Source organism: Streptomyces sp. NPDC019224, from assembly GCF_040632605.1.
In the GTDB taxonomy this organism is placed as follows: Bacteria; Actinomycetota; Actinomycetes; order Streptomycetales; family Streptomycetaceae; genus Streptomyces.
The window spans coordinates 1-53938 of record NZ_JBEYCF010000055.1; the positions used below are offsets into that span (position 1 = coordinate 1).

The following is a 53938-nucleotide window of genomic DNA, read 5'->3' on the forward strand; positions in this document are numbered from 1 at the left end:
GAAAGTTTTCACAATCGGCGGGACGGGGTACAGCCCTTGCGGGGCCCGGGAATTCAGCTCATCCGCAGGGCGAGGAAGAAATCGAGCGCCGGGCGTGCGCTCCCCCGCGCCGCCCGCGTCCGCCTCCGGACGCCACAAAAACGAGGACCCCGCTGCCGGTGGCAGCGGGGTCCTCGTTCACATGGGAATTGTGGAGATGGCGGGAATCGAACCCGCGTCCAACGGTGCGGAACCAGGGCTTCTCCGAGTGCAGTCCGCTACGCTTTTCTCGGCCCCGGAGGTCACGCGGACAAGCCTCCGACAGGCCCAGTCACTGTTTGATTTCCTTCAGAGCCCCGTGACCGGACTCAGAAGTTTAGATCCCTTGATGATGCCAGGATCCGGGTCGGGATCACCCCCGGGCTGACACTCCGCAGAGTCTTCGCTAGCTGCTAATTAGGCAGCGAGGGCGAAGGCGGAGGAATCGCGCTTGGAATTGGCGATTATTGGTTGCGACATATGGTTTACGAGATCATTGCCGCTTCCTCGACTCGCTTCCCCTGCTTCGACATCCGCTGTCGAAACCGATCATCCCCATGTTGATTTTTCAAGGTGGTGCCACACCCTCCGTGGGGTGCGTTGCCATCGTACGTGACCAACGCACGACGATGCCAGCGTATTCCTGCCGGAGGGGCCGGCGGCGGGCAGCGGGTCCGGCTCAGGCGCTCCGCTGGCGGCGGCGGACCGCCGCGATGGCACGGTTCGTCTCCCTCGTGTCCTGCTTCTCGCGCAGCGTCTGCCGCTTGTCGTACTCCTTCTTGCCCTTCGCGAGCGCGATCTCGGCCTTGACCCGGCCGTTCAGGAAGTACAGCGAGAGCGGCACGATGGTGTGCCCGGTCTCCTGGGACTTCGACTCCAGCTTGTCGATCTCGGCCCGGTGCATCAGCAGCTTGCGCTTGCGCTTGGCGGAGTGGTTGGTCCAGGTGCCCTGGACGTACTCCGGGACGTGGATGTTGTGCAGCCACGCCTCGCCGCCGTCGATCTGGACGAAGCCGTCGACCAGGGACGCCCGGCCCATGCGCAGCGATTTGACCTCGGTCCCCATGAGCACGAGCCCGCACTCGTAGGTGTCGAGGATGGTGTAGTCGTGGCGCGCCTTCTTGTTCTGCGCGATGAGCTTGCGCCCGGTGTCCTTTTCCTTAGCCATAGTGCGGCCATTTTCGCACTACGACCCGCCCCCGAGGCCACCCAATACCGTCTCGGCCCGCTCCTGGGCGCGGGAGCTCACCGCGAGGTCCGGTGTGATGCCCCTGCCCTCGACCCCGTGACCCGCCGGGGTGCGGTAGTGGCCCACGGTGAGCTCGGCCACCGAACCGCCCGCGAGCCTGCTCGGCATCTGCACGGAACCCTTGCCGAAGGTCCGCGAGCCGACCGCGACCGCCCGGCCCCGGTCCTGCAGCGCCCCGGTCACCAGCTCGGCCGCGCTCATCGTGCCCCCGTCGACGAGCACGACGACGGGGCGCTCGGTGTCGCCGCCCGCCCGCGCGTACAGGGCGCGCTGCTCGCCGTGCACGTCGTACGTGGCGATCAGGCCGCCGTCCAGGAAGGCGGAGGCCGCGGCGACCGCCTCGTCGACCAGACCGCCCGGGTTGCCCCGCAGGTCCAGCAGGACCCCGGCACCCGCCGGCGCGTCCCGGACGGCGTCGCGCACGGCGGCCCCGGAGCCCTTGGTGAACGAGGCGACCTCGATCAGCACCGCCCCGGACGGGCCGGAGCGCTCCGCCCCGATCCGCCGCACGGTCACCGACTCGACGGCGAGCCGGGCCCGGCGCAGCGTCTCGGTCCGGGTCACGGCCCCCCGTCGTACACCGAGGCGGACCGTGCTGCCCGCCTTCGCGCCGGTGCGGTCGCCGCGGAGCAGGGCCACCACGTCGGAGACCGGCAGCCGGTCGACGCGGCGGCCGTCCACGGTGCGCAGCAGGTCGCCGGAGCGGATGCCCGCGCGGTCGGCCGGACTGCCGGGCTGGACGCGGGAGACGGCCACCCGGCCGTCGGCCGAGCGCCGGGCGGCGAGCCCGACGCCGGTGTACGTGCCGTCGAGGGCCTGCTCGAACTCCTGGTACTCGCGCTCGTCGTAGACCGCGCCCCAGCGGTCGCCGCTGCGGCTGACGACCTCCTCGGCCGCCTCCGTACCGGACTTGCCGTCGGCCACCGCGTCGGCGGCGGCCGCGGCCACCTCGTCGCCGTCGGCGGTGGCGGCGACGGACCGGGCGTGCACCGGTGGCCGCTTCTGCCCGTGGGGCAGCGCGCCCGTCGCGGCCCCGGTGGCGAGGACACCGGCGAAGACCAGCGTCAGGGCCGCCCCGCGACGCAGACCGCGGGGCCCGACGCGACATTGGGGGTCCGACATGGCGCCGATTCTAGGACAACGCGCCGAAGGCGCAGGGGACGTCGGGCATGCGCCTCACGGGGCGCACATCACACCTTCAGGTACTTGCGCAGCGCGAAGAGAGCGGCAACGGCGGGCATCAGCAGGCCGATTGCCAGCACCAGCGGCAGCTTGGTGAGGACCGCGTCCCAGCCGATGAAGTCGATCAGGTTCAGCTTGTCCTGGAGCGCGAGGCCGCCGTCGATCAGGAAGTAGCGCCCGGCCAGCAGCATGACGCAGGCGAGCACACCGCCGATCAGACCGGCGAAGGCCGCCTCCATGATGAACGGCGCCTGGATGTAGAAGCCGGAGGCGCCGACGAGCCGCATGATCCCGGTCTCCCGGCGCCGGCTGAACGCGGAGACGCGCACGGTGTTGACGATCAGCATCAGCGCGATGACGAGCATCAGCGCCATCACGAACAGCGCGGCGACGTTCATGCCGTTCATCAGGCCGAAGAGGTTGTCGAGGATGCTTCTCTGGTCCTGGACCGACTGGACCCCGTCCCGCCCGGCGAAGGCGGTGGCGACGACCTTGTACTTGGTGGGGTCGTGGAGCTTGACCCGGAAGGACTCGGGCATCTGGTCCGGCGTGATGTTGCCGGCCATCGGGGAGTCGCCGAACTCCTCCTGGTAGTGCTTGTACGCCTCGTCGGAGGACTCGTAGATCACCTTCTCCACGACGTCCATCTTGCCGAGATCGCTCTTGATCTCGTCCTTCTGCTGCTTGGTAACCGCACCCTTGGCGCACTGGACCACCGTCTCCGCGTCACCCTTGCCGCAGAGGTAGATGGAGACGTTGACCTTGTCGTACCAGTAGTCCTTCATCGTGCTGACCTGCTCGCGCATGAGCAGCGCGCCGCCGAACAGGGCGAGCGAGAGGGCGACGGAGACGACGACGGCGAAGGTCATCGTGAGGTTGCGACGGAGGCCGACGCCGATCTCCGACAGGACGAACTGGGCGCGCATGGCGTCCTTTCAGTGCTGGGTGCTCAGTGCTGGTAGCCGTAGACGCCGCGCGCCTGGTCGCGTACGAGACGGCCCTTGTCGAGCTCGATGACGCGCTTGCGCATCTGGTCGACGATGTTCTGGTCGTGGGTCGCCATGATCACGGTGGTGCCGGTCCGGTTGATCCGGTCCAGCAGCTTCATGATGCCTACGGAGGTCTGCGGGTCGAGGTTGCCGGTCGGCTCGTCCGCGATCAGCAGCATGGGCCGGTTGACGAAGGCCCGCGCGATCGCCACGCGCTGCTGCTCACCACCGGAGAGCTCGCCGGGCATCCGGTCCTCCTTGCCCCCGAGTCCGACGAGGTCGAGGACCTGCGGCACGGCCTTGCGGATCTCACCGCGCGGCTTGCCGATCACTTCCTGGGCGAACGCCACGTTCTGCGCGACGGTCTTGTTGGGCAGCAGCCGGAAGTCCTGGAAGACGGTGCCCAGCTGGCGGCGCATGTGCGGCACCTTCCAGTTGGACATGCGCGCCAGGTCCTTGCCCAGGACGTGGACGGCCCCGGTGCTGGCGCGTTCCTCGCGCAGGATGAGCCGCATGAAGGTGGACTTGCCGGAGCCGGAGGAGCCCACCAGGAAGACGAACTCGCCCTTCTCGATGTCGAGCGACACATCCCGGAGAGCGGGACGGCTCTGCTTCGGGTAGGTCTTGGAGACGTTGTCGAATCGAATCACGGATGCACCACGGTCGGCCGGGAGTAGGTGAGCGTGACCATACGCGAACCGGGCTGAGGCGCGCAGGCACCCGTACCGGGATGGGTGATTTACGGTGAAACGGCCCCGATTCAGGGGCGGTGCGGCGGGCAAGCGGCCCGGGTGCGGCCGGCGGGACGGGCCGAAAGGGCGGCGAGCTGGCACAGTGGTAGGGGGAACGGTCGCGTTTCCGTGAGCGTTGTGCGGAGAGACGGCTTGTGCGGCTCCGCCGCGCGGGAGGAGGAAAGCGCATGACCTACGACCGACTGGTGTGCGCGAACTGCGCGGCGCCCGTCACCGAGGGCCGCTGCCCCGTGTGCAGGGCGAGCCGCGAACGGATGCGGGAGCAGGAGCAGGGCCCCTTCGGCGGGCTGAGCCCGGCGATGCTGGCCGCCCTGCTGGTGGTGCTCCTGGGCGCCCTGGCCCTGCTGGCCCAGCAGACGGTGTAGCGCCCGCCGTCGGCCCACGCGCGTAAGGACCCGGACCGCCGGTCGCGGTCCGGGTCCTTCTCGTCACCGTGCGCAGCCGCCTCAGACGGCCGTGCGGTTGCTCACCAGGCGCGGCAGGACCCGGAAGGCGATGCCCCCGGCGATCATCGTCGCGGCGCCGACCAGCAGGAAGGTGGTCTCGGCCGCACCGGTCTCGGCCAGTTCGTCCTTGCCCTTGCCCTGCTCGACCGGCTGGTTGCCGACCGAGTCGGTGTCGGTGTTGCCGCCGCCGCCCGAGGCACCGATCTGGTCCGCGGGGGCGCTGTCGTCACCGCCGCCGCCCGCGGCCGGGCCCGCCGGCCCGGTCGGGTCCGTGGTGGGTTCCGACGGCTCGGCCGGCTTCGTGGGCGGGCCGGACGGCTTCGTCGGCTTCGTGGGCGGTTCCGACGGCTTCGTCGGCTTCGTCGGCGGGTCGGCCGGCTTGGTCGGCGGGTCGGCCGGGTCCGTGGGCGGGTCGGCCGGGTCCGTGGGCGGGTCGGCCGGGTCCGTGGGCGGGTCGGCCGGGTCCGTGGGCGGGTCCGACGGCTCGCAGCGCGGGTCCAGCGGGCTGCACGGGTCGCCGTCGTCGTCGCCCGGGTCGTCGGCGGTCTGCACGCCGATCTCCACGCCCGCGACCTCGACACCGATTCCGACCGCCTGTGCCGCACCGGCCGCGGTCAGCGAGGCGCCCGCGGCGATGACCGCGCCCGCCGCTATCCGCGCGACGCGTACGCGCGTCTTCTTCGTCATGTACTGCTACCCCCAGTAGCCGTTCTCGTCGATGGAGCAGCGGCATACGGGGTGGTCGTCCGGCAGGGTTCGCTCCGGGCTCCGGCCGCCTCGTACGGCGGCCGAGCAGCCCGCCCCCGCTCACCCCCACCCCGGAGAAACACACGCTGCCCCGGCACCCTCGCCGGGGTTGCCGAGAACGTCAAGGCCGCTATGGGGCGATACGCCCCGCTTCAGGGGGATTTGACGGCCGTTCAGGGCTGTGACTGTGACGCATCCAGCACACTCCGCGCGCAAGTCGTTCACTCAACTCACGCGCGGATGTGGCGCGTTGGACTACTTCTCGCTCTGCTTGCGCCAGCGGATGCCGGCCTCGATGAAGCCGTCGATCTCGCCGTTGAAGACGGCTTCCGGGTTGCCCATCTCGAACTCCGTACGCAGGTCCTTGACCATCTGGTACGGGTGCAGGACGTAGGAGCGCATCTGGTTGCCCCAGGAGTTGCCGCCGTCGCCCTTGAGGGCGTTCATCCTGGCCTGCTCCTCCTGGCGGCGGCGCTCGAGCAGCTTCGCCTGGAGGACGTTCATCGCGGACGCCTTGTTCTGGATCTGCGAGCGCTCGTTCTGGCAGGAGACGACGATGCCGGTCGGCAGGTGGGTCAGGCGCACCGCGGAGTCCGTGGTGTTGACGCCCTGGCCGCCGGGGCCCGAGGAGCGGTACACGTCGACGCGCAGGTCGGACTCGTCGATCTCGACGTGGTCGGTCTGCTCGACCACGGGCAGCACCTCGACACCCGCGAAGGAGGTCTGGCGGCGGCCCTGGTTGTCGAAGGGCGAGACGCGCACCAGGCGGTGGGTGCCCTGCTCGACGGAGAGCGTGCCGTAGGCGTACGGCACCTCGACGGCGAAGGTGGTCGACTTGATGCCGGCCTCTTCCGCGTACGCGGTCTCGTAGACCTCGGTCTTGTAGTTGTGCCGCTCGGCCCAGCGCAGGTACATCCGCTGGAGCCGCTCGGCGAAGTCCGCCGCGTCGACGCCGCCGGCCTCGGCGCGGATGGTGACCAGCGCCTCCCGGGCGTCGTACTCGCCGGAGAGGAGCGTACGGACCTCCATCTCGTCCAGCGCCTTGCGGACGGACTCCAGCTCGGCCTCGGCCTCGGCGAGCGCGTCGGCGTCGCCCTCGGCCTCGGCGAGCTCGAAGAGGATTTCGAGGTCGTCGATCCGGCCGCGCAGGGCCTCGGCCTTGCGGACCTCGGCCTGGAGGTGGGAAAGCTTGCTGGTGATCTTCTGCGCCGCCTCCGGGTCGTCCCACAGGGACGGGGCGGCCGCCTGCTCCTCGAGCACGGCGATGTCCCCCCTCAGCGCATCCAGGTCCAGGACGGCCTCGATCGACCCCATGGTCGAGGAGAGGGACTTCAGCTCTTCGGAAATATCGACGACTGCCACGGGTCCAGCGTAACGGCTGTCGGCGCATACGTTCCTCGGGCCGCCGGATCGGGGCCCCCGGCCCCCCGGCTACGGGGCGGCCGGGGCCGAGTTCCCGGTCTCCTCGGGGCCCGGGGCCGCGGCGTCGCCGCCGAGCGCGAACCAGCCGGCCGCGCCGATCCCGGCCACCAGCACGAGGGCCGCGGCCCCCAGCGTCAGCCGGCGCTTGCGGACGGCCGCCGCCCTGTTGCGGGCCGAGCCGGGGCGGGGCCGGCCGGGAGCGCGCGGGGCGCGGGCGGTGCCCCGGGGACCGCCGGACAGCTCGTCGGGGGCCGGGACGCGCATGCTCGTGTGGGTGTCGCGGTTGGAGTCCGGGGACGAGCCGGGCACCAGCGGGACCGCGCCGCGCCTGCGGGGCTCGTCGCCGGCCGGGGTGTACTGCTGCTCGTCGTAGCCCTGCGGGGTCTTTGGCTCCTCGTCCGGCTCGTCCACCTCCAGGGGCGGGATACCGGCCAGGTGCGGCAGCTGCTCGCGCAGCCGGGCGGCCAGCTCGGAGGCGCGCAGCCGGGAGGCCGGGGCCTTGGCCAGGCACTGGACGAGCAGCTGCCACAGCTCGTCGGGGATGCCGGGGAGCGGGACCACGGTCTCGGTGACATGGCGGCGCAGGACGGCGCCGGGGTGGCCGCCGCCGAAGGGCGTGAAGCCCGCGAGGAGCTCGTAGAGGACGGTGGCCAGGGCGTAGATGTCGACGGCGGCACGGGGCGGCAGGCCCTCGACGATCTCGGGGGCCAGGTAGTCCGGGGTTCCGATGATCTTGGTGGTCTTGGTGCGGCGCGGGGTGTCGATGAGCTTGGCGACGCCGAAGTCGGTGAGCAGCGCGGGGTGGGCGTTGCCGGGGCCGGGCGGCGCCTCCATGTCGAGCAGGATGTTCTCGGGCTTGACGTCGCGGTGGACGATCCCGGCGGCGTGCGCGGCGGCGAGGCCGTCGGCGACGTCCGCGACGACGGCGACGGCGGCCTCGGGGGCCAGCCGGCGTTCGCGGTCGAGCCGGGTGCGCAGGTCGGTGCCCCGGACCAGGTCCATGACGAGGGCGAGGTCGTTGCCGTCCACCACGAGGTCGCGGACGGCGACGACGTGCGGATGGGCGAGCCCGAGCAGCGCGGTGCGCTCCTGCACGAACCGGCCGACGAGCTCCTGGTCGGACGCCAGGTCCTCGCGGAGCAGCTTGATGGCCACGGGCCCCTCGGGGCCGTCCCCGAGCCACACCGTGCCGGCGCTGCCTCGCCCCAGTATCTGGTGGGCGGTGTACCGGCTGCCGATTTTCCGTGCCAAGACTGCTCCCTCAGCGGCTGGCGATGGACCCCAACAACCCCCGGTCGACAAAGTTACGCGTCGATCGGGGGGCCGCGTGCCGTGGTTGGCGCCAACCTTCGCTTCTGTGGGCGAATTGCCTCGGAATTGGTCCGCGGAAGTCGATATAGCTACAGAGTCGTACGGCCGGCCGGGGATTCCGGCCGGCCGGGGCGGACCGTTCGGTCAGGTGCCGCTGCCGCTGCTGCCGCCCAGTTCGGAGATCCAGTCCTTCACCGTGGAGACGGCGTCGGTGATCGCGTGCCAGTAGCTCTGGCCCTGGCCGATCCAGTCCTTCAGCGGGGTCAGTTCCCAGATCAGCCAGCTCGCCACGACGAGCAGGACCAGCGTGAACAGGCAGCCCTTGAGGCAGCCGAGCCCGGGGATCTTCATCGGGTTGGCGCTGCGCCGCCTCGGCTCGCGGGGCGCGCGCTGCGCCGGCTGCTGCGGCTGCTGGGGCGGCGCGTACGCCTGCTGCTGCGGCTGGGGCTGGTACTGCTGCCGCTGCGGCTGGTACTGCTGCTGCGGTTGCGGTTGCGGCTGGTACTGCCGCTGCGGGGGCTGCTGCGGTTGCCGCTGCGGGGGCTGCTGGTACGACTGCCGGTCGCGCGGCTGCTGCGGGGGCGGCTGCCGGCGCTGCGGGCGGCGGCGCAGCGGGTCCTGGCTCGGGTCGAGGTACTGCACCTGCGTCTGCTCGTTGCGGTCGCGGGCGGCGCGGAGCTGGGACTGCCAGGGGTGCGGGTCCTCGGGGCGCGGGTCGCCTTCGGGGCGCGGCGGCACGGGCGGCAGGACCGCGGTCGGGTCGGCCTGGGGGCCGGCGCCGGGACCGCCGCCGTGCGGCAGGACGCTGGTGGCCGCGTTCGGGTCGTACGCGCCCGCGTTGCTCGGCAGCACCTGGGTCGGGTCGGCCGCGCCGGGGGCCTCGGGGACGGCGGTGGGCGCCGGGTCGGGCGCGAGCAGGGCGGCGACCCCGTCGGCGGCGGCGATCTGCGCGGCGTTCGCGTGGACGCCGATGCCGGCGGCGACGGTACGCAGGGCGCGGGCCAGGCTCTCGGCGCTCGGCCTGCGGTCCGGGTCCTTGCTCAGGCAGCGCTCGACGACCGTCCACAGTGGCTCGGGGACGGTGCTGGGGCGGCGGGGCTCCTCGCTGAGGTGCCGGTGCAGGACTTCGAGCGCGGTGCCGCCGGCGAACGGCGGGCGGCCGGTGAGCAGCTCGTACAGCAGGATGCCGGCGCCGTAGATGTCGACGGCGGAGGTCTGCGGACGGCCCTCGGCGGACTCCGGCGCCACGTAGGCGGGGGTGCCGACGAACTCGTGGGTCCTGGTCAGGCCCGGCGAGTCGGCGAGGCGCGCGATGCCGAAGTCGGTGAGCATCGGGCGCATCTCGCCGTCGGGGTCGGCGAGCAGCACGTTGGCGGGCTTGAGGTCGCGGTGGACCACCCCGTCGGCGTGGCTGGCGGCGAGCGCGTCGGCGATCTGCGCGGTGAGCAGGGTGGCGGCGACCGGGGTGAGCGGGCCGTTGTCGCGCAGGTAGCGGTGCAGGTCGGGGCCGTCGACCAGGTCCATCACGAGGGCGAGGAGATCGCCCTCGACGACGAGGTCGCGGGTGCGCACGATGTTGGGGTGGGTGAGCCGCAACAGGACGGAGCGTTCCCGCAGGAACCGCATCACCACGTCCGCGTCGTTGGCCAGCTCCTCCTTGAGGACCTTGATCGCCACGGTCTCGCCCGGCCGGCCGGCCACGGCCGCCTCGGCGCCCGCCGCCTCGCGCTGGCTGGCGCGCCAGACGGTGCCCGTGGCGCCGCGTCCCAGCGGCTCCTCGAGCAGGTACTTGCTGCCTACCGGCCGCACGTCATGCGCTCCCTGCTGGTCGTGGTGCCGGGGGGTCTGGTAACTCCCCCACGGTCCCCGGATGCCCCCGGAGTTTCCGGCCCACTCTAGAGGGTGTACGGGAGAGGCCGGCCGTATCGGGAAGGTTGTCCGTTTGTCCGTAATCCACGGGTGCGCACCCTCTGTTCCCTGTTGACTCCCCGGCGTGCGCCCTCCGCTTCCCGCGCGCACCGGTCGCGTGGAAGGACGCCGGCGCCGGGCGGACGGTTGCCGGAGGCGGGGTCCGGGAACCGGTCATGCCGCACTTTTGGGGCCACAGCAGACCTTTCAAGATCACTTAGTGGTGACTGCCGGGCGTGTTGTCGGTGGCGGATGCGAGGATGCCTGGAGCACGACTGCGGGGTCGGGAGCCCCGCGGTGCGTGACGAACCTGTACCGGACGACGCGTCCGTGCCGGGTGGGGGGAATCACAGGGCGTCTCCCCGGCCGGCACCTCGCGCAGAAGGGACCGCTGACGGCGATGCAGATCCGGCTGACCGTCCTCGCGCCGCCCAGCGGCCAGACCCCGGCGCGCGCCTGCGATGTGCTGGTCACCGCCCCCGCGGGGACGGCGCTGGCCGGCGTCGCGTCCGGCCTGGCGATGGCCGTCGCGGGTCCCGACGGCTCCCTCGGCAGCGGTGCGGTGGTGTTCTTCGCGGGCCGGGAGCGGCTCGACGCGCAGCGCTGCGCGCTCGGTGAGCCGCCCCTCGTCGACGGCGCGGTCCTCTCGCTCCAGGCACCGGGCGAGGACGAGACGGCGGACGACGCGGTCCCCGCCCGGCTCCAGGTGGTCGCCGGGCCCGACGCGGGCGGGGTCCACCTGCTGCACGGCGGCACGATCCGGATCGGCCGCTCGGCCGAGGCCGACGTCCCGCTCGACGACCCGGATGTGTCCCGGCTGCACTGCGAGGTGACCGTCTCCGACGACGGCCGCGTCGCGGTGGCCGACCTGGGTTCCACCAACGGCACCTCGCTGGACGGGGCGGAGGTCCGCGACCGCCCGGTCCGGCTGGCCCCGGGTGCGCTGCTGCGGCTCGGCGAGTCGACGCTGCGGCTCGCCTCCGGCGCGCGTACGCCGGTGCTGCCGACCACCCCGGATGGCGAGGGCCATCTGCGGGTGGCGCGGATCCCGGCCGCGCCGGCCCCGGACCGCGGCGCCCCGGCGCCCGCGTACGACGGCCCGGCCGCCGCCGAGGGCGACCGGCAGGACCACGACCGCCCCGCCCCGGAGGAGGCCGGGGCCGGGTCCCGGCCGGGTTCCTCCGCCGGGCACCCCGGCCGCTTCCCGGAGCAGGAGGCGCCCCGGCGCGGCGGCATAGGGGCCTGGGCCCGCCGGTTCAAGGGCGCCAGGGCCGAGCCCGCGCCCCCGGCCGGCCCCGCGCAGCCGGCCCCGCCCGCCCCCGTCGCGTTCGCCGCGTCGCCCACCGCCCCGGAGGGCACCTGGCCCGATCCGGCGGCCGTCCTGCTGACCGCGCTCGGCCCCGGCCCCCGGCTGTGGGAGCGCGGCCCCGACCACCCGGAGGCGCTGGTGGTCCGGCTGGGCACGACCGACCGGGCCGACCTGCCGGCCGTGCCGGTGACCGTGAGCCTGCGGGAGGCCGGTTCGCTGGGGCTCGCCGGGCCCCGGGAACGGCTGGCCGGACTCGCCCGGTCCGCCGTGGCGCAGCTGGCCGCGCTGCACTCCCCCACCGACCTGGAGATCGTGCTGATCAGCACGGACCGGGCGCGCGGCGCCGAGGAGCGGCGGCGCGAGTGGGCCTGGCTGGGCTGGCTGCCCCATCTGCGGCCGATGCACGGCCAGGACTGCCGGCTGCTGCTGGCGTACGACCGCGACCAGGCCCTCGCCAGGACGGCCGAGCTGGTGCGCCGGCTGGACGACGGGCCGCTCGGCCCCGGGTGGGCGAGCCAGGACGCGGCCACGGTCACCGAGGCCGCCCGCCGCTACGAGGGCCCGTTCACCGTGGTGATCGTCGACGGCGATCCGGGTGCGGCGGTCCTCCGCGAGAGCACGGCCCGGCTGGCCGCGGCCGGCGCCGCGGCGGGCATCCATCTGATCTGTCTGGCCGAGACCCCGGCCGCGACGCCCACCTCGCCGGTGGCCGCCACGTACGAGGCGGCGTGCCACGCGTCGATCGCGTTCCGCGAGTGCGGGGCGGTGGGGATGCTGAGCGGCGACGTGGCGACGGCCCTGCGGCTGCTGCGCACGGCGGGCGGCCGCGCGGCGGGCCACGGCACGGTGGCCGCGGTGGACGCGGTGTCGGCGCACTGGGCGCAGCGGTTCGGCCGGGCGCTGGCCCCCCTGCGGGCGGAGGGCTCGGCCGCGCTGCCCGGCCGCCGGGCGCCGGTGGCACTGCCGCCGTCCGCCCGCCTCCTGGACGAGCTGGGCCTGGCCCGGGCCACGCCGGCGTCCCTGATGGCCCGCTGGGCATCGACGGCGGACGACCAGCCGTGCACGACGGGCCCGCGCGTGGGCGCACAGCGCACGGCGTCCGAAGCGCCGGACGCCCTGGGCTCGGGCCGGACGGCGTACCCGGGCGTGACGGCGGCGGGCTCGGGACGCACGGCGTATCCGCACGCCACGACGGGCGACTCCGGCCGCACCCCGTACCCCGGCGCCACCGGCGCCCCCGCCCCCGGGCGTTCCCGGGTCAGCGGTCCCCGGCAGGCCGACGCGCCCCAGGTCGTCGCGCGGGAGGCCGAGGCGGCCGCGGGTACGCAGACCGTGACGCGTACCGCTTCCCGGCCCGCCGTCCGCGCCGGGCGCCCCGTCGTCGTGCTCGGCGCCGGGCCCCGGGGGCCGGTGAGCGTGGATCTCGCGGAGGAGGGGCCGCACCTGCTCATCGAGGGGCCCGGCGGCAGCGGGCGCACCGAGCTGCTGCGGGCCGTCGCGGCGTCGCTGGCCGCCGCCGCCCGGCCGGACCGGCTGGGCATCGTGCTCGTCGACGGGGCGGGCGGCGAGCGCGGCGAGTCCCTGCGGCCCTGTACGGAGCTGCCGCACGCGTTCACGCACCTGGTGGCCTCGGACCCGGTCCGGATGCGGGAGTTCGCCCAGGCGCTGGGCGGCGAGGTGAAGCGGCGGGCCGAGCTGCTGGGCGATCTGGACTTCGCCGAGTGGCACAGCCGCCAGGAGGAAAAACCCGCGGCGCAGGCGGCACACCCGGCGGTGCCGATCCCGGCTCAGCAGGGACCCGAGCAGCGCGGCGACGTGGAGGCACCGCCGAGCGGCACCCTCCGCCTGCGTCCGGCTGCGGGCCGCCCCGTGGACCCCGGTCCCTCGCCGCTGCCCCGGCTGGTGGTGCTCGTGGACGACTTCGACGCGCTGATAGCCCCGGCGCTCGGGAGCCCGGGCCGGCCCGCCGCCGGTTCGGTGGTGCGGGCACTGGAGGCGGTGACCCGTGAGGGCGGCCGGCTGGGCATCCACCTGGTCGCGTCCTCGGCCCGCCCCGACCGCACGGAGGACACGGAGCTGGCCCGCGGCGCGCGGCTGCGCATCGTGCTCGATCCGCCCGCGGTCCCGCCCTCGCCGGACGAACCGGCCCCGGGCCGGGGCCGGCTGGGGCATCCGGACGGGCGGGTGACGCCGTTCCAGGGGGGCAGGGTGACGGGCCGCATCCCGCGTACGGCGACGCTGCGGCCGACGGTCGTCCCGCTGGAGTGGGAGCGGATGGGCGACCCGCCCACCCGCCGCCCGGTCCGCGAGCTGGGCAACGGGCCGACGGACCTGGCGCTGCTCGCCAGCGCGCTGGAACGGGCGGCGCGCTCGGTGAACGCACAACCCCTCGCGCCTCTCTTCACCTGAGAGGCTCCTCTCCCCCCGCCCCGAGTCGCTCCGGAGCCGCCCCTGGGCGGCGCCGGAGCCGGGCGGCCCGATCGTCCCCCAATGGCCGGATACCTGCACCGACGGGACGTCACGAGGCCATCACGATCAAGGATTTGGGGTCGAGCGCGGTATTGCGACGCCCGGGCGCCGGGCATAGGACTGTCCGCACACGACGACGTGACGCATGACCGGCAGCCCTGGCTCTCAGGACCGGCGCCGGTCCGGCGCACGCGCACAGAGAGACGGGGCAGGGATGCGCACAACCCTTCGGATTCGCAGAGCGGCCGTGGTGTTCACCGCCATCGGCGCACTGGCCCTCACCGGTTGCGGCGACGACGGTGACGGCGGAGGCAGGAAGACGGACGAAGGCGGCTCCACGAGGGGCAAGGGCTCGACGCCGAGCGTCGCCTTACCGAAACTGGACGGTGAGAAGCTCTCTGTCGCCGCGGTCTGGACGGGTGCCGAACAGGCCAACTTCGTCAAGGTCCTCAAGGAGTTCGAGAAGCGGACCGGCGCGAAGGTGACGTTCGTCCCGGCACAGGACCCGATCGTGAACTTCCTCGGTACGAAGATCGCGGGTGGGCAGCCGCCGGACGTCGCGATGATCCCGCAGGTCGGGGCGGTCCAGCAGGCCGTGGCGAAGAAGTGGGCGAAGCCGGTCGGCGCCGAGGCGAAGGCCCAGCTGAGCAAGAACTACGCGCAGGTCTGGCAGGACCTAGGCGCGGTGGACGGCACCCAGTACGGGGTGTATTTCAAGGCCGCCAACAAGTCGCTGATCTGGTACAACGCCAAGGCGTTCGAGAACGCGGGCGCGAGTGAGCCGAAGACCTGGAAGGACTTCCTGGCGACCGCCGAGACGGTCTCCGCCTCGGGCGTCACCCCGGTCTCGGTCGGCGGCGCGGACGGCTGGACGCTCACCGACTGGTTCGAGAACATCTACCTCTCCCAGGCGGGCCCGGAGAAGTACGACCAGCTCGCCCAGCACAAGATCAAGTGGACGGACCCGTCCGTCAAGGACGCGCTGACCACGCTGGCCCAGCTGTTCGGCAAGCCGTCCCTGATCGCGGGCGGTGCCGACGGCGCGCTGCAGACGGAGTTCCCGACGTCCGTCACGCAGACCTTCACCGGCGGCGACCAGCCCAAGGCCGCCATGGTCTACGAGGGCGACTTCGTCGCCGTCAACATCGCGCAGACGAAGGCGAAGATCGGCACGGACGCGAAGGTCTTCCCGTTCCCCGCGGTCGGCGCCGAGTCGCCCGTGGTGACCGGTGGCGACGCGGCCGTGGCGCTGAAGGACGGCAAGGGCGCCCAGGCACTGCTGACCTGGCTGGCCTCCACGGACGCCGCGAAGATCGCCGCCGAGCAGGGCGGGTTCATCTCGCCGAACAAGGGCCTGGACCCGTCCGCGTACCCCAACGAGGTGCAGCGCACGATGGCGAAGGCGCTGATCGCGGCCGGTGACGCCGTCCGGTTCGACATGTCCGACCAGGCGCCGCAGTCGTTCGGCGGGACGCCCGGCAAGGGCGAGTGGAAGACCCTCCAGGACTTCCTGAAGAACCCGAAGGACATCGCGGGGACTCAAGCGCGGCTGGAGTCCGACGCGGCCAAGGCGTACAAGAGCTGACGGCATGACGACAGCGGCAGCGGGGGGCGCCGACGAGGCGCTCCCCGCCGACAGGCAACGGTCCGGCGGGACTTCGGTGCCCGCCCCCAGGAAGGCCGGTCCGGCCGGGAGCGGCCCCTCCGGCGCTCCCGGCCGGACGGGACGGAGCGTGACCGGCACCCGCGGGCTGCTCGCGGCGCTCTTCCTGCTGCCCGCGCTGGTACTGCTCGGGGCGCTGGTGGTGTACCCGATCGTGTACTCCGTCTACCGGTCGTTCTTCGACCAGGCGGGTACGGGCTTCGCCGGCATCGACAACTACAGGACGCTGTTCACGGACGACACCATCCGTACGGCGGTCAGGAACAACGCGATCTGGGTGGTCTTCGCGCCGACGGTCGCCACGGCGCTCGGGCTGATCTTCGCGGTGCTGACCGAGCGCATCCGCTGGGGCACGGCCTTCAAGCTGATCGTCTTCATGCCGATGGCGATCTCCATGCTCGCCGCGGGCATCATCTTCCGGCTGGTGTACGACCAGGCGCCGGAGCGCGGGGTGGCCAACGCGGTGTGGGTGGGCGTGCACGACACGTTCGCCGAGTCGTCGGGCTTCCCGAAGGCGCATCCGCTGCCCGTGCACCCGCTGAAGGCGGCGGGCGGCGGGGCCTTCGTGACGAAGACGGTGGTGCGCGCCGGGCAGCCGGTCCGGCTCCCCCTGGTCGGGGTGCTCCCGGCGAAGATGCCCGGTGACGCGAAGCCGGCGAAGGCCGCGGCGGCGGGCGAGGACGGCGCGGTCACCGGCACCGCGTGGCTGGACTTCACCAAGGGCGGCGGCGGTAAACCCAATGTCATCGACGCCAGGGAACTCGGGCTCAAGGGCCTGAAGGTGGAGGCCGTCAAGGGCGGCGAGGTGGTCGCGACCGCCAAGGCCGGGGCGGACGGCACGTTCACGCTGCCCGCCTCGGCGGACGGCGCCGAACTGCGCCTGCCCGCCGCCAACTTCAAGGAGCCGTACAACGGCGTGGACTGGCTCGGCCCGACGCTCGTGACGCCCGGCATCATCGGGAGCTACGTGTGGATGTGGGCGGGCTTCGCGATGGTGCTGATCGCGGCGGGCCTGGCCGGCCTGCCGCGTGAACTCCTCGAAGCGGCCCGGGTGGACGGGGCCAACGAGTGGCAGGTGTTCCGCCGGATCACGGTGCCGATGCTCGCCCCGGTCCTCGCGGTGGTGCTGGTCACTCTGATGATCAACGTGCTGAAGATCTTCGACCTGGTGTTCATCATCGCGCCGGGCTCCTCCCAGGACGACGCGAACGTGCTGGCGCTCCAGCTGTACCGGTCCTCCTTCGGTACGGACGCGGACCTGGGGGTCGGCAGCGCCATCGCCGTCCTCCTGCTGCTGCTGGTGATCCCGGTGATGCTCTTCAACATCAGGCGGATACGGAAGGAGGGGCGCCGATGACGACACCCTCGGCCACCACCGCCCCCGCCGGACCGGGCACCGCCCCGGACACCGGTGCGGTGAAGGCCCGGCGGTCGCTGGGCGCACGGATCGCGGCGCGGGCCGCCGGCGGTGCGATGCGGGTCTTCCTGATCCTGGTGGGCCTGTTCTGGCTGATGCCGGCCATCGGGCTGCTGCTGTCCTCGCTGCGCAGCCCGGACAGGATCGCGTCGACCGGCTGGTGGAAGGTCTTCACCGCGCCCTCCGAGCTGACCTTCGACAACTACTCCCGGCTGCTGGACAACCCGGCGATCACGGACTCGCTGTTCAGCACGGTGGCGATCACCGTGCCGTCGACGATCCTGGTCGTCGTAATCGGCTCGTTCGCGGGGTACGCGTTCGCCTGGCTGGACTTCCCGGGCCGTGACTGGTGGTTCCTGCTGGTCGTGGGGCTGCTGGTGGTCCCGGTGCAGGTCGCGCTGATCCCGGTGTCGAAGCTGTTCGGCGAGATCGGGATCTTCGAGACGACGCTCGGCGTGATCCTCTTCCACACGGCGTTCGGACTGCCCTTCGCGATCTTCCTGCTGCGCAACTTCTTCGCGGAGATCCCCCGGGAGCTCCTTGAGGCGGCGCGGCTGGACGGGGCGGGCGAGATCCGGCTCTTCACCCGGGTCGTGATGCCGCTGGGCGGTCCGGCGATCGCCTCGCTCGGGATCTTCCAGTTCCTCTGGGTCTGGAACGACATGCTGGTCGCGCTGATCTTCGCGGACTCCGGGTCACCGCCGATCACGGTGGCGCTCCAGCAGCAGGTGCGCCAGTTCGGCAACAACATCGACGTGCTGGCGCCCGGCGCCTTCGTCTCGATGGTGATTCCGCTCGCGGTGTTCTTCGCCTTCCAGCGCCAGTTCGTCTCCGGCGTGATGGCGGGGGCCGTCAAGTAGCAGCCGCGTAACAGTGCGGGGCGCTCCGGCCGGCCGGCGGGGGTGCCCCGCACCCGCGCGCCGCCCGGATTTCCAGGCCCCCCGGGGCGCTCGCCGTGGGCCCGCACGCCCCGAATTGCCCAAGGTTCACTTACTGTCCCAGGTAGTATGATAAGTGGGGCCTTCATCAGCCGCGCGGTCGACCACTCGCGGGCCCGACGCGCCCGCCTCTTCGACCCTCGTACGCCTGCCCGCCCCCTGACCCGTTCTGCGGAGCCTGCCCCAGTACGCTGGGTGCTCTCCCAGTACGCACAGTCCGAGAAAGAGTCCGTATGCCCCGGCTGAGTGTCATCATCCCCGTCCGTCGCGCCCGAGGCAGTCTGCGCGAGTGCCTGGAGTCGGTGCTCTCCCAGTCGTTCACGGACATCGAGGTCATCGGGGTCGACGACGGCGCACCGGACGGCTCGGGCCTGGTGCTGGACGAGTTCGCCGCCCGCGACAGCCGCGTCCGGGCCGTGCACCTGGAGCCGGGCGCCGGGGCACACGGCCGGCGCAACGCCGGGATCGAGGAGGCCGCCGGGGACTACGTCCTGTTCCTGGAGGGCTACTACATCCACCTGCCCGGCGCGCTGCAGGCCGTCGTGGACCGGCTGGAGTCCACCGGGGACCCGGACGTGCTGCTGTTCGGCCACCGCAAGCGCCCCTTCCGCGGCAAGACCCGCTCGACGCGGTCGCTGGAGAAGCTGAGCTCCATGCCCGCGGGCCCGCTCACCCTCGCGAAGCGCCACGACCTGCTGGACATCGCCCCGGTCTCCTGGAACCGCGCGGTCCGTCGCGCGGTCCTGGAGCGCGAGAGCGTGACCTTCGGCCCCGGCCCGCACGGCGAGCGGATGTACGCGCTGGCGACCGTCGCCGTCGCGGCCTCCGTGGCCACGCTGGACACGGCCTGCGTCGAACACCGCCAGCAGCGCTACCTGCCCGGCCTCGTCGACGACGTCGAGCCCTCGGCCGGCTCGACGCCGCTGGAGCTGGTCGAGGCGTACGACGCCCTGATGACCTTCGTCGAGGCGCGCCCGGCCCTGAAGGACGTGCGCGGCCTCCTCTTCGACCGGGCCGTCCAGGAGCTGCTGGCCGTGTACCCGACGGTGACCAAGCGCCGCCGGCAGTACGTCGGCGCGGTCGCCTCCTTCCACGGCGCCCACCGCCCGGAGGGCTTCAAGTTCCCCGGCGGCGCCAAGGGCCTGCGCCCGCAGCTGATGGGCGGCGGCAAGTACACCGCGCTCGGCGCGCTGGACACCGCCCTCGCCACCCGCCGCAGCCTGCGCTCCGCGCCCACCACGGCCCGGGCGAAGGCGAAGAAGCAGTTCACCAAGCGCTACTACAAGGCGCAGCGCAAGCTCCCGCTCGACCCCAAGCTGGCCGTGTACGCCGCCTACTGGAACCGCGGCGTGAGCTGCAACCCCGAGGCGATCTACCGCAAGGCGAAGGAGCTGGCGCCCGACATCCACGGCGTCTGGGTGGTGTCGAAGAGGAACGTGGACTCGGTGCCCAAGGGCATCGACTACGTGGTGCCCGGGACCCGCCGCTACTGGTCGGTGCTGGCCCGTGCCACGTACTTCTTCAACAACGTCAACTTCCCCGACCACCTGGTCAAGCGCCCCGGCCAGATCCACGTCATGACCCACCACGGCACCCCGCTGAAGATCATGGGCATGGACCAGCAGAACTACCCGGCGGCCGCCCAGGGGCTCAACTTCGACCGGCTGCTCAAGCGCGTGGACCGCTGGGACTGGAGCGTCTCCGCCAACCCGCACTCCACCGAGGTGTGGTCCCGCGCCTACCCGAGCGCGGCGCGCCCGCTGGAGACGGGCTACCCGCGCAACGACGTCTTCGCGACGGCGACCGAGGAGCAGATCGCCAGGATCCGCGAGGACCTGGGGATCCGCCCCGGCCAGCGCGCCCTGCTCTACGCGCCGACGCACCGCGACTACGAGTCCGGCTTCACCAGCCGCCTGGACGTGGACCGGTTCTGCGCGGCCGTCGGCCCGGACACCGTGCTCCTCATGCGCGCCCACTACTTCTACGGCGGGGCCGGGCTGCCGGAGAACGCCTCGGTCATCGACGTCTCCAAGTACCCGCGCGTCGAGGACCTGTGCCTGGCGGCGGACGCGCTGATCACCGACTACTCCTCGGTGATGTTCGACTACGCCCACCTGAACCGCCCGATCGTGATCCACGCCCCGGACTGGGAGACGTACCGCACGGTCCGCGGTGTCGTCTTCGACCTGCTGTCCGGGCAGCCGGGCGAGACGCCGGGCGCCGTGTCCAGGACCACGGACGAGCTGGCGGAGGTCTTCACCGACGGCAGCTGGAACAGCCCGGAGAACGAGGCGCTGCTGAAGGCGTTCAAGGAGCGGTTCTGCCCGTACGACGACGGCCGCGCCGCCGAGCGCGTGGTGCGCCGCGTGCTGCTGGGCGAGGAGTCCTAGCCGTACGCCCCCGAGGGGCCCGTCACCGGAACGTTCCGGCGGCGGGCCCCTCGGCGTGTCGCGTCCTAGCGCCGCGGCACTAGCGTTGCTGCCCGGCCATGACCGTGATCAGGCCGATCACCACGAGCAGCGAGCCGCCCCAGGTCCACATCGAGGTCCGCTCGTGCAGCACGGTCGCCCCGGCCAGCACGATCAGCAGGTAGCCGAGCGCGTTGAAGGGGTACGCGACGGAGAGCGGCACCTTGGCCAGGGTCGTCATCCAGGCGAGCGCGGAGACCGCGAAGACGAGGAGCCCGACCACGACCCACGGGCTGCCGGCGGCGCGCAGCGCGACGGACCCGCCGTCCCGCCCGGCGGCGGCCGCGGCGCCCTTCATCCCGTGCTTGAGCATGATCTGGCCGCCCGCCGAGGAGAACACGGCGAACAGGAGCAGCAGCACACTGGGGAGGGTCAAGGACTTGCTCCTGACTGCGGGGGCGGGGGGTTCGGGTGCCCGCGCGGGGGCGGGCAGGGGGCGGGGCGCCTCAGACACCGACCCGGTCGGCGGGGACGTACTGTCGGTTGAGGATGTCCTGTACATCGACGTGCTCTCCAGCGATGATCGTCTCGGCCGCGTGCGGGGTGAGCAGTGCGACGTGCTGATAGCCGAACAGCGTCGGCCGGACCCGGGTCAGCAGCCGCGACGCCCCGCCGAGCACCGTGGCGAGCGGCCCCCGTCCGAGCAGCGACCAGAACGGCGCACCGGTGGAGGAGAGTTCCAGGAGGTCGTAGCCGGCGGCGCGCACGGTGCGGCGCAGGCTGGCCCGGGTGAAGAAGCGCAGGTGCGTCTCGTCGAGGATGCCCCGGCGGTCGTAGTCGAAGGCGCCGACGGCGACCCGCAGCCGGGAGTACCAGTGGCTGAAGTTGGGAACGGACAGCAGCACCCGGCCGCCCGGGCGCAGCACACCGGCCGCCTCGGCGAGGACGCGTTCGGGGCGGGAGAGGTGCTCGATGACGTCACCGGCCACGACGTAGTCGAAGCCGGTACCGGCCTCGGCGGGCAGCCCCTCCTCCAGGTTGGCGAGGTGGAAGTGGCTGCACTTCTCGCGGACACCGGGCACCTCGACGTAGTCCACGCCGGTCACCTCGTGGCCCAGGGACTCCAGCCGTTCGGCGAACAGACCGCCGGAGCAGCCGAGGTCCAGGACGCGGCCGGGGGGCAGCGCGCGCATCTTCTCCAGGATGACCGCGTGCGAGGAGCCGTCGCCCTCCTTGAAGGCGTACTCGACGGGCTTGGGAATCCAGGCGCAGGTCCCGAACCCCTTGACGGCCAGCCGGTATTCGAGGACGTCCTTGACCACGTCCTTGGCGTACTTCATGCCGTTGACGTAGCAGATCTCGTCGCCGTAGTACGTGGGGACGGGGATCTCCTTGATCCGCATGCCCGCGTTCAGCAGCTGCACGATGATCTGGGTGTCGAAGTCGAAGGCGTCGGTGTTCCGGTCGACCGGCAGCTTCTTCAGGGCCTCGACGCTGTACGCGCGGTAGCCGGAGTGGAATTCGGTGAGGTCCGAGCCGAGCAGGCCGTTCTCCAGCCGGGTGAGGATGCGGTTGCCGAGCCACTTGTACATCGGCATGCCGCCCTTGAGCGCGCTGCCGGACGTCATCATCCGTGACCCGAACACCGCTTCGCACTCGCCGCGTTCGATGGGCGCGACCATCTCGGGGAGCAGTTCGGGGGCGTACTGCCCGTCGCCGTGCAGCAGCACGACGATGTCGAGTCCGTGCTCGGCGGCCAGCGCGTAACCGGCCTTCTGGTTGCCGCCGTAGCCGAGGTTCTTGGTGTGCCGCATCACCACCGTGCGCGGCATGCCCTCGGCCTGCGACCAGCGGCAGCCCGCCGTGAAGGTGGCGTCGTGACTCGCGTCGTCGAGGATCAGGATCTCGTCGATCCGCGACCGGAAGTCCTCCGGGATCCGGTCGAGGGTCTTCTCCAGCGTTGTCTCCGCGTTGTACGCGACCACCAGGATGCCGATCCTGGGGCTCGGGCTTTCCTTCACGGGGCGTTCTCCAGTTGCGCTCGGGGTGCGGTGCCGGGGTCGGGGACGGGGGCTTGCGGGATCAGTCGACGGATGAGCAGGAGCGGTGTTCCGTACGGGGTGCGGAGACGGGCGCCCGCTCGGCGGTAACGGCGCGCGGGGGCGCGTCCGGGGGCGTGGCGAGGACGCGGCGTACGCCGGTGGCGAGGCCGGCCGCCAGGACGAACCAGCCGGCGGCGCCCAGGTGCAGCAGGGGCTCGCTCCAGCGCACGGCGGAGCGGCCGCTGTAGCCGAGCACGGCGACCAGGCCGACGACCGCGCTGTACGCGAACCCCTCGACCGGGCCGAGTACGAACATGCCGGCGGCCGCCCAGGTCAGGTACTGGAGTCCGGACGCGGTGGACAGGAGCAGCAGCAGGCCCAGGGTGAGGGCGACGACGCCGGGGGCCTCGGCGGGCCGCAGCCACGCGAGCCGGGCCCCGGCGGCCACGCACACCAGGACGAAGAGGAAGTGGCCGCCACCCTGCATGAAGGCGATGGCCGGCTCGGGTACTCCGAGGGCGTCCGCGAACCGCACCAGCCCCCACAGCCGGTAGCTGCCGCCCGCGTACTCCAGGACGTTGTGCACCAGGTCCAGCGGCACGGTCAGCAGGGCCGGCCCCCACACGAGGGCGGTGACGCCCGCGAAGCCCGCGGCGAAGCGGACGAGGACCGGCCGCCCGCCGCGCAGCGCGGCCACGAACAGGGCGGGGATCACCACGACCGGGATGAACTTGACGCTGATCGACAGCGCCGCGGCCACGCCCGCCGCGAGCGGCGCCTTCCGGTCGGCCAGGAGGTGGGCGGCGGCCAGGGCGAAGGCGACGGCGACGGCGTCGGTGTTGCCGTGGTAGCCGGAGGTGGCGACGAGCACCGGGCTGACGGCGACGCCGATTCCGCACAGCATCGCCGTGCGCGGGGTGGCGCGGCGGCGGACGATCTCGAACACGAGGAGCGCGCAGGCGAAGTCGGCGGCCGAGGCGGGGACGCGGATCAGCGTGGCGAAGGAGAACCCGAGTTCGGTGAGGCGGTCGAGACCCAGCAGCATCCACCCGGCCAGCGGCGGGTGGTTGTAGACGGGCAGCCCGGGAAGCGGGTGCGCGTAGATGCGGACGGGGCCGTAGCCGGTGATGGCCTCGGCGAACCCCTCGAAGATGCGCACATCTGCCGGGCCCGGTGAGCCGGCCGCGATGATCATGCGGGTGAGGAGGCCCGCGGTCGCCGCGACGAGCACGACGGCCCTGGCCCGCCACACGTCGGTTTCGCCCCACATTCGGATACCCATGAAAGCAGAACGTAGCAAGGCGGCGACGCTATGCGACGCAGCGAATCGTCACCGTGGCGTAAACCCTGGCCCAGGAAACGCGGATGCCCGGCCGGTGACGGCACCGGCCGGGCACAGGGTGCTCCCCCGCTGGCGGGGGGAGCGTCGACTACAGCATGCGGTCGACCACGCGGGCGGTGGCCCGGCCGTCGTCGAGGTCGCAGAAGTCGTGCCGGAACTGCTCGTACGCCTTGGCGTGTCCGGCGATGGCGCGCTCCGGGTCGCGCAGCGCGGCGATCAGGTCGTCGGAGGCCGGGATCAGGGGGCCGGGCGCCCTCGACTCGAAGTCGAAGCTGAATCCGCGCAGCGTGTCGCGGTAGTGCTCCAGGTCGTAGGTGTGGAAGAGCATCGGCCGCCCGGTCTGGGCGAAGTCGAACATCAGCGAGGAGTAGTCGGTGACCAGGGCGTCGCTGATGAGCATGAGTTCACCGACGTCCGGGTAGCGCGAGACGTCGCGGACGAAGCCCGTGCCGCTGTCCGGGAGCCGGTCGGTGACCATGTAGTGACGGCGCACCAGGAGCACGGTGTCGTCGCCGAGTTCGCGTTCGGCGGCGGCCAGGTCGAGCTGGAGGCCCAGCGAGTAGCGCCCGCCGCCCAGGCGCTGGTCCTCGCGCCACGTCGGTGCGTACAGGACGACGCGCTTGCCGGCCGGGATGCCGAGCTTCTCGCGTACGGCGGCGGCGACCTTGGCGCGGTCCGGGGCGTGGAAGATGTCGTTGCGCGGGTAGCCGCACTCCAGCACCTCGCCCTCGAAGCCGAACGAGCGGCGCAGGACGGGCGTGGAGTACGTGTTCGGCGAGACCAGGAAGTTCCACTGCTTGGCCCGCTCGGCGAGGGTCGCGATGTACGCGGCGTTCGCCTGGACGGTGCCCGCGAGTTCGAGGCCGATGCGCTTGAGCGGGGTGCCGTGCCAGGTCTGGACGACCGTCTGGTCCTCGCGGCGCACGAACCACTCGGGCAGCTGGGTGTTGGTGACGATGTAGCGGCTGCGGGCCAGCGCGTCGTGCCAGGCGGCCGAGCCGTGCTCGACGGCGGTGGCGCCTTCGGGGATGATCGCCTGCTGGTCGCGGACGACCCACAGGTGCTCCACCTCGGTGCCCCGGCGCACCAGCTCCTCGTAGACGGCGCGCGGCGAGTCGGAGTACTGGCGGCCGTCGAAGGTGCTGTACAGCGCGGCGGCCCGCAGCGGTGCGGAGCGCTGTGCGGCGTACGCCTCGCTCAGCAGGCGCTTGGCGCGCGGGCCGCGCTCGGCGGCGCTGAGCACGGAGCCGGAGACGACGAGGAGCTGGTCGCCGAAGCGGCGCTCCAGGGTGTAGTCGCGGCCGGCGAGGTTGCGGGTGGCGGGCAGCGTGTGGAACGCCGAGGCGGGGATGCGCAGTGCGCGGTCGCCGCTCTCGTCGGCGGCGCCCTTGTCCCGGAAGAAGAAGTACCAGTTGCCCTCGCCCAGCGGCACCGCGCCGCCCGGGCCCTCGACGGCGTCGGGCCGCAGCTCGGCGCGGAAGCGGCGGGCGTTCCCGGGGCCGGTGAACTCGACCGGGAAGATCTGCTCCTCGCGGTGGCTGCTGTTCTGCACGACCAGCTCGACCGGGTGCTCCGGGTCCTCGGGGAAGGTTCCCTCCAGGAAGAGCCGGCCGTCCTCGGTCCAGCTGGCCAGCTCGACGGCGGGCTGCACGGGGCGGTCGCTGATCAGCAGGTTGCCGCGCGAGCTGGCGCCGAGGGCCAGTTCGCGACGGGCGCCGTCCGGTCCGTCGGCGAGCGGGTAGCGGCCGGGGTGCACGGAGCCGGGCACGTCGAGCGACGCCTTCAGGCCCTTGCCGACGAGGTGGATGCTGTATGCCACGCTCTTCGGGGCGTCCTCGCCGGTGGGGCGGGTCTCCTCGATCGCGGCGAGCGGCAGCTCCGCGGTGAAGCGGCTCCAGCCGGCACCGGCGCCGGTGCCCACGGTGACGGGGACCTCGTACGTGGTCTTGGTGGCGCTGTGCGTCAGACGCAGCTTCAGCTCGCCCTTGACGAGGCGGGCGCGGACCGCGCCGGAGACCTTGACGGTGCCGGGCTGCTCGCCGGCGCCGTGGGTCTCGAAGCGGGCGTCGACGCGCTCGGAGTGCAGCACCAGCTTGTCGCCGTCGAAGGCGGGGACGATGCGGTGGTCGCCGTCGGGACGGTGGACGGGCGGCGCGACGGACGCCTCGCGGACCGAGGGGAAGGCGCGGCGCAGCAGGCCGCCCCGGGCGATGCCGACCTCGAACTGCCAGGTGAGCTGCTTGGGTCCGGTGTCGGCCTGGATGCGGAGCTTGGAGGCGTCGACGGAGGTCTCGAAGCCGGAGCGGTGGTAGTCGTGCAGGCTCTGGCGGGAGCGGGCGGTGGCCTCGGGCTCGTCGACGCGGCGCAGGCGGAGCGGGACCACGTTGCGCCGGCCGGCCCGGAGCCAGCCGATGCGGAACTCGCTGGGCCCGGAGGTGACCGGCAGGTTGCGGATGTACGCGTAGCCCTTGAGGAACAGCTTGCCGTCGCGCCACTGGGCGTCGCGCAACCGGGCGGCGAGCGGCAGGTCGCGGTCGGCGACGCGCAGCACCGGGGCGGGCACGGGCCGGGTGAGGACGGGGTAGTGGGCCTGGCGGCGGCGCATGCCGCTGACCTCGAAGGCGCCGGGCTCGCGCTTGTCCTGGAGCAGCAGCGCCAGCAGCTCGTCCATGCGGTGCTCGCGCACCAGGTACCACATCACGCGCAGGCGCAGCGGCAGCCCGTCGAGCACCGAGGGGTCGACCTGGTCGATGAACTTGTTGGTGTACGTGAGGAACGCGTCCCGGTACTCCTGGTCGCCGTCCGGCAGGACCTCCATGAAGTACCAGAGGTCGTTGGCCAGCGCGTGGGCCTCGTAGTGGTTCTTGTCGGCGGCGGTGCGCTGCTCCGCCAGGAACGTCGAGACGCCCTGGACGTGCGCGACGCGGTCGCGGACGCCGCGGACGACGGCCCGGCTGGTGGTGATGGAGCCGGGGCGGTCGCGCCAGTAGTAGACGGGGTCCTTGACGATGTCGACGGAGCCGGCCAGGAAGTGGGCCGGCAGCACGACGGGGATGTCCTCGTACAGCGCGCCGACCGGGAAGGCGAACTCGTGCTTGTCCCAGAAGGAACGGCGGAAGACCTTGTTGCAGGCGATGCGGTCGCCGAGGAGGTCCAGGTCCCGGGAGACATGGGTGCGCTTGCGCGTGGTGGCCATCGGCTTGCGGAACATCGGCGACTGCACCAGCTTGCCGCCGGCGCGCAGCCGCAGCACGTTGCCGGACGCCAGGTCCGAGCCGGTCTCCTCCAGCGACTCGACGAGCAGCTGGTAGGCGTTCGGCGGGATGATGTCGTCGCTGTCGCAGAAGGCCAGGTAGCGGCTCTCCGGGTGGCAGTTGCGGAAGCCGGTGTTACGGGCGTGCCCCAGGCCGCCGTTCTTCTGCCTGACCAGCTTGAAGCGGTCGTCGCCCGCCGCGAACTCGGCGGCCAGCGCGGCACTGCCGTCGGTGGACCCGTCGTCGACCATCACCACCTCGAGGTCGGTCATGGTCTGCTCCGCGAGGGACTTCAGGCAGTCCGTCAGGAAGAGTTCCACGTTGTAGACGGGGACAACGACACTGAGCCGTGGCGGCATGTTGAGCACGTCCGTTCATCAAGGGCCTGGCTATCCGTAGGGCTCAACCGCGGGGGCGGTCGCGGGTCACCGGTTACGGTCCCGAACGAGTGACCACGCCTGCACCGTGCTCGCCCCGCGCGCACGCTCCGGAGGGCCCGGTGGGCGGCCCGCCCACCAGATTAACCGATCGAAGGGTGACTCCTACAAGCACGCTTGCGCAGGTGCGCGAGACGCCCCGGGATCATCCGGCGGGGGTCGCGGTGTGTGTGAGCGCGGCCACGGCCGAGGCCGCGAGGTCGTCCAGATACCCCGGGGCCAGCTCCCCCCGGACCACCGCGAGCCGCCAGTAGAGGGGGCCGACGATCAGGTCGAGGGCTCGTTCGGGGTCACTGCCGGGGGGCAGCTCGCCACGGGCGACGGCGTCCCGGACGACCACGGCGGCGACGCCCTGCTGCGGGTCGAGCAGGGCGGCCTTGATGGCGTCGGAGATCTCCGGGTTCCGGGCGGCCTCGACCAGCAGGTCCGGGATGACCTGGGAGGCGAGCGGGTGGCGCAGGGCGTACGCGGCCAGTTCGAGCACGGCGCGCACGTCCCCGTGCAGCGAGCCGGTGGCGGGGGCGGGCATGCCCTGCGCGGCGACGGCCGAGACCAGGTCCAGGACCAGGTGCAGCTTGGACTTCCAGCGCCGGTAGACGGCGGTCTTGCCGACGCCCGCCCGGCGGGCGATGCCCTCGATGGACATCCGGGCGAACCCGACCGCGGCCAGCTCCGCGAACACCGCGCTGCGGATGGCGTCGGTCACGTCCTCGCGCAGGACGGCGGCTCCCGCCGGGGCTCGGCGGCGGCTTCCGGGGTCGGTGGTCATGGCCGAATCATAGTCCGCGACGACGAAACGGTTGCGTTCCGACGTCGGTACGTCCTACCCTCGGCGTTGCGACGATACGGTCCCGTCCCGTCGCCGAGCGGTGCGTTTCCCGTGCGGTCCCCGTGCACGCCCCGCACCGCCTGCCGCGCCTTCCGCCTGCCCGCCTCCCGTCGAAAGCGATCGTGGTGAGCCAGACAACAGCCCCGGCCCCGGTGGCCGGCCCGCCGCCCCTCACACCGCCCGTGTACGGCTCCGGCGAGCTCGCCGCGCTCGCCGCACGGCACGGGCTGACCGTGAGCGGCGCGCGTCCCTCCCTGCCGGCGTACGTACGGCAGCTGTGGGGGCGGCGCCACTTCATCACGGCCTTCGCCACGGCCAAGCTCACCGCCCAGTACAGCCAGGCGAAGCTCGGCCAGATCTGGCAGATCATGACCCCGCTGCTCAACGCGACGGTCTACTACTTCATCTTCGGCATCCTGATGAAGACGAAGCACGGCGTGCCGGACTACGTGCCGTTCCTGGTCACCGGGGTCTTCATCTGGACCTTCACCAGCTCCTCGATCACCGCCGGCACCCGCGCCATCAGCGGCAACATCGGCCTCGTACGGGCGCTGCACTTCCCGCGCGCCTCGCTGCCGATCGCGCTCGCCCTGCAACAGCTCCAGCAGCTGCTCTTCTCCCTGGGCGCACTGGCCCTGATCCTGCTGGCCTTCGGCCAGTACCCGCGGCCGGCCTGGCTGCTCGCGGTGCCCGCCCTCGCCCTTCAGGCCGTCTTCAACACGGGCGTCTCGATGGTCATGGCCCGCCTCGCCGCGCGCACCCCGGACATCGCCCAGCTCACCCCGTTCGTCCTGCGCACCTGGATGTACGCGTCGGGCGTGATGTGGAGCATGGACACGATGCTGCGCGGCGACCGGGTCCCGCACTGGGTGAAGCTGGCCCTGGAGGTCAACCCGGCGGCCGTCTTCATCGACCTGGTGCGGTTCGCCCTCATCGACAGCTTCGGTGCGAACCAGCTGCCCCCGCACGTCTGGGCGGTCGCCGCGGGCTGGGCGCTGCTGTGCGGCGTGGGCGGCTTCGTCTACTTCTGGAAGGCCGAGGAGAGTTACGGACGTGGCTGAGCGCAAGGATTCGGCGGTCCCGACGGTCGTCGTCGACGACGTCCACATCACGTACAAGGTCAACGGGGCCCGCACCGGCCGGGGCAGCGCAACCTCGGCGCTGAGCCGGATCGCCTCGCGCCGGCAGGCCCCGGGCGTGCGCGAGGTGCACGCCGTCAAGGGCGTCAGCTTCGCCGCGTACAAGGGGGAGGCGATCGGGCTGATCGGCTCCAACGGCTCGGGGAAGTCGACCCTGCTGAAGGCCATCGCCGGGCTGCTCCCCGCGTCGAAGGGCCGCATCCACACCCACGGCCAGCCCTCGCTGCTCGGCGTCAACGCCGCGCTGATGAGCGATCTGACCGGCGAACGCAACGTGGTGCTCGGCGGCCTCGCGATGGGCATGACCCGCACCGAGATCCGCGAACGCTACGACGGGATCGTCGACTTCTCCGGCATCAACGAGAAGGGCGACTTCATCACCCTGCCCATGCGCACGTACTCCTCCGGCATGGCCGCCCGGCTCCGCTTCTCCATCGCCGCCGCGAAGAACCACGACGTCCTGCTGATCGACGAGGCCCTCTCCACGGGCGACGCCCGCTTCCAGCAGCGCAGCAAGGCCCGCATCCTCGAACTCCGCCAACAGGCCGGCACGGTCTTCCTGGTCAGCCACCACAACAGGTCGATCACCGAAACCTGCGACCGGGCGATCTGGCTGGAGGCGGGGACGCTGCGGATGGACGGCCCGGCGAAGGACGTCATGGCGGAGTACGAGAGCTTCACGAAGAAGCGATAGCCGACCCCCCACGCCCCCGGCCGGCCCGTCCGGCCACATCCAGCCCGTCCGGCGATTGAGGACATCTTTTCAGCCCGTCCGGCGCTTGAGGACGCCCGAACGGCACGTTCAAGCCCGTCCGGCGCTTGAGGACAAGGCGGGCGGCCACGGAAACGCACCCGCGACCGCCCACCCCACCCCGCACAAGCTAAACGTGCGTACGCAGCAACGTCCGCATCGTCCGCATGGCCACAGACAGATTCGCCAGATCGAACGCGTCCGACCCCTGGATCTCCTCCAGCGTGGAGCGCGACCGCGTCAGGATCGCCGCGTTCTTCTCCTCCCACGCCTCGAACCGCTCCTGCGGCGAGGAGGCCCCGTTGCCCACGCTCAGCACATCCGCGGTGAGCGCCGCGTGCGCGGCGTACAGGTCCTCGCGGATGGACGCACGGGCCATGGACTGCCAGCGGTCGGACCGCGGCAGCTCGATGATCCGGTCCATCAGCTGGGTGATCCCCAGCCGGTCCGCGAGGTCGTAGTACACCTCGGCGACGGCCAGCGACTCCTTGCCCGTGCGGTCCGCGATCGCCACGATGTCGAGCACGGGGAAGGCGGAGGAGAAACCGGCGACGCGCTGCGCCAGCTCGTCCGGGACGCCCGCCCCGGTCAGCTCGTCCAGGATGCCCTGGTACCACTCCTGGTCGGCGCCCTTCAGCATCTTGGGCAGCGCGGCCCAGACCTGCTCGACGCGGTCACGGAAGAAGTCGACCGTCTCGGAGATCGCCAGCGGCTGCGGCCGGTTGCCCAGCAGCCAGCGCGAGCCCCGCTCGACGAGCCGGCGCGAGTGCAGCCGGATACGGGTCTGCACATCGGCGGCGACCTCGTTGTCGAGGGCCTCCACGGCGTCCCACACCTCGCCGAGCCCGAAGATCTCCCGGGCCGCGAACTGCGCCCGCACGATCTCCTCGACGGAGGCGCCGGTCTCCTCCCGCAGCCGGTGCAGGAAGGTCGAACCACCGCTGTTGACCGTGTCGTTGACCAGCACCGTGGTGATGATCTCGCGCCGCAGGGCGTGCCCGTCGACCGCCTCCGGGAAGCGCGTACGCAGCTGCGCCGGGAAGTAGGCGTGCAGCAGCTTCTGCAGGTGCGGGTCGTCCGGCAGGCTGGTCCCGATCAGCTCCTGCGCCACCGTGATCTTCGTGTAGGCGAGCAGCACGGCCAGCTCGGGCTGGCTGAGCCCCTTGCCGGCGCTCAGCAGCTCGCGGATCTGCCGGTCGCTGGGCAGGAACTCCAGCGCCCGGTCGAGGTACCCGTCGCGTCCGAGCCGGCGCATGAAGCGCTGCTGGGCGTGGAGCAGGGAGGGCGCCTGCGCGACCGAGTTGGCGAGGGCGGTGTTCTGGGCGTAGTTGTTGCGCAGCACCAGGCGGCCGATCTCGTCGGTCATCTCGGCGAGCAGCTTGTTGCGCTGCTTGACGGTCATGTCACCGTCCCGCACCAGGCCGTTGAGCAGGATCTTGATGTTCACCTCGTGGTCGGAGGTGTCCACGCCGGCGCTGTTGTCGATGGCGTCGGTGTTGATCCGGCCGCCGTCCCGGGCGAACTCGATCCGGCCGAGCTGGGTGGCGCCCAGGTTGCCGCCCTCGCCGACCACCTTGGCGCGCAGGTCGGCGCCGTTGACGCGGATCGCGTCGTTGGCCTTGTCGCCGACGTCTGCGTTCGACTCGGCGGTGGACTTGATGTACGTGCCGATGCCGCCGTTCCACACGAGGTCGACGGGGGCCTTGAGGATGGCCTGCATCAGCTCGGCGGGCGTCATCTTGCTCACGCCGGGTTCGATCCCGAGCGCCTCGCGCATGTGGGCGTTGACCGGGATGGACTTGGCGCTGCGCGGGTGGACGCCGCCGCCCGCGGAGATCAGTTCCCGGTCGTAGTCGGCCCAGGAACTGCGCGGCAGGTCGAAGAGACGGCGCCGCTCGGCGAAGGAGGTGGCGGCGTCCGGGGTGGGGTCGATGAAGATGTGCCGGTGGTCGAAGGCGGCGACGAGCCGGATGTGCTCGGAGAGCAGCATGCCGTTGCCGAAGACGTCGCCGGACATGTCGCCGACACCGACGACGGTGAAGTCCTCGGTCTGGGTGTCGTGGCCCAGCTCGCGGAAGTGCCGCTTGACGGACTCCCAGGCGCCGCGGGCGGTGATGCCCATGCCCTTGTGGTCGTAACCCGCCGAACCGCCGGAGGCGAACGCGTCCCCGAGCCAGAAGCCGTACGCGACGGCGACCTCGTTGGCGATGTCGGAGAACTTCGCGGTGCCCTTGTCGGCGGCGACGACGAGGTAGGTGTCGTCCTCGTCGTGCCGGACGACGTCCTTGGGCGGCACGACCTCGCCGGCCACCATGTTGTCGGTGATGTCGAGCAGCGCCGAGATGAAGGTGCGGTAGGCGGCGATGCCCTCGGCCATCCACGCGTCCCGGTCGACGGAGGGGTCGGGCAGCTGCTTGGCGACGAAGCCGCCCTTGGCGCCGACCGGCACGATGACGGTGTTCTTCACCATCTGCGCCTTGACCAGGCCGAGGATCTCGGTACGGAAGTCCTCGCGCCGGTCCGACCAGCGCAGACCACCGCGGGCGACCTTGCCGAACCGCAGGTGGACGCCCTCCACACGCGGCGAGTAGACCCAGATCTCGAACGCCGGACGGGGTGCGGGCAGGTCCGGGATGGACTGCGGGTCGAACTTCATCGACACGTACGCGTGCGGCTCGCCGTCGTCCCCGTGCTGGAAGAAGTTGGTGCGCAGGGTGGCCTTGATGACGGTGAGGAAGGAGCGCAGGATGCGGTCCTCGTCGAGCGAGGCGACCTGGTCGAGGGCCCCGTCGAGCTCTTCGAGGAGCCCGTCGGTCAGCTCCGTGCCCGCGCTCTGGCGCCCCGGCGACATCCGGGCCTCGAAGAGCGAGACGAGCAGCCGGGTGGTGTGGACGTTGTTCTGGAGGGTGGACTCCATGTAGTCCTGGCTGAACGTCGAACCGGCCTGGCGCAGGTACTTCGCGTAGGCGCGCAGCACCATGGCCTGCCGCCAGTCGAGTCCGGCGCTCAGCACCAGCGCGTTGAAGCCGTCGTTCTCCGCCTCGCCGGTCCACACCGCGGCGAAGGCCTCCTGGAAGCGCTCGCGCGCGCCGTCGGCCAGGTAGCCGCCGTTGGCGGTGGCCTGCGGCATCCGCAGCCCGAAGTCGTAGATCCAGGCGTGCGTACGGTCGGCGCAGCGCAGCTCGTACGGGCGCTCGTCGACGACCTCGACGCCGAGCCGCTGCAGGGCGGGCAGGACGGCGGACAGCGAGACCTGCTCACCCGTGCGGTAGATCTTGAAGCGGCGCTCGCCGGGTGCGGCGCCGACCGGCTCGTACAGGCTGAGGGAGAAGTCCCGGGCGTTCTGCTTGAGTGCTTCGAGGTGGACGAGGTCGGCGACCGCGGCGCGCGCCGAGTGGTCGGCCTTGTAGCCCTCGGGGAAGGAGTGCCCGTACTTGCGCAGCAGTTCGGCGGCGCGCTCCTCGCCGCACTCGGCGTTCAGCGCCTCCTGGAATCCGTCGGCCCAGGAGCGGGCGGCCTCGACGAGGCGGGCCTCGATGCGGTCGGCCTCGGCGTCGGTGAGGCTGGGCAGCTCGCTGCCGGGGGCGACGCGGACGACGAAGTGCAGCCGGGAGAGGATCGACTCGGTGTTCCAGGCGGTGAAGTCGACGCTGGTGCCGTTCAGTTCCTCCTTGAGGATGTCGATCAGCCGCAGACGCACCCCGGTGGTGTAGCGGTCGCGCGGCAGGTAGACGATCGCGGAGTAGTAGCGGCCGTACTCGTCCTGACGCAGGTAGAGCCGCAGCCGGCGCCGCTCCTGGAGGTAGAGCACCGAGGTGACGACCGAGCGCAGCTGGTCGACGGGCGTCTGGAACAGCTCGTCCCGGGGGTAGGTCTCCAGGATCTGCAGCAGGTCGCGGCCGTCGTGGCTGTTGGGCGTGAACCCGGCGCCCTCCAGCACCTCGGCGACCTTGCGGCGGATGACGGGGACCCGGCGCACGGACTCGGTGTAGGCGGCCGACGAGAACAGGCCGAGGAAGCGGCGCTCACCGATCACGTTGCCGTCGGCGTCGAACTTCTTCACGCCGACGTAGTCGAGGTAGCTGGGGCGGTGCACGGTCGCCCGGCTGTTGGCCTTGGTCAGGACGAGCAGCTTGTGCTCGCGGGCCTTCGCGCGGACGTCGGCGGGCAGCCGGTCGAAGGAGGGGCTGACCGGGTGCGCCTCGTCCTCGCTGTGGTGCGGGTCGGAGCGCAGGATGCCGAGGCCGGTGCCGGGGACGGCGGCCAGCGCGTCGGAGTCCTTCAGCTCGTACTCGCGGTAGCCGAGGAAGGTGAAGTGGTCGGCGGCGAGCCAGCGCAGCAGCTCCCTGGCCTCGTTGATCTCCTCGTCGGCGAGCTCGTCGAGCGGTTCGCCGGGCAGATCGTCGGCGATGCGCAGGGCCGCGTCACGCATCTTCTCCCAGTCCTCGACGGTCTCCCGTACGTCGGACAGGACGCGCAGCAGGTCGCTCTGGATCTGCTTGAGGTCGGCGCGGTCGGTCTCGCGGTCGATCTCGACGTGGATCCAGGACTCGACGACCGCGTCGTGCGGCAGCCCGGCCTGGGAGCCCTTGGCCCTCTTGCCGCTCTCCCGGCCGGTGCCGTCGGTGAGGACCTCGACCAGCTTGCCGGTCACGTCGCGGCGGACGACGACCTGCGGGTGGATCACGACGTGGATGCCGCGTCCCTGACGGGAGAGTTCGTTGGTGACGGAGTCGACCAGGAACGGCATGTCGTCGGTGACGACCTCGACGACGGAGTGGCTGCACGTCCAGCCGTTCTCCTCGACGGTCGGGGTGTGCACCCGGACGTTCGCCTTGCCCTGGGGGCGCTCCTCGGCCAGCCGGTAGTGGGAGGAGGCGGCGCCGAAGACGTCGATCGGGTCCCGGCCCACGATGTCCTCGGGGGCGGTGTGCAGGTAGTAGCGCTGGAGGTAGGAGAGCAGGACGTCCTGGCGGGGGCGCTCCTGCCCGGCACCCGTGCCGCCGTCGGCCCCGGCGGACGCGACGTGCACCCGGGAGGCTCCGCCCGGCCCGCCGACACCACCGCCCGGGCTGTTGTCAGCTACCTTGGCGGCCCGTGCGAGCAGCTCGGCCTTGGCTTCGTCCAGCTTGGTCTGCATGTCCTCTGGCTCCTGTCGCGCGCCGTTGCGTGACGTAGGTGAAAAGGTCGGCGTAACGCCACGACGCGGGGTTTCCGGTCTGGGTCGACGCTATGCCGCGATGAGAGAGTCCCGGGACCTTATCGGCCAATTCCAGCGACCGGTCCGGGTGAGAGGGATCAGTCGGGACAGCCCGGGCACAAGGGCGCTCCGGGCGTGGGCCGGGGGCTTCACTGCCCCCGAGGCGTATCGCGCTGATCACGGGGTCCAGGCTATCTCGCCCGCACCGGTGACCGTCACGAGCCGGATGTGTACAAAAGGAGGCCGCGAAATTTGACACTCCGGACAACGCGGACCGGCCGCCGGACGGCACTCTCCCCGGCTACCGGGTCAGCTGCTCGGCGAGGGTGACGGCGTCGCCCAGGGTGTCCACGACGGGCACGCCGGCCTTCTCCAGACTGGCGCGGCTGTGCGAACCGCCCGTGTAGAGGATGGCCTTGGCGCCGACGTGGGCGGCGGCCACGGCGTCGTCCACCGCGTCACCTATGACGACCGTGTGCCCCGGCGATATCCCCTCCATGGCCGCGAGATGCCGCTCCATGTACTGCGCCTTGCTGCCGCCGGACGGGCCGGTGCGCCCGTCCACGCGGACGAAGTGCCGCTCGATGCCGAAACCGCGCACGACGGGAACCAGCTCCTCGTGCCGGTACATGCTCATGATCGACTGGCTGCGCCCGGTCAGCTGCCACCGGGCGAGCAGCTCGGCGGCCCCGGCGGTCAGCCCGCAGGCGTCGCGCCGCTGGGTGTAGTGGCGGTGGAAGGCGCCGTCCATCAGCTCCCACTCGGCGTCGGTGGGGAGCCGGCCCATCAGCCGCTCGTAGAAGCGGGGTATCGGGATGCAGTACATCTCGCGGTACTGCTCCACGGTGATCGGCGCCACACCGACCTCGCCGAACGCGGCGTTGGTCGCGCCGACGACGGCGGTGTTGTCGTCGAGCAGCGTGCCGTTCCAGTCCCAGACCAGATGCGTGCGGTGATTCACCGGTGCAGTCCCCATGCCGAGAAAAATACCGCTCCCCACCGACAACCCGCCCTACGCGATCAGCTGGGGGATCTCCTGCACCCCGAACCACAGCAGCTCGTGGTCCTCGGCGCCGTCGACGGTGAACTGCGCGTCGTCGTCCCCGAGGTCCGCGGCCCCGAGCGCGGCCGCGGCGGCCGTGACGTCCTCGTCCGCGTCGTCGGAGTCGACGTGCACCGCGGCGGCCTCGGCCAGCGGGACGGCGGCGGCGATCGTGACCTCGCCGAGCGAGGAGGCGTCCAGGATGTGGTCCGGGTCGGCGACCGCGGCACCGTCCGGGACGTCCACGGCGACGACGACCCGCCGCCGGGCCGCCCGCGGGTCCCCGGCGATCAGCCGCAGCGAGGCGGACGCGGCCCGGTTGAGCGCCGCGTACTCCAGCTCCTCGATGTCGTCGGAGACGTACCACTCGCGCAGCGCCGGGGTGACGGCGTAGGCGGTGAACGGGCCGGGACCCAGCTCACCGGCCCGGTGCGCGGCTGCGAGACCGGCGAGGGTCAGGGGTACGTACACGCGCATGGGCTCGGCCGCTTTCGTAGTCGGAGACGCCCTCAGGATACGTGCGGCGTCCCCCTTTGGGGTTACGCGCACGGCCCCGCCCCCGTCCACCTCGCGCCACCCACTCACCCTGCCCGGCCCGCCCCCGGCCCCGTTCCCCCGCCCGCCCACCACCCGGACAGGTGAATCCCGCACCGCCCCGCACCCTCCCTCCGACAGTTGCGACAAATCCGACTCCCCCGTAGAAGATCCCCAACAGAAGTTACTGCCCGGTACACCGGGCCTCTGGAGCACGGGGGCGACAGATGACCATGAACAGGACCCGGCCCGCAGGACGGCACGACGCCCGCAGGCCCGAAGCCGTACCCGCACAACGCCACCGCACCCCGAGGCGCATGCGCCCCCACCACTGGTTCGCGGAACGCCTGCTCGCGGTCCTGAGCGGCCAGCGCCCGGTTCACTGGATGCTCGGCCACACGATCGGCGAGGCCTACGACCAACTGGCCGAACTGGCCCCCACCACCCCGCTGAGGACCCGCGGCACCCGCCCGGTCATCCGCATGTGCCGAGGCGCCCAGCCGGCCCCCGGGGTGGTGGAGGCCTGCGCAAGCATCGCGGCGGGCGAAGAGGTACGAGCGATGGCCTTCCGCCTGGAACAGGGCCCGGACCTCCGCTGGCGCTGCGCAGCGGTGGAACTGGGCAACACACCGATGCGGACCCGGTGAGCGCCCGAAGGCCACGAGCCCGAAGCCCCCCGGCCGCCCCAAAGCCACCGGCCGCCCGGAAAGCCCACCGGGCCGGGCCGGGCGAGGCCCCGCAGGGGCCTGTACTAGGCCCTACAAGCCCCGCACAGGCCCCTCCGGGGGGCAAGCGCCCGAACCCCCCAAGCCCCACCGGCCAACCCAGCCCAGCCGACCAACCCAGCCCCTCCGGCGCTTGAGGAGCGGGGTCCGGGCCGACACCCCGAAACCCCCAGCCCCTCCGGCGCTTGAGGAGCGGGGTCCGGGGCAGCGCCCCGGTTTCGGGAAGGGGCGGGGGCGGGGCACAGGCCCGCCGCAGGCGCAACGCACCCGCACCGCACCCACACCCACACCCGCACCCACACCCACACCCACACCGAACAACAACCGGGCCGGACACCAATCGGTGCCCGGCCCGGCCGCAACCAACAACGTCAGCGCAAACTACTTCTTACGCCGCCGCCCGCCCCCGGACTTCTGCGCCTTACGCCGCTCCGCCCGAGTAAGGCCGTCCGATTCCGACCCGGCACCGACCCCGGCCTCATTCGCGAAGTCGCCCTCGACGACCCCGCCCTCCCCGTCGACCGTGGGAGCGGAGAAGTGCAGCCGGTCGGGCCGCTGCGGAGCCTCCAGCCCCTTCGCCCGGATCTCCGGCCGCGCGGCCGGCACCGCGTCCTCCTTGGACAGCGACGTCGCCGCGTCCTGCACCGGAACCTCCTCGACCTGCTGCTCGACCTGGACCTCCAGGTTGAACAGGTAGCCGACGGACTCCTCCTTGATGCCCTCCATCATGGCGTTGAACATGTCGAAGCCCTCGCGCTGGTACTCGACCAGCGGGTCCTTCTGCGCCATGGCCCGCAGGCCGATGCCCTCCTGGAGGTAGTCCATCTCGTAGAGGTGCTCACGCCACTTGCGGTCCAGGACGGACAGCACCACACGCCGCTCCAGCTCACGCATGATCTCGGAGCCGAGCGTCTTCTCACGCTCGTCGTACTGCTCGTGGATGTCGTCCTTGACCGACTCGGCGATGAACTCCGCGGTGACCCCGGCCAGGTCCCCCGCCGCCTCCTCCAGGTCGGCGACCGTGACCTTCACCGGGTAGAGCTGCTTGAACGCGCCCCACAGCCGGTCGAGGTCCCACTCCTCGGCGAAGCCCTCCGCCGTCTCCTGGCGGATGTAGTCGTCGATCGTGTCGTCCATGAAGTGACGGATCTGCTCCTGGAGGTCCTCGCCCTCCAGGACCCGGCGCCGCTCGCCGTAGATGACCTCGCGCTGCCGGTTGAGCACCTCGTCGTACTTCAGGACGTTCTTGCGCGTCTCGAAGTTCTGCTGCTCGACCTGCGACTGAGCCGACGCGATCGCCCGCGTGACCATCTTGTTCTCGATCGGCACGTCGTCCGGCACGTTGGCCATCGACATGACGCGCTCGACCATCTGCGCCTTGAACAGCCGCATCAGGTCGTCGCCGAGCGACAGGTAGAAGCGGGACTCGCCCGGGTCGCCCTGACGGCCGGAACGACCGCGCAGCTGGTTGTCGATACGGCGCGACTCGTGCCGCTCGGTGCCCAGGACGTACAGCCCGCCGAGCTCCTTGACCTCCTCGAACTCCGCCCGCACGGCCTCCTCGGCCTTCTCCAGCGCGGCGGGAAGGGCGGCCGCCCACTCCTCGACGTGCTCGACGGGGTCGAGACCGCGCTGGCGCAGCTCCGCCTCGGCGAGGTCGTCCGGGTTGCCGCCGAGCTTGATGTCGGTGCCTCGTCCGGCCATGTTCGTCGCGACGGTCACCGCGCCCTTGCGGCCGGCCTGGGCAACGATCGTCGCCTCCCGGTCGTGCTGCTTGGCGTTGAGCACCTCGTGCTGGACACCGCGCTTGGAGAGCTGCTGCGAGAGGTACTCCGACTTCTCGACGGAGGTGGTGCCGACCAGGATCGGCTGGCCCTTCTCGTGCTTCTCGGCGATGTCGTCGACGACCGCGGCGAACTTCGCGACCTCGGTGCGGTAGATCAGGTCCGACTGGTCGGCGCGCTGCATCGGCCGGTTCGTCGGGATCGGCACGACGCCCAGCTTGTAGATCTGGTGGAACTCGGCGGCCTCGGTCATCGCCGTACCGGTCATACCGGAGAGCTTGCCGTAGAGGCGGAAGAAGTTCTGCAGGGTGATCGTGGCGAGCGTCTGGTTCTCGTCCTTGATGTCCACCCCTTCCTTCGCCTCGATCGCCTGGTGCATGCCCTCGTTGTAGCGGCGGCCGGCGAGGATACGGCCGGTGTGCTCGTCGACGATCATGACTTCGCCGTCGATGACGACGTAGTCCTTGTCCTTCTTGAAGAGTTCCTTGGCCTTGATGGCGTTGTTGAGGTACCCGACGAGGGGGGTGTTCACCGACTCGTACAGGTTCTCGATGCCGAGCCAGTCCTCGACCTTGGAGACGCCGGACTCGTGGATCGCCACGGTCCGCTTCTTCTCGTCGACCTCGTAGTCGCCGGTCTCCTCGATGCCCTTGAGCGGGTTGCCCGCCTCGCCCTTGGTCAGGCGGGTGACCAGCTTGGCGAAGTCGCCGTACCACTTGGTGGCCTGGTCGGCGGGACCGGAGATGATCAGCGGCGTACGGGCCTCGTCGACCAGGATCGAGTCGACCTCGTCGACGATCGCGAAGTTGTGGCCGCGCTGGACCAGCTCCTCCTTGGACCACGCCATGTTGTCGCGGAGGTAGTCGAAGCCGAACTCGTTGTTCGTGCCGTAGGTGATGTCGCAGGCGTACTGCTCGCGGCGCTGGGCCGGCGTCATGTTGGCGATGATGCAGCCGACGCTGAGACCGAGGAACTTGTGGACCCGGCCCATCATCTCGGAGTCGCGCGAGGCGAGGTAGTCGTTCACCGTGATCAGGTGGACGCCCTTGCCGGACAGGGCGTTCAGATACGCGGGCAGCGTGCCGACGAGGGTCTTTCCCTCACCGGTCTTCATCTCGGCGACGTACCCGAGGTGCAGCGCGGCACCGCCCATGATCTGGACGTCGTAGTGGCGCTGGCCGAGGACGCGCTTGGCCGCCTCGCGGACGGTGGCGAACGCCTCGGGAAGCAGGTCGTCCAGGCTCTCGCCGTCCGCGTACCGTTCCTTGTACTCGTCGGTGAGCGCCCGCAGCTCGGCGTCGGAGAGGTTGACGAAGTCCTCTTCGATGGAGCTGACCTGGTCCGCGATGCGGTGCAGTTTGCGCAGGATCTTGCCTTCGCCTGCACGCATGAGCTTGTTGAAGACGGACACTGAGGCTGGTCTCCTTGCCGGTCGGGCCTGGGCACGGGGTCGTGTGATGGACTCGGGCACGGGCACGGCAGGTGGGCCCCACCGCAACGGTCATCGTAAGCGAGGACCCCGCCGCGCCGGGAGGGCTGCCACCGCGTTGTCCCCGCAGTGCCCTTCCGGGACAACGGACGAAGGACGCCGAAGGTGCCGGGGAACCACGAAAAGTACTCGCTTCCATGCCTGCCCCTCGCCAGAATCCCTTCATGGAACCGATCACTCTCACTACCGACCGTCTGCTGCTGCGCCCCTTCGGCTCGGAGGACACCGACGCGGTGTACGAGGCATGTCAGGACCCCGACATCCAGCGCTGGACGGTCGTCCCCTCGCCGTACGGACGTTCCGACGCGGAGTTCTTCACCACGCGGATGTGCCCCGAGGGCTGGCAGGACGGCTCCATGTACAACTTCGCCGTGCTGCCCCGCGAGGGCGGACCCCTGGCAGGCGCGCTCGGCATCAGCCGCCGGACCCTCTCGGGCACGTACGAGATCGGCTTCTGGGCCGCGAAGGAGCAGCGCGGTCGCGGCTACATGACCGAGGCCGCCCTGTGCGCCGCCCGATGGTCCTTCACCTCGCTCGGCTGCGACCGGCTGGAGTGGCGCGCCGAGACCGGCAACGTCCCGTCGCGGGCCGTCGCCCTGCGTGCGGGCTTCCGCATGGAGGGCGGGCAGCGCTCGGGCCTGCTCAACAAGGGTGTGCGCCGCGATACGTGGGTGGGCGCGCTGCTCCCCGCCGACCTCGGTCTGCCGGGCACCCACGCGTACATACCGGCGAGCTCCCCCTGATGTCACGGGGAGGGCCGGCCCCCTCCTCGCTGTCAGTGCCGCCGCCTAGAGTGCGGAGCATGACGTCTGTGCAGCCCCCCGCAGTCGAACTCTCCGCCGACGAGGCCCGCAGGATCGCCCTGCGTGCCCAGGGTTTCCTCGGCGCCCCCGACCGCCGGGCGGGCGTGCCCGGAGTGCTGCGGCACCTCGGCGCCGTACAGCTGGACACGATCTCGGTGCTGGCCCGCTCGCACGAGCTGATCCCGTACGCGCGCCTGGGCGCGATCGGCCGGCGCACGGTCGAGGAGGCGTACTGGTCGGGCGGCCGCGCCTTCGAGTACTGGTCGCACGCGGCATGCATCCTGCCCGTCGAGGAGTGGCCGCACTTCGCGTTCCGCCGCCGCGCCTACCGGGCCCGGCCGCAGTGGTCCCACGACCTGCCGGACGGCGCGTACGAGACCGTGATCAAGCAGCTGACCGCCGAGGGCCCGCTGACGGCGACGGAGCTGGGCGGCGCGAAGAACGGCGGGGAGTGGTGGGACTGGTCGGCCTCGAAGGTGGCCGTCGAACGCGCCTTGATGTACGGCGAGGTGGTGTGCACCGAGCGGCGCGGCTGGAAGCGGGTCTACGACCTGGCGGAGCGCGCCCTGCCCGCCGCCGTGCTGCACGACGACCTGGACGACACGGAGTGCCTGCGTCGGCTGGTCGCGCTCGCCGGGCAGTCGCTGGGTGTGGGCACGCGGGCGGACATCGCCGACTACCACCGGCTCAGGGCAGAGCAGTTCGACGCCGTGGTGGCTGATTCCGGACTGGTGCCGGTGACCGTGCAGGGCTGGACGAAGCCGGCCTGGGCGGACCCGGCGGCACTGGCCTCCGAACCGCGCGGGCGACACCGGACGACGCTGCTCTCGCCCTTCGACTCGTTGGTCTGGGAGCGGGCGCGCACCGAGCGGATCTTCGGTTTCACGCACCGCCTGGAGGCGTACGTGCCCAAGCGGAAACGGGTCCACGGCTACTTCGCCATGCCGCTGCTGGCCGGGGGAAAGCTTCAGGGCCGGGTCGACCCGGCCCGCGAGGGGACCACACTGATCGCCCGGCAGGTGTCCCTGGTGGGCGCGAAGGCCGTGGCACCGATGGCGCAGGCCCTGGTCGAGGCGGCTTCCTGGGTCGGCTGCACGGACGTCCGGCTGGAACGGGTGGAGGCTCCGGAGCTGCGCGGCCCGCTCGCGGCGGAAATCGGCCGTCTCCTGGCCTGACGGGCGGCGGCACACCGGTCACCGCACCGGTTCACCGGATCTCGAGGATCTTCTCCCGCATGGCGTAGACGACCGCTTCCATCCGGGAGTGCAGCTGGAGCTTCTCCAGAATGTTGCGGACGTGGTTCTTCACGGTGTTCTCGGAAATGAACAGTTCCTTCGCGATATCGCGATTGTTCATGCCGGTGGCGACCAGTTTGAGGACTTCGAGTTCACGGTCGGTGAGCCGGGGCGCCGGTACGAGCCGGCGTTCGTCGGTCCGCTGGATCATCGACTTGAACTCGGTGAGCAGTTTGGACGCCATGGACGGGCTGATCTGGGACTGCCCGTCGGCGACCGCGCGAATCGCGGTGGACACCTCGTCGGTGGAGATCTCCTTGAGGAGATAGCCCGTGGCGCCGGCCTTGATGGCGTCGTAGAGGTCGGCCTCCTCATCGCTGATCGTCAGCATGATGATCTTCGCGCTGGGGGCCACCTCCTTGATGGCCGTACATGCCTCGATGCCCCCTCGCCTGGGCATCCGCACATCCATCAGCACGATGTCGGGCAGCAGATCGGCCGCCTTGTCGACCGCCTCCGCACCGTCCCCGGCCTCGCCGACGACCTCGATGTCCTCCTCGTGCGCGAGGACGATCTCCAGGCCTCTGCGGAAGAGGGCGTGGTCGTCGACCACCAGGACCCGGATCGGCTCCTTGCGGTAGCCGGCGTCCCGATCCGCGCCGAGGACGCGCGCGGCCCCGCCGGCATCACTCGCGTCGCGCACGGGCCCGAAGGTGTCCGCCATCGTTCCTCCCCCTGAAATCCACGGCCTGAAGTTCACGCATGGTCCGCCAACGGCAGTCCGCAGAGCACCGATTGCCTTGGGCCGCCATGATTTCATGCCGGGACGTCAACGCGGTGATCCTTTGGTGACACACGGGTGCCCCTGAGGGCGCACGAGCGCTCCAGGGGCACCACTCGGTGGTGGGCGTCAGCCGCCGAGCGCCCCGCCCGCGCCGCCCGCCTCGTCGGCGGCCAGCGGATCGGTCCTCAGGTGGATGACACCGTAGTCGTAGGCATGCCGCCGGTAGACGACACTGGGTTCCTTCGTCTCGCTGTCGACGAACAGATAGAAGTCGTGTCCGACCAGTTCCATCTCGTAGAGCGCCTGGTCGAGCGACATGGGCGCCGCCACGTGCGTCTTCTCGCGCATCACCAGCGGACCCTCGCCCTGCACCTCGAGCGAGCCGATCCTGGTGGTGGGTACGGGCTGTGCCGTCTCATCGGCGATCAGCTCGCCGTCACCGTTGAACGATGCCGCGTCCGGCACCATTTCACCGACCTCGGCAGCGGGGATGCGTCCCGTGCCCCGGCGGCTGTAGCGCTTGTCGTGCTGCTTGCGCAGCCGGGCCTCCAGCTTGCCGGTGGCCAGGTCCAGCGCTGCGTACGGGTCGCCTGCGGCCGCTTCTGCCCTGATGACCGGTCCACGCGAGCGGAGGGTGATCTCCACCCGGTCGGAGCGGTCTGCCTGACGAGGGTTCGGCTCCTTGGACACCTCCACGTCGAGGCTGATCACTTTGCCGTCGAACTTCTGGATCTTGTCCAGCTTCAGCTTCTCGGCCACGTGCTTGCGGAACCGCTCGGGCACCTCGGTCTTGCGGCCCTTGACGACGATGTCCACGCAGAACTCCGTTCCCGGATCGCTCCGCTCAGCGGCGGAGCATCTCCCTTTTTGCACCAGGCCCCGGTGATGACCGGAGCCGCGGACTCGGTGACTTCCACCTCCTCCTCCCCCGCCGGCAAGGTCTCCACCCCACCGGATTTCCGGTTTCTGGACTACTGGCGGGTCTCCTGTCCGAAACCTGGCGGTGCATTCGTCGAGGGCTGGCATTCACCATTCCTCACAACCGAACATAGCCTGCCCGGACGGTTGTCGGCACCTGCTACTCGCACGTACCTCCGTTCAGGTCTTTTTACCCACTCACCACCTGCAACGATGAAAGTTCAGTGCCCGTTCCGGTTTATTTCCCGGCCGACGGGACATGCTGCGTCGAAGGCCAGAGGGGAGGCCGCGACCACGACCGCGTCGCGCACCGTCGCACCGCTCCCCACGCCCCTGCCGGCCGCGTCGATCGCGCGTGCCGCCTCGGCCAGCGTGGCCCCCGTGGTCAGCAGATCGTCCACCAGCACCACCCGGCCGGCGGTGAGCAACCGCCCACCCCCGGCCGCCACGTCCAGCGCACCGGCCAGGTTGGCCCGGCGCTCCGCCGCGGTCAGTCCCGACTGGTCGGCCACCGCCCGCCGCTGCCGCAGCACCGCGGCCACCGTCGCCGGAACACCCGTACGCCGCAGGTGCGCGGCCGCAGCCAGCGCGATCCGCCGCGCCGGATCATGTCCGCGCGCGGCCACCGCCCGGCGCGCGGAAGGCACGGGTACGAGGAGCAACGACCGGCCGTCCGCCACCTGTCCGGCCCCGGTCCTCACCGCCCCCGCCAGCGCCTTGCCGAGCGGACGCGCCATACCGAGCACGCCGCGCTCCTTGTGGGCCAGCAGCACCGCCCGTACCGCGCCCTCGTATGCGGCGGCGGCGTGCACCACGGGCAGGCCGGGCGGCTCCAGCGAGGGCCGCACCCGGCGCGGCACTCCGCCGTATACCTGCCTGCCGCACGTCTCGCACAGCTCCGTCCGCTCCCTGCCGCACCCGCCGCAGGACACGGGCAGAACGAGCCCGCTGATCTCCCGCCACCACCCGCGCACCCTTCAACTGTGCCTCTCCCGCGGCCGGCGGGCCACCCCTGTGGAAAACGCCCGCCCGGGCCCCGGGTGTCAGCCGGGATAGACCAGCGCCGAGCCCTCCTTGAGGACCGTCTGCCAGTTGTCCCCCGGGAGCAGCTTCACTATCCCGTCGCCGAACGTGTCCGCCATCAACGGCAGCTGCTCGTCATCGGCGGCGGCGATGGCGAGCACCTGGTTGACCCCGGGCAGCACGCCCGAGGAGGGTGTCGAGCCGTCCGCCTGCACGTACCGGACCTGCTGCACGCCCCCCTGCTCCTTGCCGACCACCACCAGGCGGCTGCGACCGGACCAGGACATCGCCGTCACGTCCGCGAGCTGCGGGGCCGCCTGCCGCAGGTCGACCACGGACACCTGCGCGTCGTCCTGCCTGCCCAGCCGCTCGATCCGGCCGATCTTCAACGTCGTGTGGCCGCCCCTCGTCAGCAGCAGCGCTATCCGCACCCCGTCCGAGGACAGCCGCAGACCCGCGATACGGCTGCCGTTCAGGCTCGGCACGGTGACCTCCTGCGGCTTGTCCGTTCCCTGGGGCAGCCTCAGGAGCCTGGAGTTCTTCGGGTCACGGTCGGCCACCCAGAGGTCGCCCCGGCCGTCCCAGCTCGGCGCCGTCAGCCGGTCATCGGGGTCCGCCGCCCTGCTGGTCACGGCCGGTACGGGCAGTTCGCCGTCAGCGGCGATGGACGCCACGTAGAGCGATTCGTTGTGCTGGGAGAGCGCCGCCGCCGACTGCTCGTCCCTGGCCACGCCGACCGCGCTCACCTTCAGCGCGCCGTTGCCGAACGGGCCGGGCACCGGCTCCGGTTCGCCGCTGCCCCTGGTGCTGCCCGGGATGCGCTCCACCCGGCCCTTGGCGTCGACGAAGTACTGGCTGTCGGGTCCGCCCGAGGAACCGTCGGGGGCGTACGCCTCGGCCTGGTCCGCGTCGAGCACGCACAGCGGCGAACCGTCCGAGCGCTGCAACTCCACCTGCTCGACCCGCGCGGAGGTCAGGTCCCGGAGGGTGAAGAGCACCTGCGAGGCCATCATCCGGCAGGACCGCTGCCCGGCTCCGTCGGCCTTCTTGTTGAGCGGGACCTTCAGGACGTTGCGGTCGTCGGGCGTCAGGGAGGCGACGCCCTTCTTCAGGTCCGTCCCCGTGGGGAAGCGCGAGGTGACCACCGGCCGCAGCCAGTCGGTCGGCCCTCGCAGAAGGCTGCGGACCGCCTGCGTCACCGTATCCATCCCGGACGCGGGATCGGTGCGATTACGGAGGTAGACGGGGTCGGCGACCAGGGTGGCCTGCGCATCGGACCGGCCGGCCGCGAAGTAGAACTTGTTGACCGAGCGGTACAGCCGCTTGAAGTCGGACTGGCCGAGCACCAGGCCGTCCGGCACGAAATCGATACGCCATTCCTTGCCGTCCGGCGTCTTCTCCCGCACCAGGTGGAGCGTGCGGGAGTAGTCCGCCGGAACGAGTGGCTGGTACGCGTTCTGCTCGTCGACCGTCGCCACCTTCTCGCCGGTCAGGGTGTAGGTGACCTCGGTGGTGCTGCGGTCGTCCTCGTGGACCGGGCGGTCACTCCGGTTCGGAGCCTTGGCCAGCACGATGGTCTCCGCGCTCGGCTTCCACCGGTGCGACGCCTCCTTGGTGAGGTACTTGCGCGTCGTCCGGAAGTCGGAGTCATCACTGGTCATCGACTCCAGGAAGCCGTCGACCACCTCGTTCGGCGTGGCACCGTCGCGCGGGGCGACCGCGTACACCTGCACCTGGGAATCCCCGGGCTGCGAGGCGTCGACGGCCTTGACGTCCCCCGAGACCGGCATCGAGCCGCACGCGGACAGCACCAGCGCACCGCACCCGATCAGCACGGTCACCCCCGCCGCCCGCCCGCGGCCCCCCTCACGACGGTCACTGCTCACGAGTCGTGTCCTCCCGCCCCTGTCCGTGCCCCGGAGAGTCGTTGTGCCCGGCCTGCCGCTCCTCGGCGGGGCGCGGCACCACCCGCGCCCCATTGCCCGGCAGGGCAGCCGGGTGCACCGAGGCGGGCGCGGTCCTGGCCGGCACCGGTGCCCGGCCCGGGACCGGCAGCGGGGCGCGCCCCGTACCGGCGTGCTGCGGGGGCACGGCCAGCAGCCTGTGCTCGCTGCCCGTGGCGGAGGCGTCCGCGGCCCGCTCCCGGCTCTCCCGGTTGCGCCGTGAGTCCTCGGGCTCCAGCGGTATCGGCGAGCCCCGCAGCGGCTCGTCCGCCGTGCGCGGCAGCGTCAGCCGGAACTGGGAACCGCCGCCGGGCTCACCCCAGGCCTGCAGCCAGCCGCCGTGCAGCCGCGCGTCCTCCACCGCGATGGACAGGCCGAGGCCGGTCCCGCCGGTGGTCCTGGCACGTGCCGGGTCGGCCCGCCAGAAGCGGTTGAAGACCCGGGTCGCCTCGCCGGGCTTCAGGCCCACGCCGTAGTCCCGTACGGCGATGGCGACCGCTCCGCCCGCCGCGCCCATCCGCACGACGACATCGCGTCCTTCGCCGTGCTCGACCGCGTTGACGACGAGGTTGCGCAGCACTCGCTCGACACGCCGCGCGTCGGCCTCGGCGATCACCGGTTGTTCGTCTCCGGTCACCAGGATCCGGGTGCCCTTGCGCTCCGCCAGCGGCTCGGCGCCGCCGATCACCCGGCGCACCACCTGCCGCAGGTCTATCGGCTCCGCCTCCAGCGCGGCGGCCCCCGCGTCGAAGCGGCTGATCTCCAGCAGGTCGGAGAGCAGCGACTCGAAGCGGTCGAGCTGGTCCCCCAGCAGTTCCGCGGACCGGGCCGTGACGGGGTCGAAGTCGACGCGCGCCTCGTGGATGACGTCGGCGGCCATCCGTACCGTGGTCAGGGGGGTGCGCAGCTCGTGCGAGACGTCCGAGACGAACCGCCGCTGCATCCGGGAGAGCTCCTCCAGCTGCTGGATCTTCAGCTGGAGGTTCTGCGCCATCTTGTTGAAGGCCTCACCGAGCCGGGCGATGTCGTCCTCGCCGGTGACCTTCATCCGTTCCTGCAGCCGGCCGGCGGAGAGCCGTTCGGCGATGCCCGCCGCCATGCGTACGGGGGTGACGACCTGGCGCACCACGAACCAGGCGATGGCCCCGAGCAGCACGACCACGAACAGACCCGCGGTCGCCAGCGTGCCCTTGACCAGCGTCAGGGACTTCTCCTCCTGCGTGAGCGGGAAGACGTAGTACAACTGGTACGGGTTGCGGTCGATGTCGTAGAGGCGTTTGCCCACGATGAGGCCGGGCTGCGACTCCTGGCCGTTCGCGTACTGGATCAGCGAGTACGTCTGGAAGGCCCCGGGGCCCTTGTTCACCGCCTCGCGCAGGCTCTGCGGAATGCTCGCGGCCTCGACACTCCCCGAGCCACGGGGCGCACGGGATCCTTCGTCGGCGCTGAGGGCCACCACGTTGAAGGCGTTCTTCCCGCCGCTGGCGAGCTGGTCGACGAGTTCGGTGCGCCAGGAGTTGTTGGCGGTCGTACCGTCCGCGGCGTCGTCGCCCTGGCCGGGGGCAGGGGTGAGAGGCGCGTTCGCCTTCTCCTGGGCGGCCGCGAACCCGCCCGCGGCCTGGGTCTGGGCGGCCTTGCCCTTCGCGTCCAGCAGGCCGTTGCGCACCTGCCCGATCACGACGAGGCCGAGCAGGAGCACCACTCCGAGCGACATCAGCAGCGTGCCCGCGACGACCCGCAGCTGGAGATTGCGCCGCCACAGCCGTACGGCGGGCAGCAGCGGACGCCGCACCCACCGCATCAGCAGCCGCGGCACCGGCCCGCCGGGCGCCCGGTCCTGGAACAACCGGCCGCCCTGCAGGAAGCGCTCGACGGTGGACGAGGGGTGCCCTGAGCCGGTAGCCCGCTCCGCACGGACTCCCGGCTCCCCGGGCTGCGGAGCAGTGCTACCCAGGGACATGTCAGCTCGGTCCGGCCTTGTAACCGACGCCGCGGACGGTCACCACGATCTCCGGCCGCTCCGGGTCCTTCTCGACCTTGGAGCGGAGCCGCTGCACATGCACGTTGACCAGACGGGTGTCCGCCGCGTGCCGGTAGCCCCACACCTGCTCCAGGAGGACCTCACGGGTGAAGACCTGCCACGGCTTGCGGGCGAGCGCGACCAGCAGGTCGAACTCCAGTGGCGTCAGGGCGATGGACTGCCCGTCCCGCTTCACCGAGTGCCCGGCGACGTCTATGGCCAGGTCCCCGATGGTCAACTGCTCCGGGGCCGGCTCTTCGGACCTGCGCAGACGTGCCCTGATCCGGGCCACCAACTCCTTCGGTTTGAACGGCTTGACGATGTAGTCGTCGGCCCCGGACTCCAGGCCCACGACCACGTCAACCGTGTCGCTCTTGGCAGTGAGCATGACGATCGGCACCCCCGACTCGGCCCTGATCAGCCTGCAGACCTCGATGCCGTCCCTGCCGGGCAGCATGAGGTCGAGCAGGACCAGGTCCGGCTTCGCCTCTCGAAATGCAGCAAGTGCCTTGTCGCCGTCCGCTACGAACGACGGCTCGAACCCCTCACCACGCAGCACAATCCCGAGCATCTCGGCCAGTGCGGTGTCGTCGTCGACGACAAGGACGCGTCCCTTCATAAACGACATCATCCCATTAGCTAATCGTTACCTGCGATGATCTGGCACACAGCTCTGCCAGCCCGGCCCCCGTGACCGGCGAGATTACGCCCTCCTCCGTGACGATCGCCGTGACCAGCTCCGGCGGCGTGACGTCGAAAGCAGGGTTGTACGACCGCGTCCCCACCGGGGCCACGAGCACTCCGCCGGTCTCCTCGCCTCCCACCCCGCGCGGGATTGTGAGCTCGGTCACTTCTCGCCCGGAACGCTGCTCAACGGTAATGGCCGCCCCGTCCGCGGTGAGCAGATCCACGGTCGTCGTCGGCGCCACGACGATGAACGGCACGTGGTGGTACTTGGCGAGCACCGCCAACGGATAACTCCCCACCTTGTTGGCCACCGACCCGTCCGCGGCGATGCGGTCCGCCCCGATCAGCACGGCATCCACCTCCCCCGCGGCGAACAGCGAACCCGCCGCATTGTCCGTGAGCAGGCTGTACGGCATGCCGTTGCGCGCCGCCTCGTACGCGGTGAGCCGGGCGCCCTGCAACAGCGGACGGGTCTCGTCCACCCACAGCCGCCTCAGCCGGCCCTCCCGGTGCGCGCCGAGCGCCACGGCGAAGGCGGTGCCCTCGCCTCCCGACACGAGCGCCCCGGTGTTGCAGTGGGTCAGCAGCCGCTGGCCCCCGCCCGGGACCAGCTCGTCCAGCAGGGCGAGCCCGTACCGGGCCATCCGCCCGCTGGCCTCGGCGTCCTCCCGGTGCAGCGCCCTGGCTTCCGCCAGCGCGGCCGCCCCCGCCCGCTCCTGACCGGCCCCCCGGTCGAGCGCCGCCCAGTACGCCGCAGCGGCCCGCCGCACGCCGTACCCGAGGTTCACCGCGGTGGGCCGCGCCTGCTCCAAAAGCCCCGTCGCCTCCGCAACGTCATAGCCCCGCACCGCGGCCAGGGCCACCCCATAGGCGCCGGCGATGCCCAGGAGGGGCGCCCCCCGCACCGCGAGCGTCCTGATCGCGTCCACCAGAGCCGGCACATCCGTGCACACCAGCTCCGTCTCCTCGGCCGGCAATCGCCTCTGGTCGAGAAGCACCAGCACGGGGCCTTCCGGAGGTTCGTCCCAGCGAAGTACGGATAGCCCGGCGGGCTCGCTGCCCACCGGTGATTGCGCGTCCTGATCAGCCATCCGTCCAGTCTGCCCGGTGACCCACCGGGACATGAAGGCGCGAGCGGAATACCCGGCCAGGCCCGGACACCCGCAACGCGTGGCACGATGGCTGCCAACCTGACGCCCCGATGCGCGGACAGGATCGTGAAGGAGCGAGCATGAACGACACTCCGGGCTGGGCCTCGCCCGGATCCGCCCCCTCCGACGGCCAGGAGACGGGAGTCCCCCGGCCTTCCGAACCGGCCGACGACGCCACCCCCTCGGGAACCTGGGCCTCCAAGCAACCGCCCGCCGGCCAGTGGTCCCCGCCGAGTTCCGCCGGAACCGGCCCCACCGCACCACCTCCCCGCCCAGGTCGGAACACCCCGTCCCAGGGGCCGGGCTGGGGCGCCTCCGCGCAAGGGCCGGCCTGGGGCGGCCCGCCGCCCGCGGCAAAGCCCGGTGTCATCCCGCTCCGGCCGCTCGGCGTCGGCGAGATCCTGGAAGGCGCCGTTTCCACCATGCGCGCCCACTGGCGCACGGTCCTCGGCATCACGCTCACGGTTTCCGTGGTCGCCCAGACCGCCATCCTTCTCGTCCAGCGATATCTGCTGCCCGAGCCCCCGTCGATCGACCGCAACGCCACCGGATCCGAGGCGCTGCACCAGGCCACCGAGTCCCTCCGCTACAGCCTGCTCGACAGCGCCCCGCCCCTGCTCATCTCGATGCTGGCCACGATCTTCACCACAGCGGTGCTGACCGTGGTGATCAGCCGCGCGGTTCTGGGCCGTCCGGTCACCCTGTCCGACGCCTGGGCCGAGGCCCGGCCCAGGCTGTTGCCCCTGCTGGGTCTGACGCTCCTGCTGGCTGTCATGGCCGGAGCGATCATTACCATCGGCATCCTCCCCGGATTCCTGATCGGCGACACGGCGGGCCTCGGCCTCGCCTTCCTGGGACTACTCGCGGCGGGAGCCGTGTTCTTCTGGCTGATGGTCCGCTTCATCCTCGCCTCCCCCGCGCTGATGCTGGAGCGGCAGTCGATCACCGCCTCCATGCGACGCTCCGCGAAGCTGGTCCGCGGCGCCTGGTGGCGGACGTTCGGCATTCTCGCCCTGACCTGGCTGCTGACGCTCATCGTGACATTGGTGGTCGGCGTCCCCTTCGGTCTTGTCGCGGTAGGCCTGGACGATGGAAGCCTGAGTGCCTTCCTCACCGAGGGGGCCACCGAATTCGGCTGGCCGTTCCTCATCGTCTCCGCCATCGGCGACGTGGTCGTCGCCGCCATCACATACCCGCTCTCCGCCGGCGTCATGGCCCTGCTCTACGTGGACCAGCGCATCCGCCGCGAGGCGCTCGACCTCGACCTCGCCAGGGCAGCGGGGCTCCCCGGCTTCGACGACAAGAGCTGACAACGTGTCGGAGGCGGGCTGCGTGGCAGCACGGCTGCCGAAGCACCTCGCCTCCCACTCCCCCTGGCACAGCAGGACAGCCGGGACCGCCACCGCCCACGTAGCCCGCCCCTTCGCTGGAAGCACTGCGCTCCGAGATCGTCAAAGCCGTGGTCGGCCAGGACCCGGCCATCACCGGGCTTGTCGTGGCACGGCTCTACCAGGGTCATGTCCTGCTCGAAGGCGCCCCAGGCATGACCAAAACCCTGCTCGTCCGAGCCTTCACCGCGTCACTCGAACTGGCCAACAAGCGCGTGCAGTTCACCCCTGATCTGATGCAGAGCGATGTCACCGAATCGCTCGTCCACGCCGCACGCGCTGCCGAGTTCCCCTTCCAGCCGGGCCTCGTCCTCACCAACCTCCTCCTCGACCGAGGAGATCAACCGGACGCCTTCAAGATGCAGTCGTCTCTCCTGGAGGCGCTGGAAGAACGGCAGGTCACCGTCGACAGCACTCAACGCCCCTGTCTGAACCCTCCTCGTCGCCGCTACGCGGAACCCGGTCGAGCGCAAGGGCACTTCCCTCCCCGACGCCCAACTGGACCGGTTCCTAATGAAACTGACCGCCCCCTACCCACGCGGAATGACGAGATCAGCATCCCGCCCCGCCATGCCGGCGGATTCGGTCCCCGCGACCTGAAGGCCGCGGGCGTACGCCCCGTCGGCCCGCCGATCTCGAAGCCGCCTGCACCGCGGTCACCGGGACGGCCACCTCCCCGAGATCGCCGACTACATAGTGGATATCTGTCGTGCCACGCGCTTCCCTCTCGATTTCCCTCGGCGTCTTCCCCGCGGAGCCACCCCTCTGCCGTCCCCGGCCCGAGCCTGGGTTTGGCTCACCGGCCACGGCTAAAGCGCCCCGGATGATGTGACGACCTTGGCCCTATCGGTGCTCCGGCCCCCTCCACCTGCGCCCCGAAGCCCAGACGGAGGGGGGCACCCCCAAGGGCCCGGGGTCAGGCAGCGGGCAGAGTCTTGCCGCCCTGGGCGACATGTTCACGCCCCTCGAACCCGCACCCGTAGAGACGACGCCCGCGAGCTCATCACCGCAGCCCTCGCGCACACGGCACAGTGGAGGCGATCTACGAGGCGGCGGCCGGGCCAGAACCGCGGCTCAGCTGCACTGTGCTACGGATCAGCTCCGGTCGGCGGGTGCACGGGGGTGGGAAGCGGCTCCGGAACGCGGAAAAGCCCCGTGCCACAGGGGCACGGGGCTTTTCCTAAAAGGAG

36 protein-coding genes, 1 other RNA gene and 1 pseudogene are annotated in these 53938 nt (G+C 71.5%); 13 read left to right on the plus strand and 25 right to left on the minus strand.

Annotated features, from left to right (window positions below; genetic code table 11):
- Window positions 1-188: 188 nt before the first annotated feature.
- The 5 genes from ssrA to ftsE all read right to left on the minus strand — a co-directional run bounded on the left by ssrA (window position 189) and on the right by ftsE (window position 4088).
- Window positions 189-575: a transfer-messenger RNA gene (gene ssrA, locus ABZ564_RS27240) on the minus strand.
- Window positions 576-697: 122 nt separating this feature from the next.
- On the minus strand, window positions 698-1186 hold the full coding sequence (gene smpB, locus ABZ564_RS27245; protein ID WP_360861475.1) for an SsrA-binding protein SmpB: 489 nt from the start codon (window positions 1184-1186) through the stop codon (window positions 698-700).
- Window positions 1187-1204: 18 nt separating this feature from the next.
- Window positions 1205-2389, minus strand: coding sequence for a S41 family peptidase (locus ABZ564_RS27250; RefSeq protein WP_360861477.1), 1185 nt, complete (start codon window positions 2387-2389; stop codon window positions 1205-1207).
- A gap of 68 nt (window positions 2390-2457) precedes the next feature.
- On the minus strand, window positions 2458-3375 hold the full coding sequence (ftsX, locus tag ABZ564_RS27255) for a permease-like cell division protein FtsX (protein WP_360861479.1): 918 nt from the start codon (window positions 3373-3375) through the stop codon (window positions 2458-2460).
- A gap of 23 nt (window positions 3376-3398) precedes the next feature.
- Window positions 3399-4088: a cell division ATP-binding protein FtsE gene (ftsE, locus tag ABZ564_RS27260; RefSeq protein WP_161211420.1), complete on the minus strand. Its 690-nt coding sequence runs from the start codon at window positions 4086-4088 to the stop codon at window positions 3399-3401.
- Between the two features lie 269 nt (window positions 4089-4357).
- Between ftsE and ABZ564_RS27265 the strand changes: the two genes are divergently transcribed.
- Entirely contained in the window at window positions 4358-4555 is a 198-nt protein-coding gene (locus ABZ564_RS27265) for a hypothetical protein (protein ID WP_360861481.1), read from the plus strand.
- An 81-nt stretch (window positions 4556-4636) separates the two neighbouring features.
- Here the strand turns inward: ABZ564_RS27265 and ABZ564_RS27270 are convergent, their stop codons facing one another.
- From ABZ564_RS27270 to ABZ564_RS27285, 4 genes are all read right to left on the minus strand, one after another.
- Window positions 4637-5323 (minus strand): hypothetical protein, encoded by a 687-nt coding sequence (locus ABZ564_RS27270; protein ID WP_360861483.1) that lies wholly within the window; start codon window positions 5321-5323, stop codon window positions 4637-4639.
- 315 nt (window positions 5324-5638) lie between these two features.
- Complete coding sequence (gene prfB, locus ABZ564_RS27275; RefSeq protein WP_360861485.1) at window positions 5639-6745, minus strand: peptide chain release factor 2; 1107 nt, start codon at window positions 6743-6745, stop codon at window positions 5639-5641.
- 69 nt (window positions 6746-6814) lie between these two features.
- Window positions 6815-8056, minus strand: coding sequence for a protein kinase (locus ABZ564_RS27280; protein WP_360861487.1), 1242 nt, complete (start codon window positions 8054-8056; stop codon window positions 6815-6817).
- A gap of 204 nt (window positions 8057-8260) precedes the next feature.
- Window positions 8261-9925 carry a protein kinase gene (locus tag ABZ564_RS27285; protein ID WP_360861488.1) on the minus strand — a complete coding sequence of 555 codons (1665 nt, stop codon included), beginning with the start codon at window positions 9923-9925 and terminating at the stop codon, window positions 8261-8263.
- Window positions 9926-10424: 499 nt separating this feature from the next.
- On the opposite strand from ABZ564_RS27285, the gene ABZ564_RS27290 reads away from it, so the two are divergent.
- From ABZ564_RS27290 to ABZ564_RS27310, 5 genes are all read left to right on the plus strand, one after another.
- The gene (locus tag ABZ564_RS27290; protein ID WP_360861490.1) at window positions 10425-13742 is read left to right on the plus strand and encodes an FtsK/SpoIIIE domain-containing protein; all 3318 of its coding nucleotides are present in this window, start codon (window positions 10425-10427) and stop codon (window positions 13740-13742) included.
- A 274-nt stretch (window positions 13743-14016) separates the two neighbouring features.
- Window positions 14017-15387, plus strand: coding sequence for an ABC transporter substrate-binding protein (locus tag ABZ564_RS27295; RefSeq protein ID WP_360861492.1), 1371 nt, complete (start codon window positions 14017-14019; stop codon window positions 15385-15387).
- A 4-nt stretch (window positions 15388-15391) separates the two neighbouring features.
- A complete protein-coding gene (locus tag ABZ564_RS27300) occupies window positions 15392-16822 on the plus strand; it encodes a sugar ABC transporter permease (RefSeq protein WP_360861494.1) in 1431 nt (476 codons plus the stop codon).
- The gene (locus ABZ564_RS27305) at window positions 16819-17742 is read left to right on the plus strand and encodes a carbohydrate ABC transporter permease (RefSeq protein WP_360861496.1); all 924 of its coding nucleotides are present in this window, start codon (window positions 16819-16821) and stop codon (window positions 17740-17742) included. Before ABZ564_RS27300 ends, ABZ564_RS27305 begins: the two co-directional genes overlap by 4 nt.
- A 311-nt stretch (window positions 17743-18053) precedes the next feature.
- Window positions 18054-20210 carry a bifunctional glycosyltransferase family 2 protein/CDP-glycerol:glycerophosphate glycerophosphotransferase gene (locus tag ABZ564_RS27310; protein WP_360861498.1) on the plus strand — a complete coding sequence of 719 codons (2157 nt, stop codon included), beginning with the start codon at window positions 18054-18056 and terminating at the stop codon, window positions 20208-20210.
- 79 nt (window positions 20211-20289) lie between these two features.
- Here the strand turns inward: ABZ564_RS27310 and ABZ564_RS27315 are convergent, their stop codons facing one another.
- The 5 genes from ABZ564_RS27315 to ABZ564_RS27335 form a co-directional block, all read right to left on the minus strand.
- Window positions 20290-20664 (minus strand): hypothetical protein, encoded by a 375-nt coding sequence (locus ABZ564_RS27315; RefSeq protein WP_360861500.1) that lies wholly within the window; start codon window positions 20662-20664, stop codon window positions 20290-20292.
- Between the two features lie 70 nt (window positions 20665-20734).
- Window positions 20735-22249: a bifunctional glycosyltransferase/class I SAM-dependent methyltransferase gene (locus ABZ564_RS27320; RefSeq protein WP_360861501.1), complete on the minus strand. Its 1515-nt coding sequence runs from the start codon at window positions 22247-22249 to the stop codon at window positions 20735-20737.
- A gap of 61 nt (window positions 22250-22310) precedes the next feature.
- Complete coding sequence (locus ABZ564_RS27325; protein ID WP_360861503.1) at window positions 22311-23552, minus strand: glycosyltransferase family 39 protein; 1242 nt, start codon at window positions 23550-23552, stop codon at window positions 22311-22313.
- Window positions 23553-23700: 148 nt separating this feature from the next.
- Window positions 23701-27234 carry a bifunctional glycosyltransferase family 2 protein/CDP-glycerol:glycerophosphate glycerophosphotransferase gene (locus ABZ564_RS27330; protein ID WP_360861505.1) on the minus strand — a complete coding sequence of 1178 codons (3534 nt, stop codon included), beginning with the start codon at window positions 27232-27234 and terminating at the stop codon, window positions 23701-23703.
- A gap of 214 nt (window positions 27235-27448) precedes the next feature.
- Window positions 27449-28072 (minus strand): TetR/AcrR family transcriptional regulator, encoded by a 624-nt coding sequence (locus tag ABZ564_RS27335; RefSeq protein ID WP_360861507.1) that lies wholly within the window; start codon window positions 28070-28072, stop codon window positions 27449-27451.
- A gap of 212 nt (window positions 28073-28284) precedes the next feature.
- Between ABZ564_RS27335 and ABZ564_RS27340 the strand changes: the two genes are divergently transcribed.
- On the plus strand, window positions 28285-29193 hold the full coding sequence (locus ABZ564_RS27340; RefSeq protein WP_360861538.1) for an ABC transporter permease: 909 nt from the start codon (window positions 28285-28287) through the stop codon (window positions 29191-29193).
- Window positions 29186-29965, plus strand: coding sequence for an ABC transporter ATP-binding protein (locus ABZ564_RS27345; RefSeq protein WP_360861509.1), 780 nt, complete (start codon window positions 29186-29188; stop codon window positions 29963-29965). The genes ABZ564_RS27340 and ABZ564_RS27345 overlap by 8 nt, the downstream gene beginning before the upstream one ends.
- Window positions 29966-30152: 187 nt before the next feature.
- Here the strand turns inward: ABZ564_RS27345 and ABZ564_RS27350 are convergent, their stop codons facing one another.
- From ABZ564_RS27350 to ABZ564_RS27360, 3 genes are all read right to left on the minus strand, one after another.
- Window positions 30153-35162 carry an NAD-glutamate dehydrogenase gene (locus ABZ564_RS27350; protein ID WP_360861511.1) on the minus strand — a complete coding sequence of 1670 codons (5010 nt, stop codon included), beginning with the start codon at window positions 35160-35162 and terminating at the stop codon, window positions 30153-30155.
- Between the two features lie 361 nt (window positions 35163-35523).
- Window positions 35524-36198, minus strand: a complete 675-nt coding sequence (locus tag ABZ564_RS27355; protein ID WP_360861513.1) for an HAD family hydrolase — start codon at window positions 36196-36198, stop codon at window positions 35524-35526.
- Between the two features lie 36 nt (window positions 36199-36234).
- On the minus strand, window positions 36235-36741 hold the full coding sequence (locus ABZ564_RS27360) for a hypothetical protein (RefSeq protein ID WP_360861515.1): 507 nt from the start codon (window positions 36739-36741) through the stop codon (window positions 36235-36237).
- A gap of 284 nt (window positions 36742-37025) precedes the next feature.
- Between ABZ564_RS27360 and ABZ564_RS27365 the strand changes: the two genes are divergently transcribed.
- On the plus strand, window positions 37026-37445 hold the full coding sequence (locus tag ABZ564_RS27365; RefSeq protein ID WP_360861517.1) for an Rv3235 family protein: 420 nt from the start codon (window positions 37026-37028) through the stop codon (window positions 37443-37445).
- Window positions 37446-37904: 459 nt separating this feature from the next.
- On the opposite strand, the gene secA is transcribed toward ABZ564_RS27365, so the two are convergent.
- On the minus strand, window positions 37905-40718 hold the full coding sequence (secA, locus tag ABZ564_RS27370) for a preprotein translocase subunit SecA (protein WP_360861519.1): 2814 nt from the start codon (window positions 40716-40718) through the stop codon (window positions 37905-37907).
- 242 nt (window positions 40719-40960) lie between these two features.
- Between secA and ABZ564_RS27375 the strand changes: the two genes are divergently transcribed.
- Both ABZ564_RS27375 and ABZ564_RS27380 read left to right on the plus strand, forming a co-directional pair.
- Window positions 40961-41539: a GNAT family N-acetyltransferase gene (locus ABZ564_RS27375; protein ID WP_360861521.1), complete on the plus strand. Its 579-nt coding sequence runs from the start codon at window positions 40961-40963 to the stop codon at window positions 41537-41539.
- 59 nt (window positions 41540-41598) lie between these two features.
- On the plus strand, window positions 41599-42774 hold the full coding sequence (locus tag ABZ564_RS27380) for a crosslink repair DNA glycosylase YcaQ family protein (RefSeq protein WP_360861522.1): 1176 nt from the start codon (window positions 41599-41601) through the stop codon (window positions 42772-42774).
- 31 nt (window positions 42775-42805) lie between these two features.
- Here ABZ564_RS27380 and ABZ564_RS27385 read toward each other — a convergent pair whose 3' ends face one another.
- The 7 genes from ABZ564_RS27385 to mtnA form a co-directional block, all read right to left on the minus strand.
- Window positions 42806-43558, minus strand: coding sequence for a response regulator transcription factor (locus tag ABZ564_RS27385; protein WP_360861524.1), 753 nt, complete (start codon window positions 43556-43558; stop codon window positions 42806-42808).
- A gap of 186 nt (window positions 43559-43744) precedes the next feature.
- Complete coding sequence (raiA, locus tag ABZ564_RS27390) at window positions 43745-44434, minus strand: ribosome-associated translation inhibitor RaiA (RefSeq protein ID WP_360861526.1); 690 nt, start codon at window positions 44432-44434, stop codon at window positions 43745-43747.
- A 323-nt stretch (window positions 44435-44757) separates the two neighbouring features.
- Window positions 44758-45510, minus strand: a complete 753-nt coding sequence (locus tag ABZ564_RS27395) for a ComF family protein (protein WP_360861528.1) — start codon at window positions 45508-45510, stop codon at window positions 44758-44760.
- Window positions 45511-45579: 69 nt separating this feature from the next.
- Entirely contained in the window at window positions 45580-47349 is a 1770-nt protein-coding gene (locus tag ABZ564_RS27400) for an LpqB family beta-propeller domain-containing protein (RefSeq protein WP_360861540.1), read from the minus strand.
- Between the two features lie 85 nt (window positions 47350-47434).
- Window positions 47435-49462, minus strand: coding sequence for an MtrAB system histidine kinase MtrB (gene mtrB, locus ABZ564_RS27405; RefSeq protein ID WP_360861530.1), 2028 nt, complete (start codon window positions 49460-49462; stop codon window positions 47435-47437).
- 1 nt (window position 49463) lies between these two features.
- A complete protein-coding gene (mtrA, locus tag ABZ564_RS27410; RefSeq protein ID WP_360861532.1) occupies window positions 49464-50153 on the minus strand; it encodes a two-component system response regulator MtrA in 690 nt (229 codons plus the stop codon).
- Between the two features lie 4 nt (window positions 50154-50157).
- Complete coding sequence (mtnA, locus tag ABZ564_RS27415) at window positions 50158-51300, minus strand: S-methyl-5-thioribose-1-phosphate isomerase (RefSeq protein WP_360861534.1); 1143 nt, start codon at window positions 51298-51300, stop codon at window positions 50158-50160.
- Window positions 51301-51440: 140 nt separating this feature from the next.
- Between mtnA and ABZ564_RS27420 the strand changes: the two genes are divergently transcribed.
- Window positions 51441-52670 (plus strand): glycerophosphoryl diester phosphodiesterase membrane domain-containing protein, encoded by a 1230-nt coding sequence (locus ABZ564_RS27420; protein WP_360861536.1) that lies wholly within the window; start codon window positions 51441-51443, stop codon window positions 52668-52670.
- A 116-nt stretch (window positions 52671-52786) separates the two neighbouring features.
- Window positions 52787-53649 (plus strand): annotated as a pseudogene (locus ABZ564_RS27425) (AAA family ATPase); the annotation flags it as partial.
- Between the last annotated feature and the right edge of the window lie 289 nt (window positions 53650-53938).

Excerpts from the sequence above, each read along its gene's own strand:
- ABZ564_RS27250 (WP_360861477.1), bottom strand. The coding sequence starts at position 2,389 with ATGTCGGACCCCCAATGTCGCGTCGGGCCCCGCGGTCTGCGTCGCGGG.
- ABZ564_RS27300 (WP_360861494.1), top strand. The coding sequence starts at position 15,392 with ATGACGACAGCGGCAGCGGGGGGCGCCGACGAGGCGCTCCCCGCCGAC.
- ABZ564_RS27380 (WP_360861522.1), top strand. The coding sequence starts at position 41,599 with ATGACGTCTGTGCAGCCCCCCGCAGTCGAACTCTCCGCCGACGAGGCC.
- ABZ564_RS27305 (WP_360861496.1), top strand. The coding sequence starts at position 16,819 with ATGACGACACCCTCGGCCACCACCGCCCCCGCCGGACCGGGCACCGCC.
- ABZ564_RS27270 (WP_360861483.1), bottom strand. The coding sequence starts at position 5,323 with ATGACGAAGAAGACGCGCGTACGCGTCGCGCGGATAGCGGCGGGCGCG.
- ABZ564_RS27400 (WP_360861540.1), bottom strand. The coding sequence starts at position 47,349 with ATGCCGGTCTCGGGGGACGTCAAGGCCGTCGACGCCTCGCAGCCCGGG.
- ftsX (WP_360861479.1), bottom strand. The coding sequence starts at position 3,375 with ATGCGCGCCCAGTTCGTCCTGTCGGAGATCGGCGTCGGCCTCCGTCGC.
- ABZ564_RS27325 (WP_360861503.1), bottom strand. The coding sequence starts at position 23,552 with ATGGGTATCCGAATGTGGGGCGAAACCGACGTGTGGCGGGCCAGGGCC.
- mtrA (WP_360861532.1), bottom strand. The coding sequence starts at position 50,153 with ATGATGTCGTTTATGAAGGGACGCGTCCTTGTCGTCGACGACGACACC.
- ABZ564_RS27375 (WP_360861521.1), top strand. The coding sequence starts at position 40,961 with ATGGAACCGATCACTCTCACTACCGACCGTCTGCTGCTGCGCCCCTTC.
- smpB (WP_360861475.1), bottom strand. The coding sequence starts at position 1,186 with ATGGCTAAGGAAAAGGACACCGGGCGCAAGCTCATCGCGCAGAACAAG.
- ABZ564_RS27360 (WP_360861515.1), bottom strand. The coding sequence starts at position 36,741 with ATGCGCGTGTACGTACCCCTGACCCTCGCCGGTCTCGCAGCCGCGCAC.
- ABZ564_RS27265 (WP_360861481.1), top strand. The coding sequence starts at position 4,358 with ATGACCTACGACCGACTGGTGTGCGCGAACTGCGCGGCGCCCGTCACC.
- mtrB (WP_360861530.1), bottom strand. The coding sequence starts at position 49,462 with ATGTCCCTGGGTAGCACTGCTCCGCAGCCCGGGGAGCCGGGAGTCCGT.
- ABZ564_RS27290 (WP_360861490.1), top strand. The coding sequence starts at position 10,425 with ATGCAGATCCGGCTGACCGTCCTCGCGCCGCCCAGCGGCCAGACCCCG.
- ABZ564_RS27310 (WP_360861498.1), top strand. The coding sequence starts at position 18,054 with ATGCCCCGGCTGAGTGTCATCATCCCCGTCCGTCGCGCCCGAGGCAGT.
- ABZ564_RS27385 (WP_360861524.1), bottom strand. The coding sequence starts at position 43,558 with ATGGCGGACACCTTCGGGCCCGTGCGCGACGCGAGTGATGCCGGCGGG.
- ABZ564_RS27420 (WP_360861536.1), top strand. The coding sequence starts at position 51,441 with ATGAACGACACTCCGGGCTGGGCCTCGCCCGGATCCGCCCCCTCCGAC.
- ABZ564_RS27350 (WP_360861511.1), bottom strand. The coding sequence starts at position 35,162 with ATGCAGACCAAGCTGGACGAAGCCAAGGCCGAGCTGCTCGCACGGGCC.
- ABZ564_RS27335 (WP_360861507.1), bottom strand. The coding sequence starts at position 28,072 with ATGACCACCGACCCCGGAAGCCGCCGCCGAGCCCCGGCGGGAGCCGCC.
- ABZ564_RS27355 (WP_360861513.1), bottom strand. The coding sequence starts at position 36,198 with ATGGGGACTGCACCGGTGAATCACCGCACGCATCTGGTCTGGGACTGG.
- ABZ564_RS27365 (WP_360861517.1), top strand. The coding sequence starts at position 37,026 with ATGACCATGAACAGGACCCGGCCCGCAGGACGGCACGACGCCCGCAGG.
- ABZ564_RS27295 (WP_360861492.1), top strand. The coding sequence starts at position 14,017 with ATGCGCACAACCCTTCGGATTCGCAGAGCGGCCGTGGTGTTCACCGCC.
- mtnA (WP_360861534.1), bottom strand. The coding sequence starts at position 51,300 with ATGGCTGATCAGGACGCGCAATCACCGGTGGGCAGCGAGCCCGCCGGG.